Origin of the sequence: Curtobacterium oceanosedimentum, assembly GCF_020297365.1 — a bacterium.
GTDB lineage: Bacteria > Actinomycetota > Actinomycetes > Actinomycetales > Microbacteriaceae > Curtobacterium.
Genome location: NZ_JAIXIG010000027.1, coordinates 1 through 53,797 on the forward strand (window position 1 = coordinate 1; position 53,797 = coordinate 53,797).

At 72.7% G+C, this 53,797-nt stretch carries 59 protein-coding genes, 1 pseudogene and 1 riboswitch; of the genes and pseudogenes, 27 read left to right on the plus strand and 33 right to left on the minus strand.

What is annotated here, in order from left to right; translation table 11 throughout:
* Window positions 1-160: 160 nt before the first annotated feature.
* On the plus strand, window positions 161-1,501 hold the full coding sequence (gene aspS, locus LEL83_RS12330; RefSeq protein ID WP_225559032.1) for an aspartate--tRNA(Asn) ligase: 1,341 nt from the start codon (window positions 161-163) through the stop codon (window positions 1,499-1,501).
* 86 nt (window positions 1,502-1,587) lie between these two features.
* On the opposite strand, the gene LEL83_RS12335 is transcribed toward aspS, so the two are convergent.
* The 5 genes from LEL83_RS12335 to LEL83_RS12355 form a co-directional block, all read right to left on the minus strand.
* Window positions 1,588-1,881 carry a Dabb family protein gene (locus LEL83_RS12335; RefSeq protein ID WP_225559033.1) on the minus strand — a complete coding sequence of 98 codons (294 nt, stop codon included), beginning with the start codon at window positions 1,879-1,881 and terminating at the stop codon, window positions 1,588-1,590.
* Window positions 1,878-2,132, minus strand: a complete 255-nt coding sequence (locus tag LEL83_RS12340; protein ID WP_225559034.1) for a glutaredoxin family protein — start codon at window positions 2,130-2,132, stop codon at window positions 1,878-1,880. Before LEL83_RS12340 ends, LEL83_RS12335 begins: the two co-directional genes overlap by 4 nt.
* A gap of 105 nt (window positions 2,133-2,237) precedes the next feature.
* A complete protein-coding gene (locus LEL83_RS12345; protein WP_003792170.1) occupies window positions 2,238-2,336 on the minus strand; it encodes a 30S ribosomal protein bS22 in 99 nt (32 codons plus the stop codon).
* Window positions 2,337-2,445: 109 nt separating this feature from the next.
* Window positions 2,446-2,640 (minus strand): helix-turn-helix domain-containing protein, encoded by a 195-nt coding sequence (locus LEL83_RS12350; RefSeq protein WP_022902482.1) that lies wholly within the window; start codon window positions 2,638-2,640, stop codon window positions 2,446-2,448.
* Window positions 2,641-2,740: 100 nt separating this feature from the next.
* Window positions 2,741-3,292: an ArsR/SmtB family transcription factor gene (locus LEL83_RS12355; protein WP_198656403.1), complete on the minus strand. Its 552-nt coding sequence runs from the start codon at window positions 3,290-3,292 to the stop codon at window positions 2,741-2,743.
* A 75-nt stretch (window positions 3,293-3,367) separates the two neighbouring features.
* Between LEL83_RS12355 and LEL83_RS12360 the strand changes: the two genes are divergently transcribed.
* Window positions 3,368-4,801 carry a TrkH family potassium uptake protein gene (locus LEL83_RS12360; protein WP_198656404.1) on the plus strand — a complete coding sequence of 478 codons (1,434 nt, stop codon included), beginning with the start codon at window positions 3,368-3,370 and terminating at the stop codon, window positions 4,799-4,801.
* A complete protein-coding gene (locus tag LEL83_RS12365) occupies window positions 4,794-5,489 on the plus strand; it encodes a potassium channel family protein (protein WP_225559035.1) in 696 nt (231 codons plus the stop codon). The genes LEL83_RS12360 and LEL83_RS12365 overlap by 8 nt, the downstream gene beginning before the upstream one ends.
* Before the next feature lie 85 nt (window positions 5,490-5,574).
* On the opposite strand, the gene proC is transcribed toward LEL83_RS12365, so the two are convergent.
* Window positions 5,575-6,405 (minus strand): pyrroline-5-carboxylate reductase, encoded by an 831-nt coding sequence (gene proC / locus LEL83_RS12370; RefSeq protein ID WP_198656405.1) that lies wholly within the window; start codon window positions 6,403-6,405, stop codon window positions 5,575-5,577.
* Between the two features lie 63 nt (window positions 6,406-6,468).
* Between proC and LEL83_RS12375 the strand changes: the two genes are divergently transcribed.
* A complete protein-coding gene (locus tag LEL83_RS12375; protein WP_198656406.1) occupies window positions 6,469-7,425 on the plus strand; it encodes a cation diffusion facilitator family transporter in 957 nt (318 codons plus the stop codon).
* On the opposite strand, the gene LEL83_RS12380 is transcribed toward LEL83_RS12375, so the two are convergent.
* A complete protein-coding gene (locus LEL83_RS12380; RefSeq protein WP_198658732.1) occupies window positions 7,406-7,840 on the minus strand; it encodes a nucleoside deaminase in 435 nt (144 codons plus the stop codon). The genes LEL83_RS12375 and LEL83_RS12380 overlap by 20 nt on opposite strands.
* Window positions 7,841-7,916: 76 nt before the next feature.
* On the opposite strand from LEL83_RS12380, the gene upp reads away from it, so the two are divergent.
* The 5 genes from upp to LEL83_RS12405 all read left to right on the plus strand — a co-directional run bounded on the left by upp (window position 7,917) and on the right by LEL83_RS12405 (window position 13,372).
* Window positions 7,917-8,552, plus strand: a complete 636-nt coding sequence (upp, locus tag LEL83_RS12385) for a uracil phosphoribosyltransferase (protein ID WP_111041054.1) — start codon at window positions 7,917-7,919, stop codon at window positions 8,550-8,552.
* A 504-nt stretch (window positions 8,553-9,056) separates the two neighbouring features.
* Entirely contained in the window at window positions 9,057-9,824 is a 768-nt protein-coding gene (locus tag LEL83_RS12390) for a winged helix-turn-helix domain-containing protein (RefSeq protein ID WP_198656407.1), read from the plus strand.
* Window positions 9,825-10,080: 256 nt separating this feature from the next.
* Window positions 10,081-10,593: a MarR family winged helix-turn-helix transcriptional regulator gene (locus tag LEL83_RS12395; RefSeq protein ID WP_225559036.1), complete on the plus strand. Its 513-nt coding sequence runs from the start codon at window positions 10,081-10,083 to the stop codon at window positions 10,591-10,593.
* The gene (locus tag LEL83_RS12400; protein WP_225559037.1) at window positions 10,590-11,939 is read left to right on the plus strand and encodes a cryptochrome/photolyase family protein; all 1,350 of its coding nucleotides are present in this window, start codon (window positions 10,590-10,592) and stop codon (window positions 11,937-11,939) included. The genes LEL83_RS12395 and LEL83_RS12400 overlap by 4 nt, the downstream gene beginning before the upstream one ends.
* Window positions 11,936-13,372, plus strand: a complete 1,437-nt coding sequence (locus LEL83_RS12405) for a serine hydrolase domain-containing protein (RefSeq protein ID WP_225559038.1) — start codon at window positions 11,936-11,938, stop codon at window positions 13,370-13,372. The genes LEL83_RS12400 and LEL83_RS12405 overlap by 4 nt, the downstream gene beginning before the upstream one ends.
* Before the next feature lie 34 nt (window positions 13,373-13,406).
* Here LEL83_RS12405 and LEL83_RS12410 read toward each other — a convergent pair whose 3' ends face one another.
* Window positions 13,407-14,378: a carbohydrate kinase family protein gene (locus tag LEL83_RS12410; RefSeq protein ID WP_225559039.1), complete on the minus strand. Its 972-nt coding sequence runs from the start codon at window positions 14,376-14,378 to the stop codon at window positions 13,407-13,409.
* 142 nt (window positions 14,379-14,520) lie between these two features.
* Here LEL83_RS12410 and LEL83_RS12415 point away from each other — a divergent pair, with 142 nt between their 5' ends.
* A complete protein-coding gene (locus LEL83_RS12415; RefSeq protein WP_225559040.1) occupies window positions 14,521-15,096 on the plus strand; it encodes a TetR/AcrR family transcriptional regulator in 576 nt (191 codons plus the stop codon).
* A 131-nt stretch (window positions 15,097-15,227) separates the two neighbouring features.
* On the opposite strand, the gene LEL83_RS12420 is transcribed toward LEL83_RS12415, so the two are convergent.
* From LEL83_RS12420 to LEL83_RS12440, 5 genes are all read right to left on the minus strand, one after another.
* Window positions 15,228-15,842 carry a superoxide dismutase gene (locus LEL83_RS12420; RefSeq protein WP_198656412.1) on the minus strand — a complete coding sequence of 205 codons (615 nt, stop codon included), beginning with the start codon at window positions 15,840-15,842 and terminating at the stop codon, window positions 15,228-15,230.
* 44 nt (window positions 15,843-15,886) lie between these two features.
* A complete protein-coding gene (locus LEL83_RS12425) occupies window positions 15,887-16,396 on the minus strand; it encodes a flavin reductase family protein (protein WP_198656413.1) in 510 nt (169 codons plus the stop codon).
* A gap of 143 nt (window positions 16,397-16,539) precedes the next feature.
* Entirely contained in the window at window positions 16,540-18,063 is a 1,524-nt protein-coding gene (locus tag LEL83_RS12430) for an MFS transporter (RefSeq protein WP_225559041.1), read from the minus strand.
* Window positions 18,064-18,319: 256 nt separating this feature from the next.
* Window positions 18,320-19,327 carry a LacI family DNA-binding transcriptional regulator gene (locus tag LEL83_RS12435; RefSeq protein WP_198656415.1) on the minus strand — a complete coding sequence of 336 codons (1,008 nt, stop codon included), beginning with the start codon at window positions 19,325-19,327 and terminating at the stop codon, window positions 18,320-18,322.
* Window positions 19,306-21,342 (minus strand): aldo/keto reductase, encoded by a 2,037-nt coding sequence (locus tag LEL83_RS12440; protein WP_225559042.1) that lies wholly within the window; start codon window positions 21,340-21,342, stop codon window positions 19,306-19,308. The genes LEL83_RS12435 and LEL83_RS12440 overlap by 22 nt, the downstream gene beginning before the upstream one ends.
* Window positions 21,343-21,497: 155 nt before the next feature.
* On the opposite strand from LEL83_RS12440, the gene LEL83_RS12445 reads away from it, so the two are divergent.
* Both LEL83_RS12445 and LEL83_RS12450 read left to right on the plus strand, forming a co-directional pair.
* Window positions 21,498-22,046: a TetR/AcrR family transcriptional regulator gene (locus LEL83_RS12445; RefSeq protein WP_225559043.1), complete on the plus strand. Its 549-nt coding sequence runs from the start codon at window positions 21,498-21,500 to the stop codon at window positions 22,044-22,046.
* A gap of 66 nt (window positions 22,047-22,112) precedes the next feature.
* On the plus strand, window positions 22,113-22,283 hold the full coding sequence (locus tag LEL83_RS12450) for a hypothetical protein (protein ID WP_017888559.1): 171 nt from the start codon (window positions 22,113-22,115) through the stop codon (window positions 22,281-22,283).
* A gap of 206 nt (window positions 22,284-22,489) precedes the next feature.
* Here LEL83_RS12450 and ribH read toward each other — a convergent pair whose 3' ends face one another.
* From ribH to LEL83_RS12475, 5 genes and pseudogenes are all read right to left on the minus strand, one after another.
* Window positions 22,490-22,969 carry a 6,7-dimethyl-8-ribityllumazine synthase gene (gene ribH / locus LEL83_RS12455; protein ID WP_225559044.1) on the minus strand — a complete coding sequence of 160 codons (480 nt, stop codon included), beginning with the start codon at window positions 22,967-22,969 and terminating at the stop codon, window positions 22,490-22,492.
* A gap of 29 nt (window positions 22,970-22,998) precedes the next feature.
* Window positions 22,999-23,682, minus strand: a pseudogene (gene ribB / locus LEL83_RS12460) (3,4-dihydroxy-2-butanone-4-phosphate synthase); the annotation flags it as partial.
* A complete protein-coding gene (locus tag LEL83_RS12465) occupies window positions 23,682-24,320 on the minus strand; it encodes a riboflavin synthase (RefSeq protein ID WP_225559045.1) in 639 nt (212 codons plus the stop codon). The gene LEL83_RS12465 and the pseudogene ribB, both read right to left, overlap by 1 nt.
* Window positions 24,321-24,414: 94 nt before the next feature.
* Window positions 24,415-24,549, minus strand: a riboswitch (FMN riboswitch).
* A gap of 217 nt (window positions 24,550-24,766) precedes the next feature.
* The gene (locus tag LEL83_RS12470) at window positions 24,767-26,593 is read right to left on the minus strand and encodes a beta strand repeat-containing protein (RefSeq protein WP_225559046.1); all 1,827 of its coding nucleotides are present in this window, start codon (window positions 26,591-26,593) and stop codon (window positions 24,767-24,769) included.
* An 87-nt stretch (window positions 26,594-26,680) separates the two neighbouring features.
* Complete coding sequence (locus LEL83_RS12475; RefSeq protein ID WP_225559047.1) at window positions 26,681-27,940, minus strand: hypothetical protein; 1,260 nt, start codon at window positions 27,938-27,940, stop codon at window positions 26,681-26,683.
* Window positions 27,941-28,051: 111 nt separating this feature from the next.
* On the opposite strand from LEL83_RS12475, the gene LEL83_RS12480 reads away from it, so the two are divergent.
* Entirely contained in the window at window positions 28,052-28,483 is a 432-nt protein-coding gene (locus LEL83_RS12480; protein ID WP_225559048.1) for a GNAT family N-acetyltransferase, read from the plus strand.
* A 45-nt stretch (window positions 28,484-28,528) separates the two neighbouring features.
* Here LEL83_RS12480 and LEL83_RS16280 read toward each other — a convergent pair whose 3' ends face one another.
* Complete coding sequence (locus LEL83_RS16280) at window positions 28,529-29,065, minus strand: Lrp/AsnC family transcriptional regulator (protein WP_198656422.1); 537 nt, start codon at window positions 29,063-29,065, stop codon at window positions 28,529-28,531.
* A gap of 99 nt (window positions 29,066-29,164) precedes the next feature.
* On the opposite strand from LEL83_RS16280, the gene LEL83_RS12490 reads away from it, so the two are divergent.
* On the plus strand, window positions 29,165-29,614 hold the full coding sequence (locus LEL83_RS12490) for a phage holin family protein (protein WP_225559049.1): 450 nt from the start codon (window positions 29,165-29,167) through the stop codon (window positions 29,612-29,614).
* 55 nt (window positions 29,615-29,669) lie between these two features.
* Here the strand turns inward: LEL83_RS12490 and LEL83_RS12495 are convergent, their stop codons facing one another.
* Complete coding sequence (locus LEL83_RS12495) at window positions 29,670-30,176, minus strand: hypothetical protein (protein ID WP_225559050.1); 507 nt, start codon at window positions 30,174-30,176, stop codon at window positions 29,670-29,672.
* Window positions 30,177-30,209: 33 nt separating this feature from the next.
* The gene (locus LEL83_RS12500; RefSeq protein WP_225559051.1) at window positions 30,210-30,599 is read right to left on the minus strand and encodes a DUF5997 family protein; all 390 of its coding nucleotides are present in this window, start codon (window positions 30,597-30,599) and stop codon (window positions 30,210-30,212) included.
* Window positions 30,600-30,632: 33 nt separating this feature from the next.
* On the opposite strand from LEL83_RS12500, the gene LEL83_RS12505 reads away from it, so the two are divergent.
* Window positions 30,633-31,415, plus strand: coding sequence for a LysR family transcriptional regulator substrate-binding protein (locus LEL83_RS12505; RefSeq protein WP_225559052.1), 783 nt, complete (start codon window positions 30,633-30,635; stop codon window positions 31,413-31,415).
* Window positions 31,412-31,882, plus strand: coding sequence for a GNAT family N-acetyltransferase (locus LEL83_RS12510; RefSeq protein WP_225559053.1), 471 nt, complete (start codon window positions 31,412-31,414; stop codon window positions 31,880-31,882). Before LEL83_RS12505 ends, LEL83_RS12510 begins: the two co-directional genes overlap by 4 nt.
* Before the next feature lie 39 nt (window positions 31,883-31,921).
* Here the strand turns inward: LEL83_RS12510 and LEL83_RS12515 are convergent, their stop codons facing one another.
* Together LEL83_RS12515 and LEL83_RS12520 are read right to left on the minus strand one after the other, a co-directional pair.
* Window positions 31,922-32,536 carry a DNA-3-methyladenine glycosylase I gene (locus LEL83_RS12515; protein ID WP_225559054.1) on the minus strand — a complete coding sequence of 205 codons (615 nt, stop codon included), beginning with the start codon at window positions 32,534-32,536 and terminating at the stop codon, window positions 31,922-31,924.
* A gap of 37 nt (window positions 32,537-32,573) precedes the next feature.
* Complete coding sequence (locus tag LEL83_RS12520; RefSeq protein ID WP_225559055.1) at window positions 32,574-32,990, minus strand: VOC family protein; 417 nt, start codon at window positions 32,988-32,990, stop codon at window positions 32,574-32,576.
* 161 nt (window positions 32,991-33,151) lie between these two features.
* On the opposite strand from LEL83_RS12520, the gene aroQ reads away from it, so the two are divergent.
* Window positions 33,152-33,607, plus strand: coding sequence for a type II 3-dehydroquinate dehydratase (gene aroQ, locus LEL83_RS12525; RefSeq protein WP_198656430.1), 456 nt, complete (start codon window positions 33,152-33,154; stop codon window positions 33,605-33,607).
* A gap of 49 nt (window positions 33,608-33,656) precedes the next feature.
* On the opposite strand, the gene LEL83_RS12530 is transcribed toward aroQ, so the two are convergent.
* Complete coding sequence (locus LEL83_RS12530; RefSeq protein ID WP_225559056.1) at window positions 33,657-34,253, minus strand: NAD(P)H-dependent oxidoreductase; 597 nt, start codon at window positions 34,251-34,253, stop codon at window positions 33,657-33,659.
* Window positions 34,254-34,341: 88 nt separating this feature from the next.
* Here LEL83_RS12530 and LEL83_RS12535 point away from each other — a divergent pair, with 88 nt between their 5' ends.
* Window positions 34,342-34,809 (plus strand): MSMEG_6728 family protein, encoded by a 468-nt coding sequence (locus LEL83_RS12535; protein ID WP_225559057.1) that lies wholly within the window; start codon window positions 34,342-34,344, stop codon window positions 34,807-34,809.
* Between the two features lie 242 nt (window positions 34,810-35,051).
* Here LEL83_RS12535 and LEL83_RS12540 read toward each other — a convergent pair whose 3' ends face one another.
* The 6 genes from LEL83_RS12540 to LEL83_RS12565 form a co-directional block, all read right to left on the minus strand.
* Complete coding sequence (locus LEL83_RS12540) at window positions 35,052-35,318, minus strand: hypothetical protein (RefSeq protein ID WP_225559058.1); 267 nt, start codon at window positions 35,316-35,318, stop codon at window positions 35,052-35,054.
* Window positions 35,319-35,397: 79 nt separating this feature from the next.
* A complete protein-coding gene (locus tag LEL83_RS12545) occupies window positions 35,398-36,537 on the minus strand; it encodes a cysteine desulfurase family protein (RefSeq protein ID WP_225559059.1) in 1,140 nt (379 codons plus the stop codon).
* A 1-nt stretch (window position 36,538) separates the two neighbouring features.
* On the minus strand, window positions 36,539-37,423 hold the full coding sequence (nadC, locus tag LEL83_RS12550; protein WP_225559060.1) for a carboxylating nicotinate-nucleotide diphosphorylase: 885 nt from the start codon (window positions 37,421-37,423) through the stop codon (window positions 36,539-36,541).
* Complete coding sequence (locus LEL83_RS16285; protein WP_225559061.1) at window positions 37,420-39,087, minus strand: L-aspartate oxidase; 1,668 nt, start codon at window positions 39,085-39,087, stop codon at window positions 37,420-37,422. The genes nadC and LEL83_RS16285 overlap by 4 nt, the downstream gene beginning before the upstream one ends.
* Window positions 39,088-39,118: 31 nt before the next feature.
* Window positions 39,119-40,390, minus strand: a complete 1,272-nt coding sequence (nadA, locus tag LEL83_RS12560) for a quinolinate synthase NadA (RefSeq protein WP_225559062.1) — start codon at window positions 40,388-40,390, stop codon at window positions 39,119-39,121.
* 8 nt (window positions 40,391-40,398) lie between these two features.
* Window positions 40,399-41,106 (minus strand): NUDIX hydrolase, encoded by a 708-nt coding sequence (locus tag LEL83_RS12565; RefSeq protein WP_225559063.1) that lies wholly within the window; start codon window positions 41,104-41,106, stop codon window positions 40,399-40,401.
* 138 nt (window positions 41,107-41,244) lie between these two features.
* On the opposite strand from LEL83_RS12565, the gene LEL83_RS12570 reads away from it, so the two are divergent.
* The 3 genes from LEL83_RS12570 (at window position 41,245) to LEL83_RS12580 (ending at window position 44,556) form a co-directional block, all read left to right on the plus strand.
* The gene (locus LEL83_RS12570; protein ID WP_225559064.1) at window positions 41,245-41,526 is read left to right on the plus strand and encodes an acylphosphatase; all 282 of its coding nucleotides are present in this window, start codon (window positions 41,245-41,247) and stop codon (window positions 41,524-41,526) included.
* A 180-nt stretch (window positions 41,527-41,706) separates the two neighbouring features.
* Window positions 41,707-43,188 (plus strand): MDR family MFS transporter, encoded by a 1,482-nt coding sequence (locus tag LEL83_RS12575; protein WP_198656440.1) that lies wholly within the window; start codon window positions 41,707-41,709, stop codon window positions 43,186-43,188.
* 120 nt (window positions 43,189-43,308) lie between these two features.
* Window positions 43,309-44,556: a D-arabinono-1,4-lactone oxidase gene (locus LEL83_RS12580; RefSeq protein ID WP_225559065.1), complete on the plus strand. Its 1,248-nt coding sequence runs from the start codon at window positions 43,309-43,311 to the stop codon at window positions 44,554-44,556.
* An 87-nt stretch (window positions 44,557-44,643) separates the two neighbouring features.
* Here the strand turns inward: LEL83_RS12580 and LEL83_RS12585 are convergent, their stop codons facing one another.
* Window positions 44,644-45,135 carry a 2'-5' RNA ligase family protein gene (locus tag LEL83_RS12585; protein ID WP_225559066.1) on the minus strand — a complete coding sequence of 164 codons (492 nt, stop codon included), beginning with the start codon at window positions 45,133-45,135 and terminating at the stop codon, window positions 44,644-44,646.
* A 192-nt stretch (window positions 45,136-45,327) separates the two neighbouring features.
* On the opposite strand from LEL83_RS12585, the gene LEL83_RS12590 reads away from it, so the two are divergent.
* From LEL83_RS12590 to LEL83_RS12600, 3 genes are read left to right on the plus strand one after another with little or no spacing between them, the layout of a single operon-like run.
* Window positions 45,328-46,278: a MetQ/NlpA family ABC transporter substrate-binding protein gene (locus tag LEL83_RS12590; RefSeq protein ID WP_225559067.1), complete on the plus strand. Its 951-nt coding sequence runs from the start codon at window positions 45,328-45,330 to the stop codon at window positions 46,276-46,278.
* A complete protein-coding gene (locus tag LEL83_RS12595; protein ID WP_225559068.1) occupies window positions 46,278-47,318 on the plus strand; it encodes a methionine ABC transporter ATP-binding protein in 1,041 nt (346 codons plus the stop codon). Before LEL83_RS12590 ends, LEL83_RS12595 begins: the two co-directional genes overlap by 1 nt.
* Window positions 47,315-47,986, plus strand: a complete 672-nt coding sequence (locus tag LEL83_RS12600) for a methionine ABC transporter permease (protein WP_225559069.1) — start codon at window positions 47,315-47,317, stop codon at window positions 47,984-47,986. Before LEL83_RS12595 ends, LEL83_RS12600 begins: the two co-directional genes overlap by 4 nt.
* Window positions 47,987-48,265: 279 nt before the next feature.
* Here LEL83_RS12600 and LEL83_RS12605 read toward each other — a convergent pair whose 3' ends face one another.
* Both LEL83_RS12605 and LEL83_RS12610 read right to left on the minus strand, forming a co-directional pair.
* Window positions 48,266-49,042, minus strand: coding sequence for an endonuclease/exonuclease/phosphatase family protein (locus tag LEL83_RS12605; RefSeq protein ID WP_225559070.1), 777 nt, complete (start codon window positions 49,040-49,042; stop codon window positions 48,266-48,268).
* A 133-nt stretch (window positions 49,043-49,175) separates the two neighbouring features.
* Window positions 49,176-50,585, minus strand: a complete 1,410-nt coding sequence (locus tag LEL83_RS12610; RefSeq protein ID WP_225559071.1) for an MFS transporter — start codon at window positions 50,583-50,585, stop codon at window positions 49,176-49,178.
* A gap of 139 nt (window positions 50,586-50,724) precedes the next feature.
* Between LEL83_RS12610 and LEL83_RS12615 the strand changes: the two genes are divergently transcribed.
* Genes LEL83_RS12615 through LEL83_RS12625 form a run of 3 tightly spaced genes read left to right on the plus strand, consistent with a single transcriptional unit; the run spans window position 50,725 to window position 53,746 of the window.
* Entirely contained in the window at window positions 50,725-51,930 is a 1,206-nt protein-coding gene (locus LEL83_RS12615; protein ID WP_225559072.1) for an alanine racemase, read from the plus strand.
* Window positions 51,930-52,775 carry an IclR family transcriptional regulator gene (locus LEL83_RS12620; RefSeq protein ID WP_225559074.1) on the plus strand — a complete coding sequence of 282 codons (846 nt, stop codon included), beginning with the start codon at window positions 51,930-51,932 and terminating at the stop codon, window positions 52,773-52,775. Before LEL83_RS12615 ends, LEL83_RS12620 begins: the two co-directional genes overlap by 1 nt.
* Entirely contained in the window at window positions 52,772-53,746 is a 975-nt protein-coding gene (locus tag LEL83_RS12625; protein ID WP_225559073.1) for a sugar kinase, read from the plus strand. The genes LEL83_RS12620 and LEL83_RS12625 overlap by 4 nt, the downstream gene beginning before the upstream one ends.
* Window positions 53,747-53,797 lie beyond the last annotated feature (51 nt).

Sequence of the window (53,797 nt, forward strand, 5' to 3'; positions counted from 1 at the left end):
TCGTCCCGCGACCCGGCCACGTCGAGAACGCTACGGAGCCCGAGCACGCCGCCACGGGCCTCCCGGCCAGCCGGTGGACGACACGACAGGCGAGCCGCCCTGTGGAGGGATGAGGAGACGGACCGACGCCGCCGGACGCAGGCCGGTAGACTCGACCACCGTGATCGAACGCACCCGCATCGCCGACCTGGCAGCCCTCCCCGACGGCCCCGTCTCCGTGGCCGGATGGGTCGAGACCGTCCGAGACCAGAAGAAGGTGCAGTTCGTCGTGCTGCGCGACGAGTCCGGCGCCGTCCAGCTCGTGAACCCGGCGACGCGCGAGGCCGAGGACGGCGACGACGCCGCACAGGCCGCGCTCGCGACGACCAACGAGATCTCCGGCCTGGCGCACGGCACCTTCGTCCACGCCACCGGCACGCTCAAGCACGACGAGCGCGTCAAGCTCGGCGGGCTCGAGGTCAAGATCGGCTCGCTCCAGGTCGTCAGCGCGGCGATCCCGGAGACCCCGATCGCCGACGACTCCTCGCTCGACAAGCGCCTCGACTGGCGCTTCCTCGACCTGCGCAACCGCAAGCAGAACCTCATCTTCCGCATCCAGACGACGCTGGAGCACGCCTTCCGCACGTACTGGGTCGACCGCGACTACATCGAGATCCACACCCCGAAGCTCATGGCCTCGGCGTCGGAGTCCCGTGCCGAGCTCTTCCAGCTCGAGTACTTCGAGACGACCGCCTACCTGGCGCAGTCGCCGCAGAACTTCAAGCAGATGGCGCAGCCGGCCGGCTTCGGCGCCGTCTTCGAGATCGCCGACGCCTTCCGTGCCGACCCCTCCTTCACGAGCCGCCACGCCACGGAGTTCACCAGCGTCGACGCCGAGTTCTCGTGGATCGAGTCCCACGAGGACGTCATGGCGATGCACGAAGAGGTCCTGGTCGCCGGCATCACCGCCGTCAAGGAGAAGTACGGCAAGGACATCGAGGAGGTCTTCGGCTTCGAGCTGCAGGTCCCCGCGACGCCGTTCCCCCGCGTGACCCTGGCCGACGCCCGCAAGATCGTGGCGGACAGCGGCTACGACGTCGTCCGTGCCGACGGCGACCTGGACCCCGAGGGTGAGCGCCGCGTCGCCGCCTGGGCCAAGGAGACGCACGGCTCGGAGTTCGTCTTCGTCACCGAGTACGACGCCTCGATCCGGCCGTACTACCACATGCGCAAGCCGGGCGACCCGTCGGTCACCAACAGCTACGACCTCATCTTCAACGGCGCCGAGATCTCCACGGGTGCCCAGCGCGAGCACCGCGTCGACGTGCTCGAGGCGCAGGCCGTCGAGAAGGGCCTCGACCCGGAGGAGCTCGGCTGGTACCTCGACTTCTTCCGCTACGGCGTCCCGCCGCACGGTGGCTTCGGCATGGGCCTGGCTCGCGTGCTGATGCTCATGCTCGGTGAGCCGTCGATCCGCGAGGTCACGTACCTGTTCCGCGGCCCGACGCGCCTGACCCCGTAAGCACCGGCGAACGAGCAGAAGACGCCGCCTCCGAGTTCCGGAGGCGGCGTCTTCTGCTCACGGAGCGACTGGACGGGAGGCGCGGCTCAGCTCCGCCAGTCGATGGCGGCCCGCGCCGTGACCAGCTCGCGGATCTCCGCTGCCGCGGCCTGGTGGTCCGGGTGCACCTGGTACGCGTCGAGCCCCGCGAGGTCGTCGAACGTCGCGACGACGGCGACGTCGTGGTTCTTGTCGGGGTAGGCGACGTTCTCGACGACCTCGAGCGTGCGGATCGCGTCGATCGTGCCGACCAGGCCGGTCAGCAGCTCGCGGATGCGTGCGATCGACGTGGCACGGTCGAGGTCCTCGCGCAGGGACCAGGAGACGACGTGGGAGATCATGCGCGGGCCTCCGCCTGCTCGAGTGCGCGGGCGAGTCGGTCGGCGTCGACGTGCCAGGTGCTGTGGACGCGCCCGTCGACCAGCACGACGGGGATGTCCTCCGCGTACTCGAGGCGGAGGGCTTCGTCGTCCAGGATCGAGCGCTCCTCGAGCGTGACGCCGGGGTGGTCGGCCACGACGCGTTCCACGACGGGGCGGGCGTCGTCGCAGAGGTGGCATCCGGGCTTCGTCAGGAAGGTCACTGCTGGCATACCCCCAGCGTAGCCCGGTGCCGACCGACGCCCGGGAACGGAAAAAGCCCCGGCGGACCGGGGCTTCTCGTGCAGGTCCTCCGACCTGCGTAGACCGTGTTCGGTCTACTTCTTGTTACGGCGCTGGTGACGCGTCTTGCGAAGGAGCTTGCGGTGCTTCTTCTTCGCCATGCGCTTGCGACGCTTCTTGATGACAGAACCCATGTGGACCTCGCTCGGACTGATGCTGATGTACGGACACCGGGCCGAAGAGACCGCGGAAAATCAACCTGCCCGATCCTACCGGCTGCCCGCTGCGATGTCGAACGCGCGCTCAGCCGACGTCGGCGATCCCGCCGCGCAGCACGTCGGCGACGGCCGACTCCGGCACGCGGAACGACCGCCCGAACCGGATCGCGGGGAGCTCACCGGCGTGCACCATGCGGTAGACGGTCATCTTCGAGACGCGCATCATCTCGGCGACCTCCGCGACGGTGAGGAAGCGCACGTCGTCGAAACTGCCGGTCATGATCCGCCTTCGCCGAGCTCGCACGCGCCTGCGTACGGGAGTGGTGTGACCCGTGTGGTCTGTGGCAACTGTAGAGGGGCGCGCGAGCCGGTGTCCAGGATCAGTCCGTGCCCTGCGCCCGGTCCGCGTCGCGGGGTCCGTCCTCGTCGCCACGACGCGTGAACCGCTTGCGGCTGCGGTCGACCACGCGCTCCCACCCCTGCTGCGCGCCGGAGATCGCGGCGGTCGCCCGGAAGGACGCCTCGGCCATCACCCGGCCGAGCTCCGTGCCGACCTCGACCGTGGTCGTGCCTGCCGCGCCCGAGCGTCGGACCGACACCGGCTGCCCGTCCGGCGTCCAGGCGGTCGTGGCCGGTCGGCCGTCGGCGTCGACCGCGGTCGTGAACGGCAGCACCCACTCCTCCAGCTGGACGAGCGGTTCCGGGTCGAGCCGGTAGAAGCGGTGCTGGCCCTCCTCGCGACTCGTCACGAGCCCGATGTCGCGCAGGACCCGCAGGTGCTTCGACACCGTCGGTTGGCTCACCCCGAGGCGCGCGACCAGCTGGCCGACGCTGAGTTCGCCGCCCGTGACGTCCGATCCGTAGGCGGCGAGCAGGGTCCCGAGCAGCTCACGCCGGGTGGGGTCCGCCACGACGGAGAAGATGTCGGCCATGGTGGCAAGGCTAGCCGGGGCACCACGGATGTACCATGTCGAACCGTCCCGGCCCCTGTCCTCGGAGGCATCCGCATGCTCGACCGAACCGAGCCGCCCGCGCACCGCGTGAGCGCCAGCCGCCGACGGGTCGGACGCGTCGCCACCGTGCTCCGATCGTCGCCGTCACGACTGGCGATCCTGGTGTTCATCGCCCTGATCTTCCTGTTCACCGTGCTGTTCATGACCCCGTGGGCCTCGGCGGACGGCTCCGGCACCCACTTCTCGGACGCCCTGTTCACCGCCGCGTCGGTGGTCTGCGTCACCGGGCTGGCGACGGTGGACATGGCCACGCACTGGTCGGTGTTCGGCAAGACCCTCGTGGTGATCGGCACGCAGATCGGCGCGGTCGGCGTCCTGACCTTCGCGTCGATCCTCGGGCTCTTCGTCACGCGCCGCCTCGGGCTCCGGGCGAAGCTGATGGCGGCCGGCGACTCGAACCCGCTCCGCACGCACCACGGTGCCGTGCCGGAGGGGCAGGCGGTGCGCCTCGGCGAGGTCGGCACGCTGCTCGCGACGGTCGCGGTGAGCACGCTGACGATCGAGATCGTGCTCGGACTGCTCCTCCTGCCGTCGGTCCTGCTGGCCGGCATCCCGTTCTGGACCGCCGTCGGCGACTCGTTCTACTACGCGGCGATGGCGTTCACGAACACCGGCTTCTCGCCGAACGCCGACGGGCTCGACCCCTTCGCGCACGACTACTGGTTCCTCTCCCTGCTCATGGTGGGCGTCGTCGCGGGGTCGATCGGCTTCCCGGTGATCCGCGCCGTGACGAAGCAGTTCCGGACGCCCCGACGGTGGCCGATCCACGTCAAGCTCACCCTGGCCACCAGCGCCGTGCTGCTGCTCGGCGGGATGGCCGCCTACATCGCGCTCGAGGCGTCGAACCCGACGACGTTCGGCGAGGAAGGAGCGGGCCGCACGGCGTTCCAGGCCCTGTTCCTGTCGACGATGACGCGGTCCGGCGGGTTCTCGCTCGTCGACTTCGACCAGCTGAACGGTTCGAGCCTGCTCGTCACGGACATGCTCATGTTCATCGGTGGTGGCTCGGCGTCGACCGCCGGCGGCATCAAGGTGACGACGCTCGCGGTGCTGTTCCTCGCGGCGGTCGCCGAGGCCCGCGGACGCCAGAGCATGGAGGCCTTCGGCCGTCGCGTCCCGAGCGACGTCCTGCGCGTCGCCGTCGCGGTCGTGCTGTGGGGCGCCACGATCGTCGCCGTCGCGACCGTCGTGCTCCTGCAGATCACCGACGACTCGCTCGACCGCGTGCTGTTCGAGGTGATCTCGGCGTTCGCGACGTGCGGCCTGTCGTCCGGCGTCTCCGCGGACCTGCCGGAGTCCGGCAAGTACGTGCTCGCCGCGACCATGTTCCTCGGCCGGGTCGGTACAGTGACCATCGCCGCTGCACTGGCCGCCAGCCAGAGCCGGCAACTGTTCCGTCGTCCCGAGGAGAGGCCGATCGTTGGCTGACCGCACCCGTCCGCCGCACCCGCTCGGTGCGATCAGTCACGACGCCCCGGTGCTGGTGATCGGCCTCGGTCGGTTCGGCGCGGCGACCGCCGGGCAGCTCGAGCGGCAGGACCGCGAGGTCCTGGTCGTCGACACCGACCCCGGTCTCGTGCAGAAGTGGTCCGACCGCGTCACCCACGCGGTGCAGGCCGACGCGACCGACATCGACGCGCTCCGGCAGATCGGCGCGCAGGACTTCGCGATCGCAGTGGTCGGCACGGGCAGCGACCTGGAGTCCAGCGTGCTCATCACCGCCAACCTGGTCGACCTCGGCATCCCGCAGATCTGGGCGAAGGCGATCAGCCGGTCGCACGGCACGATCCTGTCCCGCATCGGGGCGAACCACGTCGTGTACCCGGAGCGCGAGGCCGGCGAGCGGACGGCCCACCTGGTGTCCGGTCGGATGCTCGACTTCATCGAGTTCGACGACGACTTCGCCGTGGTCAAGATGTTCCCGCCGCGGGCGGTACGCGGGAAGGACCTGGCGACGACGGTGATCCGCACGCGCTTCGGCCTCACGGTGCTCGGCATCAAGCCGCCCGGCAGCCCGTTCGTGCCGGCCACCCCGGAGAGCATCATCGGCGAGGACGACGTCATCATCGTCTCGGGGTCGGAGACCGACCTGGAGCGCTTCGCCGCCTACGAGTAGCGAGCGCGGCCCGGGTCGCGACCAGGGCCGGACGGGAGGCCCGTGGCAGCGTCGCCACGGGCCTCCCGTCCGCCTCGGGGTGCGTCTACGACGCGGCGATCTCCTCGGCGCGCGCGATCGCGGCGCGCGACGCGCGCAGCAACGTGTCCGCCAGGTCGGCGTCCTGCAGCACCGCGACGGCACGCTCCGTCGTGCCCTTCGGGCTCGTCACTGCACGGCGGAGGTCGGCGGGCGCACGGCCGGACCGCTCCAGCAGCTCGACCGCGCCGCGCACGGTGCCCTGCACCATCGTCGCCGCCTGGTCGGGCGTGAAGCCGAGTTCCTCGGCGGCGCGCTGCCACTGCTCGACGAGCAGGAAGACGTACGCGGGGCCGGAGCCCGAGACGGCCGAGAGCGCGTCGAGCTGCGACTCGGGCACCTCGATGACCTCACCCGAGGCGGTGAACACCGACGACGCGAGCGCGACGGCCTCGGCGTCGGCCGAGGCGCCGGCGCTGATGCCGGTGACACCGTGCCCGACGCCGATCGGGGTGTTCGGCAGTGCGCGGACGACACGGACGCCCTCCGGCAGCCGTGCCTCCATGCTCGCGGTGGTGGTGCCGACGGCGACGCTGACCAGGACGGCACCGGGCTCCAGGTCACCGGCGACCTCGTCGAGCAGGTCCGCGATCACGTACGGCTTCACGCCGAGCACCACGAGTGCCGCCCCACGGACCGCCGCCCGGTTGGCGTCGGGGTCGGTGTCGCTCGCGGTGGCGGTGAGCGCGCGGTCGCGGAGGGCCGCCGCGGACTGCTCCGACTTCGTGGTCAGGGTCACGGTGGCCGGGTCGAGTCCGGCGGCGAGCAGGCCGTCGAGGACCGCGCCGGACATGGAGCCGACCCCGAGCAGGGCGGTGCGGGGCAGGTCGATCGTCATGCTCCCGACCCTACCGACGCCGCCCGCCTAGGATCGTGTCGCAGACCACGAGGAGGGACACCTGTGAGCGCTTCGGGAGGCACGAAGGCGATCTTCGCCGCACTCGGTGCCAACATCGGCATCGCGATCGTGAAGTTCATCGCGGCGGCCATCAGCGGATCCGCGTCGATGCTGGCCGAGGGCGTGCACTCCCTGGCCGACTCCGCGAACCAGCTCCTGCTCCTGCTCGGTGGCCGGAAGGCCCGACGCGCGGCGGACCAGGAGCACCCGTTCGGCTACGGCCGGGAGCGCTACGTGTACGCCTTCGTGGTGTCGATCATCCTGTTCTCGGTCGGCGGCGTCTTCTCGCTGTACGAGGGCATCGAGAAGCTCACCCATCCGCACCCGCTCGAGAACTGGTGGCTGCCCCTCACCGTGCTCGTCATCGCGATCGGGCTCGAGGGCTTCTCGCTCCGGACCGCGTTGCGTGAGGCCCGACCGCAGAAGGGCTCGCAGAGCTGGGTGCAGTTCGTCCGCCGGGCGAAGGCCCCCGAGCTCCCCGTCGTCATGCTCGAGGACACCGCGGCCCTGCTCGGCCTCGTCTTCGCCCTGTTCGGCGTCGGGCTGACGGCCCTGACCGGCAACGGCGTGTTCGACGCCGTCGGCACGATGTTCATCGCGGCGCTGCTCATCGCCGTCGCCGTGGTGCTCGGCATCGAGACGAAGAGCCTGCTCGTCGGCGAGGGAGCGAGCGCGGCCGACGTCGAACGGATCAAGCGCGCCGTGCTCGACGGTCCCGAGGTCGACGAGATCATCCACCTGAAGACCCTGTACCTGGGCCCCGACGAGCTGATGGTCGGCGTGAAGGTCGCGGTCGACGGCGACCGCCGTCTCGGTGACGTCGCCGCCGGCATCGACACCGTCGAGGAGCGTGTCCGGAGCGCCGTGCCGATCGCCCGCGTGATCTACGTCGAGCCGGACGTCCTGCGCACCGGGCCACAGCCGCCGACCGAGGCGATCGTCATCCTCGCCGCTGACTGAAGAAGTCGTCGAGCAGTTCGGCGCACGCGGCCTCGAGCACGCCGCCGACGACCTCGGACCGGTGCGGCAGCCGGCGGTCCCTGGCGATGTCGTAGACGCTGCCGCTGGCACCGGCCTTCGGGTCCCACGCGCCGAACACGACCCGGGGCACCCGTGCGGCCATGACGGCGCCGGCGCACATCGGGCACGGTTCGAGCGTGACCACGAGCGTGTGCTCCTCGAGGTGCCAGTCCCCCGTCACGGCCGCCGCGGCCCGCAGCGCGAGCACCTCGGCGTGGGCCGTCGGGTCCTGGCGGGCCTCGCGCTCGTTCCGGCCGGTGGCGACCACGACGCCGTCACGGTCGAGCACCACCGCGCCGACCGGGACGTCGTCGGTGTCCAGGCACCGCCGGGCCTCGTCGAGTGCACGCTCCATCGCGGGGACGAACGGGCGGGCTGCGGGCTCCTCCACGGGACCTCCTGACGGTCGGCGGCACGCTAGGCTCGACCCTATGCGAGTCCACGTCGCCGACCACCCGCTCATCACCCACAAGCTCTCGGTGCTCCGCGACCGGACCACACCCTCCCCCACGTTCCGCGCCCTCACCGAGGAGCTCGTCACGCTGCTGGCCTACGAGGCCACCCGCAACGTCCGCGTGACCGCCACGCCGATCGACACGCCCGTCGCGCACACCATGGGCGTCGCGATCGCGAAGCCGCGTCCGCTCGTCGTGCCGATCCTGCGTGCCGGCCTCGGCATGCTCGAGGGCATGGTCAAGCTCGTCCCCACGGCCGAGGTCGGGTTCCTGGGCATGGCCCGCAACGAGGAGACCCTCGAGCCGCAGACGTACGCCGAGCGCCTGCCCGACGACCTGTCCGGCCGCCAGTGCTTCGTGCTCGACCCGATGCTGGCCACGGGTGGCACCCTCGCCGCCGCGATCGACTTCCTGTTCGCCCGTGGGGCCGAGGAGGTCACGTGCGTGTGCATCCTCGGCGCACCCGAGGGGCTCGCCATGGTCGAGGAGGCCGTGGGCGACCGCAACGTCTCGATCGTGCTCGGGGCCCTCGACGAGAAGCTCGACGAGAACGGGTACATCGTGCCGGGTCTCGGCGACGCCGGCGACCGTCTGTACGGCCTGGCCGAGTAGACGAACCGGGTCGCGTCCGCGACCACCTGACGAACGGGAGGCACGGTGCCAGCTGGCACCGTGCCTCCCGTCGGTTCCAGGGCACTGTCCGGAACCCGGCGCGCTGTGCCCGACCGTCCGTGCGGACGGTTGACACCGCGCTGGTATCCCACCCATACTCGTGCCATGACTGCAACCGTGTCCGCCCGCGTCCTCACCGAGGCACAGGGGACTGCCGGCATGATGATGCCGGTCGCCGTCATGCGTTGTCGAATGTGTGCCTGATCGGCACCCGTTCCAGCCGGATCCCCCGCGACACCATCCCCGTCGCGAGCGCGTGATCCCCGGGTGACGGACACCGTCGGCGACGCGCACCACGTCACGAGGTCTGTCTCCCGTTCCCCCGGGTCGGCCCCGGTCCGCAGCAGGACCGCAGGGCATCGGCGTACCGCCGTACCCGGGATGACGCATTCGACACCGACCGCCCGCGCCACCCCGCGCCCGGTCACCGCCCGGAGGACCACCATGTCGCTCACCATCGCCCAGCCCCGCACCGTGCTCCGCAGCGCAGCCCCCGTCTCCACCGACCTCGGGACGGTCACCCCGATCCGTCCGCGTCCGACCACGCCGGCGGCCGGTCCGTCCACCGTGCCGACGAGCCCCGTCGTGGCCCCGCAGCGCAACCGCGGGCTGCCCGAGGGCACCGAGGCGCGCGGCTTCGCGCTCTACGTCGGGCTCGACGAGGCCAAGGCCGCGGCAGCCGGCACGACCCTGGCAGCCGTCGTCGAGCAGCTGAAGGCGCTCACGGCGCAGCTCGTGCCGTCCGCCGAGACGTACGCCGCCGTCGCGGTCGCCGCCGAGCAGTCCGGCGGGCGCGACGTCGACGTCGTCCGGCTCGCCCTGCAGGACCGCTCCGCCGTCGCCGCCCGCAAGCAGGCGGACAAGCCCGAGCCCGAGGAGACCGGGGTCGTCATCGACATCTCCCGCAAGCGCGTGACGCTCGACGGCGAGGCCGCCCCGCTGACCTTCAAGGAATTCGAGCTCCTGCAGTTCCTGGTGCTCCGCGAGGGGCAGACCGTCGACCGGTCCGCGATCATCGAGGGGCTGTGGTCGGACGGCGAGGACGAGACCCCGAACGAGCGCACGATCGACGTGCACGTGCGGCGGCTCCGTTCGAAGCTCGGTGCCTTCGAGGAGATCGTGCGCACGGTCCGGGGCGTCGGCTACCGGTTCGACCGGCACGCCGACGTCGCGGTCCGCTACGCGTCCACCCCGTCGCCCGACCTGTTCTGACGATCAGCGCGGTCTCGGCGAACTCGCAGCGAACAGCAGCGGGAGAGGCTGGCGCGCCGTTACCCGCTCGTTATACAGTCGGCGGTGCAGACGGTGTTTGCTGTGGCACCGGCTGCGGAATGTGATTGCAGGAAACTCTTGGTGCAAGGGAGAGGGCCGGTCGCCGTCAGGTGACCGGCCCTCGTGCATGTCGGCAGCCCCTGTCGGACCCCCGTCGGTAGTGTGGACAGACCGTACGACCGGAGGGATCGCGACCGTGACCGAGACACGCCGCAGTGACAAGGCGACCGCCGTCGCCGCCTGGGAAGCGCTGTTCCGCGCCCAGGTCGCCGTGATGCGGAGTCTCAACGCCGACTTCCCCGGCGACGAGATCTCGTTCAACGAGTACGACGTCTGCTTCAACCTGTCGACCCAGCCCGGCCGTCGGTGCCGCATGCGCGACCTGACCGGCCACCTGCTCCTGACCCAGCCGAGCGTCAGCCGCCTGGTCGACCGACTCCAGGCCCGCGGGATCGTCGAGAAGCAGCCGGACCCGACGGACGCCCGCGGGGTGATCGTCGCGCTGACCCCGCACGGCTTCGACGTCTACCGCCAGGTCGCGGTGCAGCACGCCGCGAGCATCGCCCGACAGGTGGGTGCCGGCCTGTCCGACCCCGAACTCCGGACCCTGACCGAACTCTGCACGAAGCTCCGCCTGGCGGCCGGCGCCGACCAGGGGCGCCGTCCGGCCGCACGCGCGGTCGCCGAGCGGGACACGGCCGCGGTGTGACCGGCGCACTGGTCTGGCTCCGCGACGACCTGCGGCTCGCGGACAACCCGGCGCTCCAGGCGGCGATCGACCACGGCGGCGACGTCACGGTGGTCTACGTCCTCGACGACCAGTCTCCCGGCGTCCGACCGGCCGGTGCGGCCAGCCGGTGGTGGCTCCACCACTCGCTGACGTCGCTCGACGCCGGACTGCGCGAGCGCGGGTCCCGCCTGGTGCTCCGCCGTGGCCCGGCCGCACAGGCGATCGATGCCCTCGTCGCCGACACCGGTGCCGACGCGGTGTTCTGGAACCGTCGCTACGGACCGGCGGAGCGCACGGTCGACGCCGGCATCAAGAGCGCGCTGCACGACCGCGGGATCGAGGCCCACAGCTTCGCCGCCACCCTGCTCTGGGAACCGTGGACCGTGCTCACCGGGCAGGGCGAACCGTTCAAGGTCTTCACCCCGTTCTGGCGCGCGGCGCAGGCGATGCCCGAGCCACGGCACCCGCTGCCGGACCCCGACGCGCTCCCCGCCCCGGCGGGCGTCGCGAGTGACGACCTCGACGCCTGGGAGCTGCTGCCGACGCACCCCGACTGGGCCGGTGGCCTGCGCGAGGCCTGGCGACCGGGCGAGCAGGGCGCCCACGAGCGACTCGAACACTTCGTGACCCACGCGCTCGAGGACTACGACCAGCGGGACGAACCCGCGATGGCGGCCACGAGCGACCTGTCCCCGCACCTGCGCTGGGGCGAGGTCAGCCCGTACCAGGTGTGGCACCGACTGCACGGGCAGCTCGAACCGGAGCAGCGGCGGAACGCCGCCGCGTTCCTGCGCCAGCTCGCCTGGCGCGAGTTCAACTGGAACGAGTACTTCCACTGCGAGGACATCACCACGGTGAACGTGCGCCGCCAGTTCGACGCGTTCCCGTGGCGGGACGCACCGGACGCCGAGGTCGACCGCTGGCGCACCGGCACCACCGGGTTCGACCTGGTCGACGCCGGGATGCGCGAGCTGTGGCACTCCGGCGCGATGCACAACCGGGTCCGCCTGGCGACCGCGAGCTTCCTCGTCAAGAACATGCTCGTCGACTGGCGGGTGGGCGAGCAGTGGTTCTGGGACACCCTGGTGGACGCCGACTCCGCCAACAACGCCGCGAACTGGCAGTGGGTCGCCGGGTCTGGCTTCGACGCCGCCCCGTACTTCCGGGTGTTCAACCCCGACCGGCAGCTCGAGCGCTTCGATCCGCACCGTGAGTACGTGCGCCGGTGGGTGCCCGCCGACGAGGACCGCCCGGAGCCCATGCTCGACCTCAAGGCCACGCGGCAGCGAGCGCTCGACGCCTACGAGACGATGCGCCGGTCGTGACCGCCGGATCCGCCTTCCCCACCGCGGTCGTCGAGCAGATCGAGGCCGTCTTCCGCGAGCGCGTCGAACGCGGCGTCGCACCGAGCAGCGCGTGGGGTGTGTTCGACCGGAGCGGCCTGGTGGCGTCGGGCGGCCACGGCGATCGCGGTGACGGCCGCAGCCCGGACGCCGACTCGGTCTACCGGATCGCCTCGTGCACGAAGAGCGTGACCGCCGCGACCCTGATGACGCTCGTCGCCGACGGCTCACTCGACCTCGACGCCCCCGTCACCGACTTCGTGCCGGCCTTCCGCGCCGTGGCCCTGCCGACGCCGGACTCCCCCGTACCGACGGTGCGCATGCTGCTGACGATGTCGGCGGGCTTCCCGACGGACGACCCGTGGGCCGATCGGCAGGAGTCGATCACCGACGACGAGCTCGACGACGTGCTGCGCGGTGGACTGCTGTTCGACTCCGTCCCCGGCACGCGGTTCGCGTACTCGAACCTGGCGTACGCGCTGCTCGGGCGGGTGATCGCCGTGGTGACGGGACGCCCCTACACCCAGGTCGCCAGCGAGACCGTGCTCCGACCACTCGGACTGACGGACACCGTGTTCCGCGCCGACGAGGCCCGCGGACACGTCGTCACCGGGTTCCGCCCGTACGACGGCGCCTGGGAGCCGCTCCCGCTGAGCGGACCGGGCGCGTTCTCACCGATCGGCGGCCTGTTCTCGACGGTCCGCGACCTCGCGCGGTGGGCGGCGCACCTGGCGTCGGCGTTCACGGCGTCGCCGGAGCCCGGCCCGGTGTCCCCGGCCGACCGGCGTCTGCTGCAGCAGGCGATGCGGGTGGTGCCGACCACCGTGGTCCCCGGTTCGACGCGACCGACGGCGTACGGGTTCGGGGTGTTCGTGGAGCAGGACGACCGCTTCGGCGAGCTCGTGTCGCACTCCGGCGGCTACCCGGGTTTCTCGGCCCACATGCGGTGGTCGGTCCGTGACGGCATCGGGGTCGTCGCCTTCGAGAACGCCACGCAGGCGAAGGTGTCCGTCGCCGCCCAGCAGGCCCACGATCTCGTGCTCGACGCCGCGACCGGCTCGACGGGGGTCCTCGCCGACCCGGCGACGACGGTGTCCGCGACGCGTGCGGCGCAGGCGGCGGTGACCAGCCTGCTGCGGGACTGGCGTGACGACCTGGCCGACGCGATCTGCACGCCGAACGTCGCGATGGACGTGCCCTACGAGCGCCGTCGCCGGGCGGTGGCGCAGGCCGTCGCGGCCGTCGGCGCCGACCTCGGTGCCGACCCGGTCGCCGAGTCCTCCTCGGCGCCCTCGCACCTGCGCTGGTGGGTGCCGGGCTCGTGCGGCCGACTGCGGGTCGAGATCCGGCTGGCTCCGTCGGCGGCGGGGCTCGTGCAGACCCTGACCGTCGAGCCCGAGCCGACCGAGCGCTGAGCGCGGGCTCGTCCCCGGCACCCGCGGCAGCGGTTCAGACCGGCGGCCGACCGCCCACGACCCCGAGTGCGCGCGCGGCGACCCGGGTGCCCTCCTGCGCGGCGGCCCCGACCCGCACCGGATCGGTCGCCCAGGCCCGCACGAAGCCGGCGGCGAAAGCGTCACCCGCGCCGACGGTGTCCACGACGGCCGCCGGGGTGGCCGGCACGCGGTGCACGCTCCTGCCCCGTCGCCCGATGAGCGCACCGTCGGCACCGGCCGTCACCACCACGAGCGGCACGACCTGCGTCAGGCGGCGGACCGCGGTGTCCAGGTCGGTCTCGCCCGTCAGCGCGAGCGCTTCGGGACGGTTCGGGAGCAGCACGTCGACGCCGTCGAGGGCCTCGAGGAACCGCGCCGCGCCGACGGCGTCGACCGCCACGGCGGAGGACGGGTCGACCGACACCCGCGCCGGACCGGACCGAGCGCAGGCCACCAGCTCGGCGAGCCGATCGGCACCCGCGCCGAGCATCGCCGCCCCGGTCAGGTGGACGATGTCGGCACGGGCGACGAGCGACGGCGGGACGTCCTCGGCGCTGATCCGTCCGCTCGCGGCCGGATCCGTCATCGCGGTCAGGCCGTCGTCGTTCCGCACCGACACCACGACCCCGGTCGAGGTCATGGCGTCGTACCGCAGGTGGGCCCGGACGCCGGCGTCCTCGAGGGCACGCTCGTGACGGTAGACGTCGTCCACCCCGACCCGTGCGACGACGTCCACCTCGGCGCCGAGCCAGCCGAGCCACGCGGCCGTGTCGCCACCGCCGCCGGTCGGACGGTGCCGGATCACCGCGGTCGGGTCGTGCACGCCGATCCGGTGCGCGGCGGTGTGCACGAGCACCCCGTCCAGCACGTCGCCGACCACCAGGAAGCGTTTGCCGGCGCCACGACGACGCCCCGCGACCGCCCGTCCGGCACGGGCGTCCCTGGGATCTGGCGCGGGCACGGAGCGCCCCTGCGGCGTGGACATCCCGGACAGTCTAGTCGGATCCGAGTATTGCTCCGTTTTGAGCCACACGAACGGCACCGGTTCCGTGCACAGTCGGTGCTGAGCTGATATTCCTGCTGCTAACATACGGAGACTGATCGCCGACCGACGACGCGGAGATGCCATGCCCAGGAAGCCCGATCCGACGATCAAGCCCGCGATCCTCGAGAAGGTCACCGCGCACCTCGCGACCACCCGCATCGAGGACGTGTCGGTCCGGAGCCTCGGCCGGGTGCTCGGGACGAGCGCGTACCCGATCGTCTACCACTTCGGCTCGCGGGACGGCCTGAGCGAGGCCGTCGTCGAGCACCTCGCGGCGTGCTGGCCCGCGTCCGCGCTGGACCCGTCGGCGGACGACGCAGCGCTCGCCGACCACCTCGTCGCGACGTTCGGCGGGCTCGACGACCCACAGCGTGCACTGTCCGCCCGGCTCGCCTTCGAGCTGGGGTCGGTCGAGGCGCTGGGCGGCCGCGACCGGCAGCGCCGCTTCCACCGCGCACACGTCGCGGCGCTCACCGCCTGGTGCCGCGCGCACGGCTACGACGGCCAGGCAGCCGACCGCGCGGCACGGTTCGCCGTGATGACGGCCAGGGGCGCGCAGTGGAACGCCGTCGTCGACGGAGCGCACGCCGACACGGACGCCGCGCTGCGACGGATCGCGCACGACCTGGCGGCGCGCTCCGCGTTCGCCGCGGCCTGACCCGGGCGCACGCGTCCCGGCCGGGCACACGGCGCCGTCGACCGCCCCCACGACGAACGGGAGGCACGGTGCCAGCTGGCACCGTGCCTCCCGTTCGTCAGGTGGTCACCGTGGCGACCCGCCCGCGTCGATCAGAGCGTGACGAACTGCTGCGACTTCGCGTTGGCGAAGCGCGCGGCCACGTTCTCCCAGTCGACGATGTTCCACACGGCCTTGACGTAGTCCGCCTTGACGTTGAGGTAGTCGAGGTAGAAGGCGTGCTCCCACATGTCGAGCATGAAGATCGGCACCAGGCCGAACGGGATGTTGCCCTGCTGGTCGAAGAGCTGGAACGTGGTCAGCTTCTGGCCGACGACGTCCCAGGCCAGCACGGACCAGCCGGAGCCCTGGATGCCGTTGGCGACGGCGGCGAACTGCGCCTGGAACTTCTCGAACGAGCCGAAGAACTCGTCGATCGCGGCGGCGAGCTCGCCCTCCGGGACCTTCGTGTCCGGGCCGAGGTTGGTCCAGAAGATCGAGTGGTTGACGTGGCCACCGAGGTGGAACGCGAGGTCCTTCTCGAGCTTGTTGATCGCGCCGAAGTTGCCCGACTCGCGCGCTTCGCCGAGCTGCTGCAGCGCGGTGTTCGCACCGGTGACGTAGGCCTGGTGGTGCTTGTCGTGGTGCAGCTGCATGATCTTGCCGCTGATGTGCGGCTCGAGTGCGGCGTAGTCGTACGGCAGCTCCGGCAGGGTGTACTCAGCCATGTGAGGTCCTTTCGATCAGTGGGTTGGGCGGCGGGCTCCGCGGCTCACGAGAGCCGGGAACGATCGGTGAGGGAGTGGAATTCCCGGTTGTGGTAGACCAGCGGCTCGCCCCGGTCGGCGCCGACGACGATGTCGAGCACCTCGGCGACGACGACGGTCGAGCTGCCGATGGGGGTCGTCGACAGCGGACGGCAGCGCAGGGCGCTGGCAGCGCTGGGCAGGTAGCGGTCCCCCGACGGCAGCGTCCCCCAGATCGGGTCGTCGGCGGCGGGGCTGCCGGTGCTCGCGAAGCGCTTCGCGAGACCCACACCGAGCGAGTCGACCAGGTGCACGACGAACAGCGGCGCACCGAGCACGACGCCGGCCGACCCCGAGTTGGTCGACAGCGAGAAGACCAGCACCGGCGGGTCGACCGCGACGCTCGCCACGCTCGACGCGGTGAGGCCGGTCGGGCCGTCCGGGCCCTCGGCGGTGATGACGGCGACACCGGCAGGGTGCGCGCGGAACGCGGACTTGTACGCGTCGGCGATGGTCGCCGGTGCTTCGTCGGGCATGGTGATGGTGGTCGTTCCTTCGGGAGGGATCGCCGTCACTCGGCGGCTGCCACCCAACGTATGACCTGAACCCTGGTTGAGGTCAACGATTCACAGGTTCGGACGCGGCCGGGCGTGCCGTGGGACGGCTCCGCGCGCGGCGCTCAGCGGCGCTTGAGCATGACGACGGCACCAGCGGCCGCCACGACCATGAGCACCGCGGCGACCCCCGCGGTGATGGTGACGCCCGAGTCGAACGCGGCCCGCGCCGACTCCAGGAGCGCCTGACCGGCGCCGCCGCCGAGCTGACCCGCGGCCGTCACGGCACCGCCGAGGGTCTCCTGCGCCGCGACGTGCGCCGCCGAGGACAACCCGTCGGGCACCACCACGTGCGACCGGTAGGCCGTCGCCAGGATCGTGCCGAGGACCGCCGTGCCGAGGACGGCGCCGATCTCGTACGCCGTCTCCGACATCGCCGAGGCTGCGCCGGCCTTGTCCGCCGGCGCCGTGGAGATGATGAGGTCGTTCGTCACCGTCTCCGACGCACCGATGCCGATGCCGAGCAGGACGAACGCGAAGGCGAGCGCGGCGATCGACGCGTGGTGACCGAGCACCGCGACGAGTGCGTAGGCCGCCGCCGAGAACAGCAGCGCCACCGACACGACCCAGCGCGGGGCCACCCGGGCGACGACCGGCACGACCGCCAGACCGGCGACGATCGTCAGCACCGAGCCGGGGATGAGCACGACACCCGAGGCGAACGGGTCCAGACCGGCGACGAGCTGCAGGTGCTGTGCGATGAAGAACAGGAACCCGGTGAGCGAGAACATCGCGGCCAGGTTCATGAGCACGCTGCCGGTGAAGGCCGTGCTGCGGAACAGCCGCAGGTCGAGCATCGGCGTCCGGGACCGCAACTGTCGACGCACGAACGCGATGCCGCAGACCACGCCGACGGCGAGCAGCGCGATCGCGAGGCCGCGCTCCTCCGGGTGCACGACGGACTTGATCGCCCACACGGTCGGGGCGAGGGCGCCGAGGGACAGCACCATGCTCGGGACGTCGACCGGCCCGGGCATCGGGTCACGCGACTCGGGCACGCAGAACGGCACGGCGACGAGCATGAGCACGAGGATCGGCACCGCCACCATGAAGACGCTGCCCCAGTGGAAGTGCGCGAGCAGGGTGCCGCCGACGAGCGGGCCGAGCGCGTTGCCTGCGGCGAACATCGTCGACCAGACGGCGAGCGCCATCCGCCGCTCCCCCGCGTCGACGAACACGTTCCGGATGATCGACAGGGTCGCCGGCATGAGCATCGCGCCGAACACGCCCATCGCGACCCGGGCGGCGACGAGCATCCACGCGTCGGTCGCGAACGCGGCGGCGACCGAGAACAGGGCGAAGCCGGTCGCGCCGATCACCAGGATCCGGCGCCGACCGATGCGGTCACCGATGCTGCCCATCACGACGAGCAGGCCGGCGAGCACGAGCGGGTAGGCGTCGACGATCCAGAGCTGGGTCGTGGCGTCCGGCCGGAGCGCCCGGGCGATCGAGGGCAGCGCGAAGCTCAGCACGGTGTTGTCCACCGAGATGAGCAGGACCGGCAGCATGAGCACGGCGAGCGCGAGGAAGCGTCGGGCTCGGCTGCCGGTGACGTGGGTGGCGACGGGGCTGGTGAGCAGTGCGGACACAGCGGACTCCTGGGACTTCGAGCCGGACCGGGTCGACGGCGGTGGTACGTGGGGCAGACGAGACGGGACGCGGAGTGGACACGCGTCCCGTCAGGACTCCGTAAGTGTACCGTCTGGACGGTTTTGGTTGCAACTGCAACCACGCCGGTCCCGCCTGGTCACCCGTTCCCGTCGCTGACGGTCCGGACGCACCACGTGACGGACGGGAGGCGCGGTGCGGGCCGGCACCGCGCCTCCCGTCCGCCGGTGGGTGCGGCTAGGCCGACTCCCGCACCAGCAGGCGGTGGCGTACCACGCGCTCGACCGCGCCGCCGGAGCGCGGCAGCTCCCCCGCGAGCATCCCGAGAGCCAGGTCGAGCGCCTGTCGAGCGACTTCGTCCAGGTCGACCGCGAGGGTCGTCAGGGTTGGGGCGACGAGCTCCCCGAGCGCCAACCCGTCCACGCCGACGACCCGGACGTCGCCGGGCACGTCCACGCCGGCACGGCGGCAGGCCGAGAGCACGCCGAGCGCGAGCACGTCGTTGAACGCCAGGACGGCGTCGACCCGCCGGTGCTCCGCCAGGATCCGGGTGGTGTGCTCCGCACCGGCCTCGGCGGTGGGTGCTGCCGCGACGACCAGCTCCGGCAGGTACCCGCGGCGTCGGAGCGACTCGACCATGCGGGCACCACGGTGACTCGGCGTGCCGTCCGCGGCCGCGTCGAGGACCACGGGGTGCTTCACCCCGACGGCGACCAGGTGGTCGGCGAGCTCCTCGATCGCCGCGGTCGGGTCGATCCGGACGGCGGCACGGGTGACGGGGCCGGACGGGTCGAGTTCCACCACCGGCACCGAGCCGAGGCGCTCGATCCACTCCGGTGCGCGGGCGCCGAGGTAGCCGATGACGACGTCCGTCTGCGCGCCGAGCGACTCGACCATCCGGTCCGAGTCGCTCGCCAGGCCGACGTCGGCGAGCATGACGTTCCACCCGCGCCCCGCCGCCAGCCCGAGCACCGCCGACGCGAGTGCCGGCGAGTACGGGTTCCGCAGGTCGTTGACGACGAGCCCGAGCTGGTGGTCACCACCGGTCACGAGCCCGCGCCCGAAGCGGGACGGTCGGTAGTCGAGCGCGGCGGCGGCGGCCAGTACCCGCTCCTTGGTCGCCGCGCTGATGCCGGGCATGCCGTTCATGGCCCGGGTGACGGTCTGCCGGGACACCCCGGCGGCCGCGGCGACGTCGATGATCGTCGCGCGGCCGCCCGGGGTCAGGCTCGGAGGTCCAGCCATGCCACCTGCTCGGGCGTGAGGTCGACGGAGAGCCCCGTCATCGAGGACCGGGCCTCGCCGATCGTGCGCGGTCCGAACAGCGGGAAGGTCGGGAAGGGCTGGTCGAGCACGTACGCCAGGGCGATCGCGGTGGCCGGCACGCCGAACTGCTCGCCGAGCTCCCGCGCGCGACGGAGCCGCTCGAAGTTCTCGTCGCTGTAGTAGCAGCGGACGAGTTCGGCGTCGCTCGTGTCGTCCGGCCGGGCCCGACCGGTGAAGAAGCCGCGGGCCTGCGACGACCACGGCAGCAGCGGGACCTGGCGCTCCTCGAGCCAGGCCTTCGACGCGGCGTCGGTGGCGTGCTCGCAGCCGTCCCACGGCACGTCGTACGCCTCGGCCAGGCCGAAGTGGTTGCTGAGGACCTCGAACCCGTGCTTGCCGTTGGCGCGGGCGTAGGCGTTCGCCTCGTCGAAACGGGCGGGGGTCCAGTTCGATCCGCCGTACACCCGGATGCGGCCGGCGCGACGATGCTCGTCGAGGACGTCGACGAACTCCCCCACCGGGATGTCGGGGTTGTCGCGGTGCATCATGTAGATGTCCGCGTAGTCGGTGCCCTGGCGCTCCAGGCTCTCGAGGAGCTGGCGCGACAGCGACTCCGGGTCGCAGTACGGGGTGTGGGCGCCCTTGGTGATGACGACGACGTCCTCACGGATGCCGCGGTTCTGGATCCACCTGCCGAGTCGGCCTTCGAGCACGCCCCCGCCGTAGACGTACCCGGTGTCGAAGACGTTGCCGCCCTGCTCGACGAACAGGTCGAAGATCGCGCTGGCGTGCGCCAGGTCGGGCTGGTTGTCGACGCCCATCACCAGTCGGGACATCCGCTTGCCGACACCGGGCACCTCGCCGTACCGCATCGGGTTGCCGTCCTGCACGGTGAGTGGCCGGCCGGACACCGTGGGGACGTCGGCGGTCTCGGCCTCGAACGGGTAGCGCAGGCCGATCGCGGCGCGCCAGCGGTCGAGGGTGCGGGCGGTGGCGAGCGTCTCCTCCAGGGTCATCTGCGACGCCTCGACCGCACCGGCCCGCAGGGCGTCCGTGGTGGCGTCGGCCTCACGCGCGTAGGGGTGCTCACCGGCGAAGGACAGCGTGCGCGGGTCCTCGTCCACGGTGCGGACCTCGATGGTCGGGTCGTCACCGAGCGTCCACGGGTCGGTCAGCACGAGGCGCCCGCGCGTGCCGTGCACGGTGACGGCGTTGTCGTCCTGCACCCTGACCCCGGTGCGGACGGACGCCGTGATGCCGCCCCGGTAGGTGAGCTGCGCGACGGTCCACTCGTCGACGCCGGTCGGGCCGAGGGTGCCCGTGGCGGTGAGGTCGACGGGTTCTGCGACCGCGACGCCGGTGGCCGCCTGCACGATCGCGGCCGTCATGGTCACCGGGTACCCGCCGACGTCGAGGATGCCACCGCCTGCAGTGTCGACGTCGAACAGCCGCCCGGCGCGCTCGCCCGCCCGGAAGGCGAAGGACGCGTCGACGTGGGTGACGTCGCCGACGGCACCGTCGCGCACCAGGTCGAGCAGGGCCGCGGTCTGGGGGTGGAAGCGGTACATGAACGCCTCGACGAGCGGCAGCCCGGCCTGGCGTGCTGCGTCGGCGAGTGCCATCGCTGTCCCGTGGTTCACGGCGAGCGGCTTCTCGCACAGCACGGCCTTGCCGGCCTCGAGCGCGGCGAGCACGAGCCGGGCGTGCCCGGTGTGCACGGTCGACACGTAGACGGCGTCCACCCGCGGGTCGGCGAGGGCCTCGTCGTAGGTGCCAGCCGTGACCCCGGTGGTGCCGGACGCAGCGGCCTCGTCGGCGAACGCCCGGGCGCGCTCGGGCGCCGAGCTGCCCGCCGCGACGAGCACCCCGTTGCTCGCCGGGAGCTGGGACAGGAACCGTCGGGCGATGCTGCCGGGGCCGAGGACCGCCCATCCGGGACGGTCCGTGGTGGAGGAGGTCGTGGTGGTGGCGGTGTTCGCCGTCTGCGCTGACATGCGGATCCTTGTCGTCTCGTGAACCTTCACGGTCGCGTCGACGCTAGCGTGCACCAGCGGGGAGGGCAATGCTCGCGCAGCGGTCCGTGAGCGTTCACGGTGCGGCGCATCGTCACGGGGGCCGGGGAGTCCGGAAGTGCTCCTAGACTCTCCGCATGGCCAGTGCCCGCGACCGTGTCCTCGACAGCTTCGTCGCCATCGTGTGCGAGGAGGGCGAGCGTCCCGCCACCCTCGACGCCGTCGCCGCGCGCGCCGGTGTCTCGAAGGGTGGCCTGCTGTACCACTTCGGGTCGAAGGCGGCCCTGGTCGAGGGACTCTGCGAGCGACTCTCCGACCTGTCCGCGATCGACGTCGAGCGCATGCGCGAGGCCGAGGACGGCGCAGCGCGCTACTTCGTCCGCAACTGCCTGTTCGTCGGCAGCGAGCTCGACCTCGCCCTGCTGGCGGCGAGCCGACTGCAGCAGGCCGGGCACGAGGAGGCCGGTCGGACGCTCGACGACACCGAGAACGCGTGGCTCGCGACCCTCGTCGACGCCCTCGGTGACGAGCCGACCGCACAGGCCGTCAAGCTGCTCGGTGACGGGCTCTACCACCAGGCCTCGCTCGGCGCCGCCAGCGAGGTCCGACCCAAGCGCGGGACCGTCGACATGGAGGCGCTGCTCGCCGTCGTCGACCGGCTGATCGCGACCCGACCGGTCGCGTGAACCGCTGCCCCCGCTCCTGGGGATAGACTGGGCGACGATCCACTCGTCGACACCCGGAGGTATCCCGTGGGCCGCGTCATCGCCGCTGTTTTCTCGATCCTGCTGCTGCTGGTGTCGATGTACCTGTTCGGGTTCGCCTTCCAGGTCGAGTCGGGCCAGGCCTTCGTCTTCATGGCCGGCGTGCTCCTGATGAGCCTCTCGTTCTTCCTGCCGATCCACGTGTTCGGCAAGCGCTGACCGACACGCACCACGAACGGCCCCGTACCTCGTCGAGGTGCGGGGCCGTTCTGTGTCGTCAGTCGGGTGTCGTGCGCCGGGTGTCGTGCGTCGTGCGTGGGTCCGCGCTCCCCGAGGACGCCGGAGACCGCGCGTGGACGACCGCGCAGGGGCGCGATCCGGGCAGCCCGGGTGACCCGAGCGGTTCGGACAGCCCGGGTGACCGGCTAGAGCAGGACGCGCAGCTTCCGCAGCGTCACCGCGGTGCTGATCGCGGCGTGTGCGGCCTCGGCGCCCTTGTCCTCCTTGGAGTCCGGCAGGCCGGCACGGTCGAGGCCCTGCTGCTCGTCGTCCAGCGTGAGCACGCCGAACCCGACGGGCTTGCCGGCCTCGATCGCCACGCGGGTCAGGCCGCTGGTGGCCGCGTCGGAGACGTACTCGAAGTGGGGCGTCCCGCCGCGGATGATCACGCCGAGCGCCACCACCGCGTCGAACCCGGCCTCGAGCGCGGTCTTCGCGACCACCGGCAGTTCGAAGCTGCCCGGCACCGGGAAGACGTCGGCCGTGGCCCCGAGCCGTTCGACCTCGCGCTGGGCGCCGGCGAGCAGCCCGCCGGCGATCGTGTCGTGCCACTGCCCCGCGATGATGGCCACCCGGATCCCGGTGCCGTCCACGTGGTCGCGGTCCGCCGCGCCTGCTCCGCTCATCGTGTCGTTCCTTCCGTGGGCCCGGCATCCGCTGCCGCCGCCCGGTCTGCCGCGTCCAGCCAGTCGGCGAGCGCGGCGATGGTGATGACGGGCACGCCCTCGCGCGCCCCGAGTGCGACGAGCGCCGGCAGCCGCATCATGCTGCCGTCCTCGTCGACGATCTCGCAGATCGCCGCGGCGGGCCGGAGTCCGGCCGCGGTGACGAGCTCGATCGCAGCTTCGGTGTGTCCTGCGCGTTCGCGGACGCCGCCCGGACGTGCCCGCAACGGCACCACGTGCCCGGGGCGGTGCAGGTCGTCGCGCACCGATGTCGGGTCGGCGAGGACCCGGAGCGTGCGTGCCCGGTCGTGGGCGCTGATGCCCGTGGTCACGCCGACGGCCGCGTCGACCGTCACCGTGTAGGCGGTCCCCCGGACGTCCTCGTTGTGCGCCACCATCGGCGGCAGGTCGAGCGCGTCCGCGATCTCGACGCTCACCGGGGCGCAGATGAACCCGGACGAGTGCGCAACGGTCCACGCGATCCACTCCGGGCTCGCGAGCTCGGCGGACAGGATGACGTCGCCCTCGTTCTCGCGGTCCTCGTCGTCGACCACGATCACCGGCCGCCCGGCCGCGATGGCGGCGACCGCGGCGTCGACGGTGGCCAGGCCCGCGTCGGCGGGTCCGGCGGCAGTCGCGACCACGTCGGAGCGGTGACCGGTCCCGGCGACCATCACCGGGCCTCCAGGACGGACGCCGCGGCGTCCAGCCGCAGCATCCGCCGCACGTGGCGGGCGAGCACGTCGGTCTCGACGTTGACCCGGTCCCCCGGCACGCGGGAGCCGAGGGTCGTCGCCTCGAGCGTCTCGGGGATCAGGCTGACCTCGAACCAGGCCGCGTCGGGTGCGGTGTCCTCGGCCGAGACGGCGCTGACCGTCAGGGAGACGCCGTCGAGGGCGATCGACCCCTTGTCGACCACGAGCGGGCTGAGCGCCGGGCTGAGCGAGAAGCGGACACGGCGCCAGCCGTCGCCGTCGGCGGTCTCGAGCACGGTCGCCGTTCCGTCGATGTGGCCCTGGACGATGTGGCCGCCCAGGCGGTCGCCGACCGAGGCGGCGCGCTCGAGGTTCAGGCGGTCCCCCACCCGGAGCGAACCGTGGGCGCTCATGTCGAGGGTCTGCTTCATGACGAAGGCGGTGAAGGTCTCGGGGGTCTGCTCGACGACGGTCAGGCAGACGCCACTCGTCGCGATCGAGTCGCCGTGACGGGCGTCCTGCACGACGACGGGGCCGTGCACGGTGAGCGCGACGGAGTCGCCCTGCTGCTCGACGGCGGTGACGGTGCCGAGTTCCTCGATGATGCCGGTGAACACTGGTGTCCTCTCAACGGGACTCCGGGGGCGTTCGACGATCGTCGGCATCGGCGGACGGGGCGCACCCCACGGGTCGTGGGGTCGTCCTGTCCGCCAAGCGCGCCTCCCATCCGGACTCTCACCGTCGGTCCCGGAATCCCACCGGGTCAACATCAGTCGGGTTCGCACCCGTCGTCAGTTCGTGGACTGTCACCACCGGCTCGGATTTCCACCGACCCCGGAGCGCTTGCGTAGTCGGAACGATACCCCAGGCCGCTGACGGCCGCGCCGCGGGGGCCGTCACGGGGCGTCACGGGGCGCGGTCGTGGAGCACGCGCGCTCCACGACGATCCACGCGGCGATCGACGCGTGCCCTGTCGCAAGGTGCACACGCATCCGGTGCGGACGCACCACCGGGCACGGGGACGAGGGGCGCCACCACGGTGACGCCCCTCGTCCCCCCGCTGTCAGTGCCGACGTCGGAGCACGAGTGTGCCCGCTCCGGCGAGGAGCAGCAGGAGCGCGAACCCGGCCGGCAGGATCGGCGAGGGCGCCCCGGTGTAGGCGAGCTCCGACCGTCCGTCGGCCGCCGCGGTGGTCGCCGCGACGGTGCTCGTGGTCGCCGTGGTCCCGCTGGTGACCGCTGCCGCGGTGGTCACGACACCCGCCGTGGAGGCCCGGGTCGGCTCGACCGTGTCGGCCTGCTCGACCGGGGTGGTCACGATCGCGGGCGTGGTGCCGGTGCCGGTGTCGGTCCCGGCTCCGGGCGTGGTGCCGGGGTCGGTACCGTCGCCGGGAGTGGTGCCCGGGGTGGTACCGGGGTCCGTGCCGTCACCGGGGGTGGTGCCGGGCTCGGTGCTGGGATCCGTGCCGTCACCGGGGGTGGTGCCAGGCTCGGTGCCGGTCCCCGGGGTCGCGGAGGTGCCGTCGCCGACGATGCCGATCCCGTTGCCGCCGATGGTCACGGGCAGCGAGATCACCGGGGTGATCTGGGTTCCGGAGAGCAGACCGTCGTCACCGGAGGTCGTGCCACCCGTCACCGGGGTCGAGGCTCCCGGGGTGGTCGAACCCGTGCCGGCGCTGGTGCCCTCACCGAGGACACCGATCCCGTTGCCACCGATCGTCACCGGCACGTTGACCACCGGGGACACCTGCGTCCCCGACGCCGTGCCGTCCTCGCCGGAGGTCGTCCCAGCCGTCACCGGGGTCGAAGTCCCCGGGGTGGTCGAACCGGTGCCGGCGCTGGTGCCGTCACCGAGGACACCGATCCCGTTGCCACCGACCGTCACCGGCACCGAGAGCACCGGGGACACCTGCGTCCCCGACGCCGTGCCGTCCTCACCGGAGGTCGTCCCACCGGTCAACGGAGCCGAACCGGTCGGGGTGGTCGAACCCGTGCCGGCGCTGGTGCCCTCACCGAGGACACCGATCCCGTTGCCACCGACCGTCACCGGGACGTCGATCACCGGAGTGACCTGCGTGCCCGAGGCCGTGCCGTCCTCGCCGGAGGTCGTGCCACCCGTCACCGGGGTCGAGGTCCCCGGGGTGGTCGAACCGGTGCCGGTGCTGGTGCCCTCACCGAGGACACCGATCCCGTTGCCACCGACCGTCACCGGGACGTCGATCACCGGAGTGACCTGCGTGCCCGAGGCCGTGCCGTCCTCGCCGGAGGTCGTCCCACCGGCCGCCGGAGTGGCGCTGCCGGACGTGCCCGCGGCTGGAGCCGTCGAGCCGGAGCTGGTGCCCTCACCGAGGACGCCGATCCCGTTGCCGGACACCGTCACCGGCGCCGTCACGGTCGGGGCGACCTGCGTGCCGGACGCCGTGCCGTCCTCGCCCGAGGTGCTGGGTGCGGCAGCCGGAGCAGCCGGAGCCGGAGCCGGAGCCGGCGCCGGAGCGGGTGCCGAGGTCGACACCGCGTCCCCACCCACCGCGACGGCGTTGTCGCCGACGGTGACCGGTGCGGAGACGTCCGGCACCACCTGCGTGCCGGAGGCCGTGCCGTCCGCACCCGACGTCGTCGGTGCGGACGCCGGTGCCGGTGCAGGTGCAGGAGCAGGTGCAGGAGCGGCTGCCGGCGTCGCTGCCGTCGCCGTCGAGGTCGCGCCACCGAGTACCGCGATCGCGTTGTCGGTGAGGGTCACCGGAGCGTCCGCAGCCGCGGCCACCTGGGTGCCGGACAGGACGCCGTCGGCGCCCGAGGTCGTGGCCGCGTTCGCCGCAGCCGTGCCGCCGAGCGTGAGCCCGCCGACGAAGAGGGTGAACCAGAGCCCTCTCGAGACGTACTTGTTCATGGTCGTACTCCCTGATCGAGATCGTCACCGACCGCGGTCGCGGTCGGGATGTGTGCGTTCCTGCCGTGTCGGGCAGGTGCACCGATCTCAGTCGGGGGCGACGTCGTGCTCGCCGACGACGGATGCGGGGACCGCGTCGTCGGAGAGTGTGCCGCGTGACCCCGCGGCGAGGGAGGTGGTGCCGTCGGTCGAGCCGACGATGCCGACGGCTGCGACGCCGCCGGTGGTCGAGGAGCCGCCGCCCAGGGCGCCGGTGTCCTGTGCGGGGAACGGGGTGCGGTGACCGTCACGGTCGGCGGGCACGAGCGACGCCCGCTCCACGAGGGTCGCGTCCTGCACGCCGTCGACGGCGGCGACCGGGCCGGTGGTCGAGGCCACGCTGGTCCGGGCCGCCGGAGCGCCCGTGACCGAGCGGTCACCCGTGCCGGACGGGCCGGCGGACGCGGCCTCCTGGCCGCTGTGCGCCGGACCGGCGGCGGGCCGTGCGGGCGCGACCGGAGTGGACGGGACGGGCCCGGTGGACGGGTCCGTGCCGCCGCCCACCGGGAGTGCGGGGACGTCGACGACGGGAGCCGTGCCTCCAGGCAGGGTGCCGCCCACCGACGGGACGACGCCGGTGACGACGTCCGGGACGCTCCCGACGGTCGTGCCGACCGGGCCGAGCGTGTCGTCGACCAGGTCCGTCACCGGTCCGGTGACGGTGCTCAGGGTGTCGTCGCCCAGGACGGTACCGACGACCGGGACGGCGCCGACCACGTGGTCGACGGTCTCCACGACGGTCGTGGTCGGGCGAGCGTCGGTGACGCGCTGGACGGTCTCGGTCACGGGACGCACCACCGTCGCGACGGTGTCCGTCACCGGCCGGGAGGCGGTGCTCACCGTGTCGACGACGCCCTGCGTCGGACGAGTGGCCGGTCCCGGAGCGGGGCTGGTGGCGACCGGAGCGGAGCTCGACGGCGCAGGTGCTGCTGCGGGGGCCGGGGCCGGGGCTGCGGGAGCAGGCGCGGGAGCCGCCGGTGCAGGCGCCGGGGCTGCCGGCGCAGGTGCCTGCGGCGCGGGTGCCGGTGCCGGCGCGGGTGCCGGTGCGACCGCCTTGCGGACGGGATCGACGACGCCGCCGACGGCCTTCCCGACCTCGCCGGTCGCGCCCTGCACGGTCCCTCCGACCCCGTCGACCACGTTGCCGACCAGGCCGCGCGGTTCGCTCGCGAGCGGTGCCGCCGGCGCAGCCGAGGCCGGCCGCGCACCGAGCAGCAGGGACAGCAGCACGAGGGCAGCGAGGGTCCCGACGCCCAGCAGGACGATCCGGAGTGCGGCGCGCCAGGGTGCGCGCAACGCCTTGTCCATGCGCTCACCTCCTGATCTCGGCCGCGCACGTAGAGTGGTTGACCGGCAATGTACGCCGGTCCGGTCCGGGACACACCCTGTTTCGGAAGATATTCTCAGGAAAGGCCGCCCGTGGTCTCGATCTTCAACGCTCCGACCCGCAACCTGGACATCGTCACGCTGCACGAGATCCTCCGACTCCGGCAGGACGTGTTCGTCGTCGAGCAGGAGTGCGCGTACGGCGACATCGACGGACGCGACCTCGAGCCGGGCACCGTGCAGTTCTGGGCCGGCAACGGTTCGGTGGACGCCACCCTGCGCCTGCTCCGCGAGCCCGACGGCACCGAGCGCATCGGTCGGGTCGCGACGGCGAAGCACGCCCGTGGGCAGGGTCTCGCCGGTCAGCTCATGGAGGCGGCGATCGGCGAAGCCCGCTCGCACAGCATCGCCCTCGGCGCCCAGGCCCACCTGGAGCAGTGGTACGCGCGCTTCGGGTTCGTGCGCTCCGGTGACGAGTACGTCGAGGACCGGATCCCCCACGTCCCGATGACCCGCACGCGCTGAGCGGTCGGCCGCACGCCCGGGTCCGGGGCACCGCTCGGACCGGGCTCAGGCCCGCCAGCGGCGCAGTTCGTCGAACGACCGGCCCTGCGCCGCACGGTCGGCGACCAGGCGTTCGAACACGATGTTCGTCTGCGTGGTCGCCACGGACGGGTCGCCGCTGAGCTCGTCGGCGACGAAGTCGCGCAGCTGCTCGGTCGACTCGCACGCGATGTGCACGAGGAAGTCCTTGTCGCCCGCCAGGAACGACACGTCCTGCACGACGGGCACCCGGAGCAGTCGCTTCGCGAAGTCACGCAGTTCGTGCCGGGCGGCGGCGTGGACGCGCACGGACACCATCGCCTCGATCGAGAACCCGAGCCGGGCGACGTCCACCTCGGCGCGGTAGCCCCGGATCACGCCCGCGTCCTCCAGGGCACGCACCCGCGCCAGACAGGTGGACGGCGCGATGCCGACCGCTGCCGCCAGCCGGTTGTTCGGGATCCGGGCATCGGCGGCGAGCGTCCACAGGATGCGTTCGTCGACCTCGTCGAGGCGCGGAGCGGGGTCGGGGCGACGGACGGGGCGGTCGGCACGGTCGGACACGGCCCCGACGCTACCGTGACCGCTCCCGGGCGGACGCGACGATCATCGAGGAGACCGTGTCCGGCAGGGACACGACCGCCGTCCCCGACGAGGAGCCCCATGAGCAGCACCGACCACGACGACGCCACCCCGCACGCCCGGCCGTCCTTCCGCGACGGCATGGCCGCCGGGCTCGTGCAGAAGGTGGTCGAACCGCTGCTCCGTGCCGTGCGCGAGGAGATCGCGTCGGCACGGCGGGAGATCGGCGCCCGCGCCCGCAGTGCCAGGACCGGCCTGCTGCTCACGGGTGCGGCCGTGGCGTTCGCACTGACCACCCTCGTCGCGCTCGCGGGCTTCGTCGTGGTGCTGCTGGCTCTGGTGCTCCCGCTCTGGGCGGCGGCCGGGATCACCGTCGCCGTGTTCGCGATCGTGACCGCGGTGCTGTTCGTCGTCGGGCTGCGCGGGATCCGGCGCGGTGTGCCGCCGGTGCCGAAGGACACCATCCAGGCCGCGAAGCAGCGGGTGACGCACGCGTCGGACGCACCGTCGGACGGCGCCGCGCGCGACTGACGGAGCCGACGGGACGACACCGGGGTCGCGACGGCCGGCGGCAGACCGGGGTCCGCTACATCGCCAGGGTCATGCCGACCACGGCCACCGTCATGGCGAAGACCTCGCCGCTCCGGACCGCGCGTCGATCCTCGCGCGCCCACTCGTACCGGAGCAGCCAGCCGCTGAAGGCGCAGTAGCCGATGACGCCGGCACCGAGCACCGCCGACAGGGCGATCCCGTGCCCGGCGTGCGGGTCGGCGACCCCCGTCGTGTGCCCCATCAGCAGCATCCCCGCCATCACGACGGCGGAGAGCGCACGGTGCACGTCCATCGGCTCACCCCGGCGGCCGTCGGCTCGACGGCGGCGCATCACGGGCAGGGGCGCCAGGAGCAGCAGCAGGGTCGCGGCGAACAGGGTCCACACCGCTCCGGCGTCGACGACGGGCATGAGCATCGCGACGAGCATCACGCCCGCCGGCACGATCACACCGGGCCGCGGGCGGTAGCGGTCGCCGACGATGCAGCACACCGACGCGAACTGCGGCACGACGAGCATGGCGTCGGCGACGGTCTCGTGCACGGCGGGTCCTCGCGCGGGGCGGTGCGGCTCGGGTCAGTCCTCGGCGCGGGCAGCGGCCTTGGCGGCGCGCTCCTGCTTCACGCGGGCGTTCTCCGCGTGCACGGCGGCCTGCGTCGCGCGCTCGCGGACGAGCCACTCCGGCTTCTGCTCGAGCAGCGTCTTGATCTCCGCGGTGGTGAGGGCGTCGTCGATCCCCGCACGGGACAGGCCCGAGATGGAGACGCCGAGCTTCTGCGCCACGACGGGTCGCGGGTGCGGGCCGTCGCGACGGAGGTCCTCGAGCCAGGTCGGCGGGTCGGTCCGGAGCTCGTCGAAGGCGGTCCGCGTGAGGGGAGCGCTCTGGAAGGACTCCGGTGCGGCCGCCAGCAAGATGCCGAGCTTCTTCGCAGCCGTCTCGGGCTTCATGGTCTGTTCCTGCGCCATGGTGACAAGGGTACGGCCCCTATGCTCGTCTGCATGACCGCGGCACTGACCATCGCCTTCGTCCCCGGGGTCTCCCCCGCGAAGTGGGCCCGTGTCTGGCGGGAACGGTTCCCCGGGATCGAGCTCCGCCTGCGCCCCATCGGGCCCGACGACGTCGACGCCGCCCTGGCGGACGAGGCCGACATGGCCTTCGCCCGGATGCCCGTCTCCACGCAGCACAACGCCATCCCGCTCTGGACCGAGACCGCGGTCGTCGCGATGCCGAAGGACTCCCCCCTCGCCGAGCTGGCCGAGGTGGACCTCGCCGACGCCGAGGTGCACGTCGTCGACGCCGGTCCGGTGCCGGCGGACATCGACGGCTCGCTCGACCTGGTCGAGGCGAACGTCGGCGTGGTCGTCCTGCCCCAGTCCCTGTTCCGGGCCGCGAGCCGCAAGGACCTCGTCGCCCGCCCCCTGGTCGGCGCCGCCGGAACCCGGGTCGCGCTGGTCTGGCGCGACGCCGACGCCAGCGACACGACCGAGGAGTTCATCGGCGTGGTGCGCGGACGCACCGCCAACAGCTCGCGCAGTCAGCCGGACCGGCCGGGAGGCACGGATCGCGACGGGACCGACGGCGCGCGTCCGCCTCGTGGCGGCGCCAAGGCCGGGGGCGGCTCCGGCGGGGCCGCCGGCTCCGGCGGCGGCAAGGCGAAGGCGAAGTCGCCCGGCAGCGGCAAGTCCGGCGGCGGCAAGAAGTCGAACACCGGCAAGGGCCCCACGCCGGGGCGGGGGAAGATGCGCGGCAAGCCGAGCCGCGGCTCGAAGGGCAACCGGTGACGGACACGCGGCTGGTCGCGATGCCGGCCACGCGCCTCCCGGCCTGGCTCGACCGCACGATGACCGAGTACGTGGCGTCGCGGATGCAGGCGGGCGAGAACCGCGAGCAGGCCGAGGCGAACGCGCAGGCAACGCGCGACCGGTGGTTCCCCGGCGGCACCCCGGCCGCGGGGCACCTGGTGTGGGACGTCGTCGACCAGGACGACACCGTCGTCGGGTACCTGTGGGTCGGGCCGTTCGAGCCGGACAGCACCGCCTGGTGGGTGTTCGACGTCGAGATCGACGACGCACACCGTCGCCGGGGGCACGCACGGCGTGCACTCGAGGCGGGCGAGCGGGCTGCGGCGGACCACGGCGCGACCAGCATCGGCCTGAACGTGTTCGGCTACAACACGGGTGCCCAGGAGCTCTACGCGTCGCTCGGGTACGGGGTCACCGCGACGCAGATGCGCAAGGCCCTGGCCTGATCGGGGCCCGTCGTCGCCGGACCACGCGACGATCGGCGGTCACTGCCAGACGCCGGAGGTACCGCGGCGGTGACTGCCGACCAGGTGGGTGTCGACGATGCCGAGTGCCTCCATCAGGGCGTGCATCGTGGTCGGGCCGACGAACGCGAACCCGCGCTTCCGCAGCGCCTTCGACAGGGCGGTCGACTCGTCGGAGGTCGTCGGGACCTCGGCGGCCGAGCGCGGCTCCGGTGTGGACGCAGGACGGAACGACCACACGAGGTCGGCGAGCCCGCCGTCCGCGCGCAGGGCGACGGTGGCCCGGGCGTTCGTGATGGTCGCGAGGATCTTCGCCCGGTTGCGGACGATCCCGGCGTCGGTCATCAGCCGGGCGACGTCGTCCTCGCCGAAGGTCGCCACGGTGTCCGGGTCGAAGTCGGCGAACGCCGCACGGAACGCCGGCCGCTTGGCCAGGATCGTGCGCCACGACAGGCCGGACTGGAACGCCTCGAGCGAGAGCCGCTCGAACACACCACGCTCGTCCCGCACGGGCATGCCCCACTCGGTGTCGTAGTAGTCCCGCAGCATCGGGTCGGCGGACGCCCACACCGGCCGGGCCAGGCCGTCGTCGCCGATGACGAGGTCGGTGCTGGCGGGCGCGGCGTCGGTCGTCATCGGTCCATCTTGACGGCCGGCGCCGACACCCGCCAGGTCACTCGGTGGGCGGACCGTCCTGCATCGCCTGCTCGTCCATCCACACGTACTCCCAGCGGTGTCCGTCCGGGTCGGTGAAGCTGCGCTGGTACATGGAACCGAGGTCCATCTCCGGACGGTCCTCGGTGCCACCGGCGGCGACGGCTGCGTCGACGATGCGGTGGACCTCGTCCTTCGACGGCGCCGAGAGGGAGTTGATCACCTCGATGGTCTCCGCGTCGGCGATCGTCTTGTCGGTGAACTCGGCGAACTTCGGCAGGGTGAGGACCATGACGAAGATCGTGTCGCTGACGACGACGCACGCGGCGGTGTCGTCGCTGAACATCGGGTTGATCGTGTACCCGAGGGCTTCGTAGAACGCCTTCGAGCGCTCGAGGTCGGCGACGGGCAGGTTGATGAAGACCATCGTTTCCATGAGGGGTTCCTTTCGTCGTGCTCAACCTGGCCCGAGGGCGGGCCGAGCGCAACTGTTCCTCGGTGGAAGCAACTGGGACCCAACGCGCAGGACCGGTGCAGGACCCCGCTGGTGCGACCCTGGCGAGGCCCCGCCACCCACCGGTTCACTAGGATCAGGCCATGACCGAGCCGTCGCGCATCCTCGTCCTCAACGGACCGAACCTCGACATCCTCGGGCGTCGCGACCCGGAGCAGTACGGCACCGTGACGCTCGCCGAGATCGAGGCGATCGTGCACACCGAGGCGGCGGTGCACGGTCTCGAGGCGGACTTCCGGCAGACCAACCGCGAGGGCGAACTGGTCGAGTGGCTGCACGAGGCGCTCGACGCCTTCGTCGCGGTCGTCATCAACCCGGCCGCGTACGCGCACACCTCCGTCGCACTGCACGACGCCGTCGAGGCCCTGTCCGTCCCCGTCGTCGAGGTCCACCTGTCGAACACGTGGAAGCGCGAGCCGTTCCGGCACGTGGACCACGTCGCCACCGCCGCGACCGCGGTCATCGCCGGCGCGGGTGCCGACGGGTACCGTCTGGCGGTCGCGCACGTGGCGTCGTTGGTGACGGACGTCACCGACTGACGAGAGGCCCGTGGCGGGGCCGCGCCGCGCCTCCCGACCCGGCAGGCTGCTAGAACTCGTCGGGGCGGCGCACTTCGGCGAGGCCTGCGGAGACGAAGCCGCCGCGCACGATCGGGACGGCTCGTCGGACGGCCTGGTCGATCCGGAGCTCGAGGTCGACGCTGCCGATGTCGTAGCCGCCCTCACGCTTGACGAAGTCCCGCTCGTTGCCGAAGACCCCGAGCGGCAGCGTCGTCGACTGGAAGAACCCGAACAGCGGTCGCATCTGGTGCTCGACGAGCAGGGCGTGCCGGTCGCTGCCGCCGGTCGCGGTCAGGAGCACCGGGGTGTCGACGAGGTCGTACTGCCCGATCCAGTCGAAGAACAACTTGAACGCGCCCGAGTACGCGGCGCGGAACGCCGGGCTGCCGACCACGAGCACGTCGGCGGCCTCGACCGTCTCGAGCGCGCGTCGCGTGCGCTCGGACATCCCCGCACGACTCGTCGCGGCCCCGAGGTCGGCCAGGAGTGGCCCGATCTCGATGGTCTCGGTACGGGCGCCGTCGATCTCGTCGGCCATGCGCGCGACGGTGGCGGCCACCAAGGTCGACGTGCGCGATGGGTCCGATGGGCTGCCGCTGACGCCGACGACCAGTGCTCCGCTCATGCGGTCGATGCTCACACGGCCTTGGGCGGCGCCGCGCGTTCGTGACGACATGTGTCGGGTGCCAGCGCCGGCGGGTACGGTCCGGCGCATGCAGACGTTCCTGCCGTACGCCGACTTCCGCGCCTCAGCCGAGGTGCTCGACGACCGGCGACTCGGCAAGCAACGTGTCGAGACCCTGCAGGTGATGCGGGCACTGACGCTCCCCGACTACGGCTGGCAGCACCACCCGGTCACGGCGATGTGGCGCGGCTACCGCCCGGCGCTGATGGCGTACCAGGAGGCCACGTGCCGGGTCTGGACCGAGCGGGGTCACGCGGACACCTGCCTCGAGAAGACGCTGCTCGACCTCGCACGGGTGCCCGAGGACCTGGCGGCGTACGAGCGCGGTGACGTGCCGATCCCGCCGTGGAACGACGACGAGGCGCTGCACGAGTCGCACCGCTCGAAGCTCGTGCAGAAGGCGCCCGAGCACTACCGCGAGCTGTTCCCGGACGCGCCGGACGACCTCGCCTACCTGTGGCCGGGCACGCCGGAACCGGCTCCGCACCGGGTCTGACACGCACCGGGTCTGACGTGCACCGCGTCGGAGCACCAGGGAGGACCGGAGCCCGCCGTGGGCTGCAGGGGAACCGACGCCGCTGACAGGGGGGGCGGGCGTCGACCCACGGCGGGATCGCGGTGTACGGCGGGACACGACGACAGGGGACGTCGCGCCCCGCGCCGGGTGCCGATCAGGGGTCGACGCCCGGTCTGGGGCACCACGCGGTCCGGTTCAGGAGAACCGCGGGGTGGTGGACCTCAAGGGTGTTCGGTGTCCTCTCGGTACCGGTCCGTCTCGGTCGGTGCGGGCATCGACCGGTGGGTTGCGGCAGGGCGGACCATGGGGAGCAGGGCACTCCCGGCGGTCGCGAGCGCACCGACCACGGCGATGAACCCGAGCGGGGCCGTGCCGAGGTCGTGCTGCGCTGCCAGGGCGAGCGCGACGAGGGTCGCCGGCGCGGGCAGGAGCTGGATCGCTCGGAAGCGGTCGTCCTGTCGCGTCGGGGACACCATCACGTTGGCCATGCCCCCACTCTGACGCAGAACGGTTGTCCGCAGAAGGGGGGACACGTACCCAGAGATGGAGTAGAACGTCTAGTACACCTCAGCCGAGGGCGCGGACGGTCGCCACGGATTCGGTCACGGCCCGCACGACGACCGGGACGTCGTCGGCCGTGAGCGTCGCGTCGAACGTCAGTCGGAGCGCGGTCCTGGCCACGTCGTCGGGGATCCCGAGCGCCGTGAGCACGTGCGAGGCCTCGGTGCTGCCCGCGGCGCAGGCGCTGCCCGAGGACGACACCACGTCACGCTGCTCGAGCTCGAGCAGCACGGTCTCGCCGTTGACACCCGGGAAGCAGAACGACGCGTGCCCGGGGAGCCGGTGTTCCCGCGACCCGGTGACGAACGCACCGGGGACCGCGGCGAGCACGCCGTCGAGCACCGCGTCGCGCACGGTGGTCGCCGCGCCCTCCCCCGACCGCACCGTCTCCACAGCCAGTCCGAGCGCGGTCGCCACCGCGACGGCCCCGGCGACGTCCTCGGTACCGGACCGACGACCGCGCTCCTGTCCCCCGCCGTGCAGCAGCGGTTCGAGCGGGACCCCGGACCGGATCGCGAGCACCCCGGTGCCCTTCGGGGCGCCGAGCTTGTGCCCGGACAACGACAGCGCGTCGACCCCGAGCACGTCGAGGCCGATCGGCAGCCAGGGCGCGGACTGCACGGCGTCGGTGTGGAACCGGGCTCCGACCTCGTGCGCCACCGCCGCGAGCGCCGGCAGGTCCTGCACGGTGCCGATCTCGTTGTCGGTGTGCGCGATCGACACGAGCGTGGTGTCGGGCCGGAGCGCTGCCCGCAGCACGGCCGGGTCGACGCGCCCGTCCGGGTCGACGGGCAGCACGGTGACGTCGAAACCGTGGAAGCGGGCGAGGTACGCACAGCTCTCCAGCACGGCCTCGTGCTCGACGGCGCTCGTGACGACGTGCCGACCGCGGGGCGTGGCGAGGGCGATCCCCTTGACGGCGGTGTTCGCCCCCTCGGTGCCGCCGGTGGTGAAGACGACCTCGGCGGGTCGGCAGCCGAGCACCCGTGCGACGGTGGCCCGGGCGGCGGCGAGCCCCCGAGCGGCCTCATCCCCGACCCCGTGCGTCGACGACGGGTTGCCGAACACGCCGGTCAGGTACGGCCACATCGCCTCGAGCACCTCGCGGCGGACCGGGGTGGTCGCAGCGCGGTCCAGGTAGAACACGTCAGTCCCGCACCGGCGCGGCGACGTCGATGTCGAGCCCGAGGTCGAGCGCCCGCGCCGAGTGGGTCAGCGCCCCGACCGAGATGACGTCGACGCCGGTCGCCGCGATGGCCGCGACGGTGTCGAGCGACACCCCGCCCGAGGCCTCGACGAGCGCGCGCCCGGCGACGATGCCGACCCCGGTCACGAGTTCGTCCGGCGTGAAGTTGTCGAGCATGATCGTGTCCACCCCGGCGGCGACGACGGGTTCGATCTGGTCGATGCGGTCCACCTCGACCTCCACGTGCACGGTGTGCCCGAGCCGCTGGCGGGCTTGAGCGATCGCGTCGCCGATGCCGGTGCCGCCGGCCAGCAGCACCGCCAGGTGGTTGTCCTTGGCGAGCACGGCGTCGGACAGCGAGGTGCGGTGGTTGTGCCCGCCGCCGCACCGCACCGCGTAGCGCTCGAGCGCGCGGAGGCCCGGCGTCGTCTTGCGGGTGTCGACGATCCGCGCGGACGTGCCGGCGGCCGCCGCGACGTGGGCTGCGGTGGTCGTCGCGATGCCCGACATCCTCTGCACCAGGTTCAGGGCGACCCGTTCGGCCCGCAGCACGGCCCGCGCCGACCCGGTGACGGTCGCGAGGACGTCGCCCGCCACGAAGTGCGTGCCGTCGGCGACGTGCACGACGGCCTCGATCGACGGGTCGACGGCGTGCATCACCGCGACGAACACCGGACCGCCGCTCAGCACGCCGGGCTCACGCGCGCCGAGGGTCGCGGTCGCGGTCGCCTCGGCGGGGATCAGCGTCTCGCTGGTGACGTCGCCCCAGGGCGCGTCCTCCTCGAGCGCGGTCTCGATCACGCGACGCAGCGCGTGCGGCGGGATGGTGCCGGGGTCGGTGGTCATGCGGGTACCTCCTGCGGGACGACGGCGGGGTCGTCGGTGTGTTCGCCCGTGCGCTCGGCGGGGCGTGCGTCGGTGTGGTCGGCGACCCAGGCGTACGAGGCCGGGGCGGCTGGGTCGGTGTCGGGGTGGTCCGTGCGGGCGTGCGCGCCGCGGGACTCGGTGCGGGTCTCGGCGGCGAGCGCGACGAGTCGGGCCAGGTCGAGCAGCGCGCGGTCCTCGTGCTCGCGCACGCCGCCGCCGGCCGGCGCGGTCAGCGCGTCGAGGTCGCGGCGCGCGCTCGCCAGTCCCGCGGCGTCGCGGAGCAGCCCGACGCGGTCCGTCATGACGGACTGGACCGCCTGCCGGACCGTCCCCGCGTCGTCAGGGTGGGTCGCGCCTCCCGGCAGGGTCGGGTGGGAGGCGCGGATCGCGTCGGCCGCTCGGGGCACGCTGGCGACGTGGAGACCGGCGTCGCCGCGCAGGCGGAGCAGGCCGGGTCGCGGTGCGGCGACCGCGTCCGCTGCGCGGACCGCGAAGACGAGGCCCTCGAGCAGCGAGTTCGATGCGAGCCGGTTGGCGCCGTGGACGCCGGTGCAGGCGGCCTCACCGACGGCGAGCAGGCCGGGCAGGCTCGTCCGTCCTTCGGCGTCGGTCGCGATGCCGCCCATCGAGTAGTGCGCCGCCGGTGCGACCGGGACGCCCTGGCGGGTCCAGTCGAAGCCGGCGTCGCGTGTGGCCCGGGTGAGTCCGGGGAACCGCCCGACCAGGAAGTCGGCGTCGAGACCGGTGGCGTCGAGCAGGACGGGTGCACCGCCCTGGTCGCGCACGGCGGCGGCGATGCCACGGGCGACGACGTCGCGCGGGGCGAGCTCGGCGTCCGGGTGCACAGCGGTCATGAAGCGGTGTCCGGCGGCGTCGCGGAGGACGGCGCCCTCGCCGCGGACCGCCTCGGAGACGAGCCCGCCGCCGGGGACCGCGAGTCGGGTCGGGTGGAACTGCACGAACTCCAGGTCGGCGAGGACGGCGCCGGCCCGCCAGGCGGCGGCCACCCCGTCGCCGGTCGCGACCAGGGGGTTGGTGGTCTCGCGGTACAGGTGTCCCGCTCCCCCGGACGCGATGAGGACGGCGTCCGCGTCGATCCGCCGGGGTTCGCCGAGCAGGTCGAGGACGTCGACGCCGACGACCGTGCCGTCGCGGACCACGAGGTCGGTCAGGCTGGTGCGCTCGAGGATCGTCACGTGCCGTCGGTGCAGCGCCGCGATGAGCGTGCGTTCGATGGCGGCACCGGTCGCGTCGCCGTCGGCGTGCAGGACCCGCCACCGCCCGTGCGCGGCCTCGCGACCACGGGCCAGGTCGTCGCCGTACCGGTCGAGGGCCGTCAGGTCGGACGACCGGTCGAAGGGCACGCCGAGGGCGAGCAGGTCGCGCACGCGTGCCGGGCCGTCGGTGCACAGGACCTCGACGGCACGGGCGTCGGCGCTGCCGGCCGCGGCGACGTGGGTGTCGGCCTGGTGCAGCGCCGCGGAGTCGTCGGCACCGAGCGCCACCGCGATGCCGCCCTGGGCGTACGCGGTGGCGCTGTCGGCGAGCGCCCCCTTCGTCACGAGCGTGACGTCGTGCAGGGTGCTCGCGCGGATCGCTGCGGTCAGGCCGGCGATGCCGGACCCGACGATGACGACGTGCACGGTGGTCTCCTCGAACGCTCGGGGGCGGCGGTCAGCCGCGCGGCTTGGCGGCGAGCATGCGCTCGAGCGCGACCTTGGCGTCGGCCTGCACGTCGGCGGGGACGACGATCTCGTTGAGGACCTCGCCGCGCACGAGCGCCTCGAGCACCCACGCCAGGTAGCCCGGGTGGATCCGGTACATCGTCGAGCACGGGCAGACCACGGGGTCCAGGCAGAAGATCGTGTGCTGTGGGTACTCGGCGGCGAGCCGGTTCACCATGTTGATCTCGGTGCCGATCGCGAAGGTGGTCGGCTCGGTGGCCGCCGCGACGGTCTTCCGGATCAGGTCGGTGCTGCCGGCGTGGTCGGCGGCGTCGACGACGGCCATGGGGCACTCCGGGTGCACGATGACCTGCACGCCGGGGTGCTCGCGGCGGGCCTGGTCGATCTGGTCGACGGTGAAGCGTCGGTGCACGGAGCAGAAGCCGTGCCAGAGGATGACCTTCGCCGCCTCGAGGCCCTCCGCCGTGTTGCCGCCCCCGGGCAGCCGCGGGTTCCACATCGGCATGAGGTCGGTGCTGATGCCCATCGCCTTCGCGGTGTTGCGGCCGAGGTGCTGGTCGGGGAAGAACAGGACCCGCTGCCCGCGCTCGAACGCCCACTCGAGCACCGTCGCGGCGTTCGACGAGGTGCAGACGATGCCGCCGTTGCGACCGCAGAAGGCCTTGAGGTCGGCGGCGGAGTTCATGTAGGTCACCGGGATCACCGGGACACGGCCGTCGGCGTCGGGCTCCGTGCCGTACACGGCGGCCAGTTCGGCCCAGGCGGCCTCGACGCTGTCGATGTCGGCCATGTCCGCCATCGAGCAGCCGGCAGCCAGGTTCGGCAGGATCACACGCTGGTCGTCGCGGGCCAGGATGTCCGCGGTCTCGGCCATGAAGTGGACACCGCAGAACACGATCGCCTCGGCGTCGGGCTTCGTCAGGGCGGCGTTCGCCAGCTGGAACGAGTCGCCGAGGAAGTCCGCGTGCCGCACGACCTCGTCGCGCTGGTAGAAGTGGCCGAGCACGACGACGCGGTCGCCCAGGGTGGCCTTGGCCCGCTCGATGCGCTCGTGCAGTTCCTCGGTCGGGGCCGTCTTGTACTCGTCGGGCAGCACGCCCTGGCGCGGGGCGCTCGTCGGGATGACGTCGGACATCGACGATCCGGGACCGTACCCGGGGCGGGCGTCGAAGTCCCACGTCGGCAGGGCGAGGTCCGGCGTGCAGGTGCTGCCGCCGGCCTGGCCGTTGGAGATGAGCTCGATGGTCGTGGCGATGGACACGGGGTTTCCTATCGGTTCCGCTGCTGGTGCTGATCGGCCCCGGTCTGCAGCGGGCCGTTGTCCGCGTAGGCCAGGTCGGGGTTCGAGCGGTACAGCCGAGCCGGACGGTGCCGGCCCCCGCTCGTGGTCTCGTCGGTCGGCAGGACCGCGTCGGTCTTCTCGACCTGCCGACGGAAGTTCGCGGGGTCGAGCGCCCGGCCGAGCACCGCCTCGTAGACCCCGCGGAGCTCGGCGAGGGTGAACCGGTCGCCGAGGAACGCCTGCGCGATCCGTGAGTACGACATCTTGTTGCGCAGCCGCCACAGGGCGTACTCGACGATGCGGTCGTGGTCGAACGCCAGCGGCGGGTGCTCGTCGGCCAGGAACCACCGGACGTTCCAGTCGTCGGGCACGACGTTCGCCTCGTCCGGGTGCACGAGCGCCCAGTACACGATCGACACGACCCGGTTCGGCGACCGGCCGACGTCACCGAACGCGTAGAGCTGCTCGAGGTACCGCGGCTGGACGTTCGTCGTCTCACGCAGGCGGGCGGCCGCCGAGTCCTCGAGCCCCTCGTCCACACCGACCCACCCGCCGGGCAGCGCCCAGGACCCCTCGAACGGCTCCGCGACGCGACGGACGAGCGGCATCCACAGCGCCGGCGCCCCGGTGTCCGGGTGCGGACGGAGCGCGACGATCACCGTGGAGACGGCGACGCGGATGTCGGGCTCGCTCACGTTAGTGTCATCCTGACTCGAAGTGTTCGGGTTGCGATGACACTATCACCCCTGCCGCGGTCCGCTCGTCACGAGCCGGAAACAGACCGTCACGGGGACGAAAACTGCCGGGCGGGCGACGCCGTTACCGTGGACGACATGACGACGGTGACGAGGGTGCACGCCGTGGTGTCGGGAACCGTCCAGGGCGTCGGCTTCCGGTACTGGACCGCCAGGAAGGCCGACGGGCTCGACCTGGTCGGCTACGCCAGGAACCTCTGGTACGGCACGGTCGAGGTCGAGGCCGAGGGGCCGTCGGACGCCGTCGACTCGCTGGTCGCGTGCCTGCGGACCGGCCCGCCGTCGGCGACCGTGACCGACGTGACGCTCCGCAGCGTCGCGCCGCGGGGCGACGCCGACGAGTTCGCCGTCCTGCGCTGACCGACAGGCCCAGCACGCCGGGCCCGGCACCCTCGGCCCCGCTCGCTCCGACCGGCACCGATCGTTCACCTGCGGATGTCGGCACGAAGCGGAATAATCGCATCCACTCAGGCGGTTGCCCTGTCTGCGCGACCTGCGCCACCCCAGTTCCACCAGTCGTGAACCACCAGGAGCCCCCGCATGACCCAGGCCGTCGATTCCGCCCCCCGCACGGGAAGCGTCTCGCAGCCGTCCGCTGCCGAGACCCGACTCGTGATCGGGCTGCTGCTCGTGTCCGCGTTCGTCGTCATCCTCAACGAGACGATCATGGGTGTGGCGCTGCCCCGCCTGATGCAGGACCTCGGGATCAGCGCCGCCACCGGGCAGTGGCTGACCACGGGCTTCCTGCTCACCATGGCCGTCGTGATCCCGATCACCGGCTTCCTGCTGCAGCGCTTCAACACCCGGCCCGTCTTCCTCTGGGCGATGGGGCTGTTCTCTGCGGGCACGCTCATCGCCCTGCTCGCCCCCGGCTTCACGCTGCTGCTGGTCGGCCGCATCGTGCAGGCCAGCGGGACCGCGATCATGATGCCGCTGCTCATGACGACCGTCCTGACGCTCATCGACCCGGCGCACCGCGGCCGCATCATGGGCAACATCTCGATCGTCATCTCGGTCGCCCCCGCGATCGGTCCGACCATCTCCGGCCTCATCCTCAACGCGTTCTCGTGGCGCTGGCTGTTCGGCTTCGTGCTCCCGATCGCGATCGCCGCACTGATCCTCGGCCTGGTCAAGGTGCAGAACGTCTCGACCCCGCGCCGGGCCCCGATCGACGTGCTCTCGGTCGTGCTGTCCGCCTTCGCGTTCGGCGGCATCGTCTACGGGCTCTCGAGCCTGGGCGAGGCCGGCACCACCGGCCCGCTCGTCCCGATCACCGCCCTGGTCGTCGGCGCCGTCGCACTCGCGGTCTTCATCGTCCGCCAGACGCGGCTGCAGCGTGCCGACCGCGCCCTGCTCGACCTCCGCACCTTCCGCACCCGCGGCTTCACGGTGCCGATCGTCGCGATGGGCCTGAGCTTCATGGCGATGTTCGGCACGCTGATCCTGCTGCCGATCTACCTCGAGCGGGTCCTCGGGCTCGAGGTGCTCCAGGTCGGCCTGCTCCTGCTGCCCGGTGGTCTGCTCATGGGGCTGCTCTCCCCCATCGTCGGGCGCATCTACGACCGCCACGGCCCGCGCGTGCTCCTGATCCCCGGATCGATCATCGTGAGCGGCGTGCTCTGGGCCCTCTCCACGGTCGGTGTCGACACCAGCGTCGGGTTCGTGCTCGCCGCGCACGTCGTGCTGAGCGTCGGCCTGGCACTGACCTTCACCCCGCTGTTCACCGCGGCGCTCGGCGGCCTGCCCCCGAAGCTGTACTCGCACGGCAGTGCGGTGCTCGGCACGGCGCAGCAGCTGGCGGGTGCGGCCGGCACCGCCCTGTTCGTCACGCTCCTGACCATCGGCGCCGCGACCGCGGTCGAGGGTTCGGGTGCCGAGGGCGCCGCCGTGGCCACCGCGTCCGGCGTGCAGACGGCGTTCCTGGTCGGTGCGGTGATCTCGCTGTTCGGCATCCTGGCGTCGGTGTTCGTCCGCCGCCCGGCCGTCGCCGAAGGTGCGCCCACGCCGCCGCCCGTGCACTAGCGGACGCGCACCAGCGGACGCGCACACCGAGTGTGCACGAGACGTCGGGTCGGCAGCCGCCACCCGGCGTCTCCTGCGTCCTCCCGTCCCGTCCCGTCGTCGGCGTGGCAGGCTGACGGCATGCGGTCGACGGCGCGCGAGCTGAACTGGTCCGGCACGGTCACCTACACGGCCGAGCACGTGGCACGTCCGGGGTCCGTCGTCGAGGCCGCCGAGCTCGTCGCACGCTCCCGACGGGTGCACGGCCTCGGCACCCGGCACTCGTTCAACGACGTCGCCGACGCCCCGGGGGTCCTGCTCGACCTCACCGCGATCCCCACGGACCTGGTCGTCGACTCCGACCGGCAGACCGCGACCCTCGGCGCCGGTACCCGGTACGGTGTCGTCGCGCCGGACCTCGACCGCGCCGGCGCCGCCCTGCACAACATGGGATCGCTGCCGCACATCTCCGTGGGCGGGGCGGTCGCGACGGGCACGCACGGCTCCGGCACCGCCCTCGGTTCCCTGAGCACGGCGGTACGGGCGTTCGAGGTGATCGGCCCCGACGGGTCGGTGCGGACCGTCGACCGCGACGACCCCACCTTCGACGGCGCGGTGCTGCACCTGGGGCTGCTCGGGATCGTCACCCGGGTCACGCTCGACGTCGAACCGGCCTACCGCATGCGACAGGACGCCTACGGTTCGATCCCGTGGGACACCTTCACCGCCCACGTCGCCGAGGTGCACGCCGCAGCGGACTCGGTGTGCTCGTACACGGTGTTCGGCGACCAGGTCAGCGAGGTCCTGCTCAAGACGCGCGTCCCCGTCGACGCCGACGACGTGCCGGTGCCCGAGGAGTTGTTCGGCGCGCCCCGGCTGCCGGGAGCGCCCGGTGACGACCACCGCACGGCCCGCGACGGCAGCGTCGGTCCGTGGTGGGACCGCCTGCCGCACTTCCCGATCGGCTCGGTGCCGAGCCACGGTTCCGAGGTGCAGAGCGAGCACTTCGTCCCGCTCCGGCACGCGGCCGCCGCGCTCGACGCCCTGCGCGGCCTGGCCGACCGGATCCAGCCGCACCTGCACGTGTCCGAGCTGCGGACGATGGCCGCCGACGACCTGTGGCTGAGCCCGAGCCAGGGCGAGGACGTGCTCTGCATCGCCTTCACCTGGAAGAAGCACCCGGCGGAGGTCGCCGCACTCCTGCCCGACCTCGAGGCCCGGTTGGCACCGTTCGGCGGCCGACCGCACTGGGGCAAGATGAGCTCCCTCGACGGGGCCGCCATCGCCGCGCTCTACCCGCGCCTGGCGGACTTCCGCGACCTCGTGGCCCGCGCGGACCCGGAGCGGACGTTCGCATCCGCGTTCGGCGAGCGGGTGCTCGGGACCTGACCCGGGCCTCCAGGCAGACCCGCGTGGACCGGCGCAGCTGCGCGCCGCGCGCCGGCCGGGAGGCCCGCCACCCGCCCGCCCCGACGGTCACGCCACGGGCGTGACCGTCTTCGACACCCCGTCCCAGTGGCGCACGCCGCCCACGGTCAGCACCTCGGGCAGCGGCGCGCCGCGGAGCGCGGCCACCGCGGCGCCCAGGTCCTGGTCGCGCACCCGGCGGGCGAACGAGACGTGCGGCGACCACGCGCCGGGCAGCGAGGTGTCGACCCCACCCGGCGCGGTGCGGTGCACGGCACGGTGGAAGTCCGCGAGCGCCGGATCGACGACCACGGCCCGCACCAGCACCGATCGGTCCGCTCCGGCCGGGAACAGCAGGACCCCGCCGAGCCGCAGGGACATGGGGACCGGGACGTCGAAGCCGCTCGGGACCGGCAGGTCGTCGCCGGCGGCCAGCGTGACGTGCGGGCTGTTCGTGTCGGACCGCCCCAGGCTCGGCAGGTCGGCGTCGACCAGCGCCTGCCACGCCGTCCGCACGGCGGCGTCCGACTCCTGGTCGAGGACGAGTTCGATGCTGCGCACGGACCGAGTCAACCAAGCTGCGCCGTGACGCGGACGCATCCCGTCGCGGCTGCGTCCGTGACGGGATGCGTCCCGCCGCGGATGTAACACAGCGGAACGGAACTCGCACCGTCGCCGGGCGCACGTCACACTCGACTCCACGCCGCGGACCACCGCGGCTCCCCCACCGCACGGCCCACGAGGAGCACCAGCATGTCCGCAGCCCCCACACTGCCCGAGAAGCCGAAGGGCAAGCGCCCGATCGGCTGGATCGTCGCCGCCGCGATCGTCGTGGTGGCGATCGTCGTCGCCGTCGTCGTCGGAGCGCTCCGCTCCGGAGGCAGCAGCGGTGCGGCCGCCGGGGACGGTGCAGGCAAGACCGTCACGATCGGCGTCGCGGACGAGTCGCTCGGCTACTGGGACACCTACACCGAGCTCGCGAAGGAGCGACTGGGCGTCACGGTGAAGCTGACGAACTTCTCCGACTACTCGCTGCCGAACCCGGCGCTGAAGGACGGCCAGCTGGACATCAACCAGTTCCAGCACATCCAGTACCTCGCGGACTACAACGTCACCTCGAACGACGACCTGCAGCCGATCGGCTCCACCGCCGTGTACCCGCTGCCCCTCTACTCGACGAAGTACGACGAGCCGTCGGAACTGCCCGAGAACGCGAAGGTCGCGATCCCGAACGACTCGATCAACCAGGCCCGCGCGCTGCTCATCCTGCAGGCGGCCGACCTCATCACGCTCGAGGACGGCGGCTCGGCGTTCTCGACCACCGACGACATCGAGACGAAGCAGGTCGACGTGCAGACCCTCGACGCCTCGCAGACCGCGAACGCCCTGCAGCAGGGGTCGGTCGACGCGGCCGTCGTGAACAACAACTTCGCCACCGCCGCCGGCCTGCCGATCTCGGACGCGATCTACCAGGACGACCCCTCGAGCGCGAGCGCTGCCCCGTACGTCAACGTGTTCGCCGTCCGTGACGAGGACAAGGACGACGAGACCTACCTGGACCTGGCGGAGCTGTTCCAGGACGACGCCGTGCAGCAGGCCTTCGCGAAGGACCTGCCCGAGGCCGTCGCCCGCGACGAGAGCGCGGAGACCCTGCAGGACGAGCTCGCCGAGGTCCAGCAGGACGCGAAGGCGGCCAAGCAGTAGTGCCGGTCCTCGTCGAACTCCGCGGCGTCTCGAAGCACTACCGCCGCGCCGACACCGGCGAGAGCGTGGTGGCCGTCGAGGACGTCTCCCTGGACGTGCACCAGGGCGAGGTCCTCGGCGTCATCGGGTACTCCGGCGCCGGCAAGTCCACCCTGGTCCGCCTGGTCAACGCGCTCGAGCTGCCGAGCTCCGGCACGGTGACCGTCGCGGGCCGCGAGCTGACGGCGATCCCCGAGCGGGACCGCCGTCTGGCGCGTCGCAACATCGGGATGATCTTCCAGCAGTTCAACCTGTTCCGGTCCCGCACGATCGCCGGCAACGTGGCGTACCCGCTCAAGGTCGCCGGCGTGCCGAAGGAGGAGCGGAACCGTCGCGTGGCCGAGCTGCTCGACTTCGTCGGCCTGCTCGAACGTGCCCACGCGTACCCGGAGCAGCTGTCCGGTGGGCAGAAGCAGCGTGTCGGCATCGCCCGTGCGCTCGCGGCGTCGCCCGACCTGCTCCTGGCCGACGAGGCGACGAGCGCCCTGGACCCCGAGACGACGTCCGAGGTGCTCGGGCTGCTCCGTCGGGTGAACCGGGAGCTCGGCGTCACCATCATCGTCATCACGCACGAGATGGACGCCGTCCGGCAGATCGCCGACCGCGTCGCCGTGATGGAGCAGGGCCGGGTCGTCGAGGTCGGCGACGTGTACGACGTGTTCGCGAACCCGCAGACCGGTGCCGCACAGCGCTTCGTCCGCACGGCGCTGCACGACCGCCCGTCCGCCGAGACGCTCCGACGCCTGCGCGACCGCCACCCGGGTCGCCTCGTCACCGTGCAGATCACCGACGAGGCCGGCCTGCAGAACCGCGTCGACGCGGCCTTCCGCGACGCCGGCGTCACCGCCGAGCTCGTGTACGGCGGGGTGGGCGAGATCCGGGAGCGCCGGATCGGCTCGCTCACCTACGAACTGACCGCCCCCGACCCCGCAGCCGCCGATCGTGCGGTCGGGGCCCTGCGGTCCGGCGGCATCACCGTCGACGAGGAGGTGGCAGCGTGAACGACGGCTTCCAGAGCGTGATCGACACGTCCGACGTGTTCTTCGCCGCGATCCGCGACACCCTCGTGATGACGCTGGTCTCCCTCGTCGTCGCCGGGGTCGTGGGGCTCGCTCTCGGCCTGGTCCTGTACGCCACCCGGCCGGGCAACCTGCTGGGCAACCGGGCGGTCTACGCGATCGTCAACGTGCTCGTGAACATCGTCCGGCCGATCCCGTTCGTGATCTTCCTCGCCGCGATCGCGCCCCTGTCCCGCGTGGCCGTGCAGACCACCATCGGCGTGCCGGCGGTGACCTTCGCGATCTCGTTGGCGGCGTCGTTCGCGGTGTCCCGCATCGTCGAGCAGAACCTGCTCGCGGTCGACCCGGGCGTGGTCGAGGCGGCGCGGGCGTCGGGCGCACACCCGCTCTCCATCCTGCTGACGGTGCTCATCCCGGAGGGCGTCGGACCGCTCATCCTCGGGTACACGTTCATCTTCGTGGGGATCGTGGACATGACGGCCCAGGGGGCACTCATCGGCGGCGGTGGCCTCGGCGAGTACGCGATCGTGTACGGCTCGCAGCGGTACGACTGGTGGATCGTCTACGTCTCGGTGGCGGCGATCGTGGTCATCGTGCAGCTCGGCCAGTTCATCGGCAACCGTCTGGCCCGGGCGACCCTGCGTCGCTGACGTCGGGGCGGGCGCGCGGCTGAGATCGCACTTCGGCCCGGCTCGCTGACCGGGAAACGGGACGAACCGCGACCTCGAGTCGAGGGGGCCGTACGCCCCGGCGCGGTGGGCGCACCCGCCTGGAGGCCCGGTGCCGGTCCACGAGACCGGCACCGGGCCTCCCGTGCGTGCGTCGGGCGCGGGGCGCCGGGTAGTCGAGATCGCAGTTCGTCCCGGCTCACCGGCCGGGGGACCGGACGAAGTGCGATCTCGCGGGCGCCACGGCGCCCGCGCTGCGCGTCAGGCGGCGGGGGCCTCGACGGTGGTGACCGCGCCGGTGTCGCCCGGGTGCTCGTAGTGGGCGCGCACCAGGATCGGGCGGTGGTCGGAGATGCCGGCCGGCAGGGTCTCGACGCCGGCGATGTGCAAACCGACACTCGTCGCGAAGTCGAAGTGCCCCGTGAACTTGCGGTAGCGCAGGTACGTCGGCTGGTCCGACAGCGAGAGCGCGAAGCCGTGCTGCTCGATCTTGCGCCGCAGGTTCGTCTGGAACCACGGGTAGTTGAAGTCGCCGACCATGATCGCCGGCACGTCCTTCGCCAGGTCGCGCAGGAACTGGTGCGCCGCCTCGATCTGCTTGCGGCGGAGCGAGTTGGTGGCGGTCAGCGGCGAGGCGTGGAACGAGGCCACGACCACCTCGGCGTCGGCCTCGGTGTCGCGCAGGTGCATCGCGATGAGCCGCTCGTGCGCGGGGGCGAGCACCCGGTCGTGCAGGGACTTCTGCAGCGAGTGGATGCTGAAGTCCTGCACCTCGAAGCGGTCGTCGCGCTTGTAGATCGCGAGCCCGAGGCGGTTGGTGCGGGTGGAGGCGGCGAGCGAGAGGCCACCGATCGACGGCGCCAGGTCGTTGCTGTCGCACTCCTGCACGCACAGGACGTCGGCGTCCGACGCCTCGGCCAGGGCGGCGAGCTCGCCGTTGGCGGTGTGCTCGCGGAGGTTGTAGCTGACGACACGGAGCTGGATGGGCTGCACGGACTGGTCCGTTGCGATCGTGCTCTGCTGCTCTGGCGCGGCCATGCTGCCTTCCTGTCCGGGCGGTCCGGTCACCCTGCCGCGGTCACCGTACTCGGCGTTCGCAAGCGGATGCTGAGACTGTAACGCCTGGCGGGTTTCCTCCGTGTGACCGTGACGAGAACGGACAGCGGCCCGGTCAGGCGCGGACACGGCGTGCGGGGCGGATCGTCTCGCCCGCTGTACGGCTCATCAGGACGCCCTCGAGGCAGGCGACCGCGAGCAGGGCGGCGATGACCCAGAACGCGACCGCGTACGGTCCGTCGCCGCCCAACCCGGAGGCCGCGCGGATGACGACGGCGGCGACGGCGACGCCGAACCCGGCGGCGGTCTGCTGCAGCGTCGAGGACAGCGTGTTGGCCGGCGTCATGTCCGCCTGCTCGACGTCGGCGAAGGCGATGGTGTTGTAGGCCGTGAACCCCACCGACCGGGCGGCACCACTGACGACGAGCAGCACCGCGAGCACCCAGAACGGCGTCTCACGGGTCATGAACGCCATCGCGACGACACTGAGCGCTGCGACCGCCGACGACACGATGATCACCGGGCGGTAGCCGAACCACCGCAGGAACGGCGTGGTCATCGGCTTGATGCCGAGGTTGCCGACGAAGACCCAGAGCACGGCGGACCCGGCGAGCACCGCGCTCCAGCCCCAGGCGTCCTGGAACAGCAGCGGCAGCACGAACGGCACGGCCGACACGGCCAGACGGAACAGGCTGCCGCCGGCGTGCGACACCCGGAAGGTCTCGAGGCGGAACGCGTCCAGTCCCATGATCGGGTGCGGTGCGCGGCGGAAGTGCCGGACGGCGAACCAGCAGCACACCGCGCCGAGGACACCGGAGACGACCACGGCGACGACCGGCACGACGTCGAGCGCGAGCAGCGACGCCATCACCACGAGCGACCCGAGCCCCACGCAGGCGAGCAGCGACCCGAACCAGTCGAAGGGCACGCGCTGGGCGGCGCGTTCCTGCGGCACGAGCACCAGGGCCGCGACGAAGGCGACGACCCCGAGCGGGATGTTGATGAGGAAGATCCAGTGCCACGTCAGGGTCTCGACGAGCACACCGCCGAGGAACGGGGCGATGATCGGGGCGGCGAGGGCCGGCCAGGTCAGGATCGCGATGGCGGTGACGAGCTGTTCGCGTCCGGCGCTCCGGAGCACGACGAGCCGGCCGACGGGCACCATGAGCGCTCCACCGAGCCCCTGCAGGATTCGCCACAGCGTCAGCTCGACCAGGCCGGTCGACATCGCGCACAGGGCGGACGCGACGGTGAACAGGGCGATCGCGCCGGCGAAGACCGTGCGGGAGCCGATCCGGTCGGTCAGCCAGCCGGACACCGGGATGAAGACCGCGAGGGTGACGAGGTACGCGGTGATCGCGACCCCGACCGCGGCGGAGTCGACGCCGAGGTCGCGTCCCATCGCCGGGGCCGCGGTCGCCAGGATCGTGCCGTCCAGCAGCTCCATGAAGAAGGTCCCGGCGACGAGTACGGCGACCGCCGTGCTGCCCGTCCGCCGTCTGGGTGTCGTCGCCGTCGTCGTCATCGCTGCACGAGCCTATGCCCGTGGGGCATCGCACCCTGGCAGCCGGTCCTTCTGCATTGCAGAATGACCGCGACGGAGCCGTTGCCCCGCCACCCGTCGGAGCGGGAGCGTTGGGGCACCACGACGACCAGGAGGACCGATGCCGATCGCACCCGCCACGGTGACCGCCAAGGGCGCGTGGTCCCCGGCGGCTCCGACGCCGCACCACGTGCTCGACGACGCCCACCTGCCCGTGATGACCCTGCGTGCCTCAGCGCTCGCGCACAACACCGCGGTCATGCAGGCCTACGTCGACCGACACGGCCTGCTCTTCGCGCCGCACATGAAGACGCACATGGCGCCGGAGCTCGCCGCGGACCAGATCGCCGCGGGCGCCTGGGGCGTCACGGTCGCCTCCGTGCAGCAGGCGATGGTCGCGTGGGAGCACGGCGTGCACCGGATCCTGGTCGCGAACGAGGTCCTCGACCCCGCGGGGCTCGCCTGGCTGGCGTCGCGCCGGTCGGTCGACCACGGGGCCGACGTCTTCTGCTGCGTCGACTCGACGGCCGGCGTCGCCGCCGGTGTCGCTGCGCAGGAGGCCGTCGACGGCGAACTGCACGTCCTGGTCGAGGTCGGGTTCCCCGGCGGCCGCACCGGGGTCCGCTCCCCCGCCGAGGCACGCGACCTGGCCGAGCGCACGCACGCCGCCGGGCTCGTGCTCCGCGGCGTGTCCGGCTACGAGGGCGGGCTCCCCGGCGTCGACGCCGCCCGCACGTACGTCGCCGGTGTGCTCGCCGTCGCCCTCGCCGTCCGCCCCTTGGTCCCCGGCCCCCGCGCCCTGCTGAGCATGGGCGGCAGCGCCTGGTTCGACGCCGTCGTCGACGCGGTCACCGCCCGTCCGGACGACCTCGACGTGCTGCTGCGCTCCGGTGCGTCACTGGTCCACGACGACGGCTTCTACGCCGAACGCACACCCTTCGGGCGGCAACCGGCCGAGGGCTCGCTGCGTGCCGCCATCGAGGTCTGGGGGCGCGTCACCAGCTGCCCGGAACCCGGGCTCGCCTTCGTCGCCGTCGGCAAGCGCGACATCTCGTTCGACGAGGGACTGCCGGTGGTCCGACAGGTCCGCCCGGGAGGCACGGCTGCAGCCGCGCCGGTCCTCCCACCACCCGGGGCGGTCACCGTCACCCGCCTCGACGACCAGCACTGCTACCTCGCGTCCGGCGACGGGGCACCGACCCTCACGCCCGGCGACGTCGTCGTGTTCGGGATCTCGCACCCCTGCACGGTGTTCGACAAGTGGCGGCAGGTGCACGTGCTCGACGACGACGACACCGTGGTCCGGACGATCGCGACGTGGTTCTGATGGGTGCCGTACCCGGGTCCGCCGAGCCCCTCGACGGCGGGACGCCGGTGCGGAACGCCGCGCTGTCGCTGCGGCGGGCGCTCCGCTTGCTCGATTGCATCGCCGAGCGCACCCGCACGGGGGCACCGTCGGTGAGTCTGACCGAACTGGCCGCGGAGCTCGGCACGGCGAAGTCGACCGTGCTCCGGCTGACGGCCCCGATGCTCGAGAACGACCTGCTGCGCCGCACGCCGGACGCCGGGTTCACGCTGGGGCTCGGAGCCCTGCTGCTCGGCCAGAGCTACCTGGAGGGCATCGACCTGCGCTCGGCCGCCGCGCCGTTCCTGCGGCGGACCGCCGAGCAGACCGGCCTCACCTGCCACCTGGTCGTGCCCGACGGCACCGACATCGTGTACGTCGACAAGGTCGAGACCCGCGGCACCGTGCGGATGGGATCGAGGATCGGCAACCGCCTGCCGATGCGCAACACCGCCTCGGGCAAGGCGATCGTGGCGTTCGGGGAGCCGGAGCTGCTCGGCCGCGTGCTCGCGGAGCCGGCACGGGCCGTGACCGAGCACACCATCACCGACGACGACCGCTGGCGGACCGAGGTCGACCGCACCCACGGTCGGGGCTACGGCATCGACGACCGCGAGAACGAACCGGACATCCGCTGCGTCGCGGCGCCGGTGTTCGACCACGCGAACCAGGTCGTCGGCGCGATGAGCATCTCGGGGCTCGCCTCGCGCTTCCCCGCAGCGGCGGTCCGCGAACTCGGCGACGGGGTCGTCCGGACGGCCCGCGAGATCTCGGTGGCGCTCGGGTCCTCGTCGGCGCAGCTCGCCCTGGCCCGGGGTGCCCGATGACCGGTTCGGTGTTCACCTTCGGCGAGACCATGCTGCTCCTGACCGGTCAGGACGTCGGTGCCGTGCCCGACCTGCGACAGATGCGGGTCGACACGGGTGGGGCGGAGAGCAACGTCGCGATCGGACTCGTCCGGGCCGGCGTGCCCACCACCTGGTTGGGACGTGTCGGCACCGACCCGGCCGGCGACCGGGTGACGGGCGACATCGGCGGCGAGGGCGTGGACGTCGTCGCGGTGCCCGACCCGGAGCGGTCGACCGGGATCATGATGAAGGAGCGGCTGCAGGACGGCCGCACCCGCGTGACCTACCACCGCCGGGGGTCGGCAGGCGCGGCACTGACACCGGACGACCTGCCCGCCAGCATCGTCGAGTCGGCGGCGCTCCTGCACCTGACCGGCATCACGCTCGCGCTCTCCGACTCCGCGCGGGAGACCGTGGCCGCGGCGGTCGACCGCGCGACGGCAGCGGGAGTCCCGGTGTCGTTCGACGTCAACCACCGCCCGAAGCTCATCGACGCGGACGCGGCCCGCACCCACTACCGACGGGTGGCGAGCCGTGCCGCCGTGGTGTTCGCCGGCGACGACGAAGCCCGGCTCGTGCTCGGGCGCGACGAACACGACGGTGATGACGAGGCACTCGCGCACGGGCTCGCGGCACTCGCCGGCGGCCGAGCGATCGTGAAGCTCGGGTCGCGCGGCGCGGTGGCCTCGATCGACGGCGTGCTCCTGCACCGCCCGGCGACCCCGGTGCACGTGGTCGACCCGGTCGGCGCCGGCGACGCGTTCGTCGCGGGGTGGCTCGCCGCGACCCTCGCCGGGGCCAGCCCGGCCGAGGCGCTCGACCGCGCCGCCGACACCGGAGCGCTCGCCTGCACGGTCGCGGGTGACTGGGAGCGGCCGGACGCCGGTGCCCTGCACCGCGGGGCGCCTCCGGGCAGCGACCACGCCGTGCACGACCGAGTCGACCGCTGAACCGCCGCACCGCACCGCACACCCCCTCACCGCCGCCACCACCACCACTAC

Bases quoted from the DNA above. Each gene is read 5' to 3' on its own strand.
- LEL83_RS12335 (WP_225559033.1), bottom strand. From the start codon at position 1,881: ATGATCTCCCACGTCGTCTCCTGGTCCCTGCGCGAGGACCTCGACCGT.
- LEL83_RS12340 (WP_225559034.1), bottom strand. From the start codon at position 2,132: ATGCCAGCAGTGACCTTCCTGACGAAGCCCGGATGCCACCTCTGCGAC.
- LEL83_RS12345 (WP_003792170.1), bottom strand. From the start codon at position 2,336: ATGGGTTCTGTCATCAAGAAGCGTCGCAAGCGCATGGCGAAGAAGAAG.
- LEL83_RS12350 (WP_022902482.1), bottom strand. From the start codon at position 2,640: ATGACCGGCAGTTTCGACGACGTGCGCTTCCTCACCGTCGCGGAGGTC.
- LEL83_RS12355 (WP_198656403.1), bottom strand. From the start codon at position 3,292: ATGGCCGACATCTTCTCCGTCGTGGCGGACCCCACCCGGCGTGAGCTG.
- LEL83_RS12360 (WP_198656404.1), top strand. From the start codon at position 3,368: ATGCTCGACCGAACCGAGCCGCCCGCGCACCGCGTGAGCGCCAGCCGC.
- proC (WP_198656405.1), bottom strand. From the start codon at position 6,405: ATGACGATCGACCTGCCCCGCACCGCCCTGCTCGGGGTCGGCTCCATG.
- LEL83_RS12380 (WP_198658732.1), bottom strand. From the start codon at position 7,840: ATGGAGCGTGCACTCGACGAGGCCCGGCGGTGCCTGGACACCGACGAC.
- upp (WP_111041054.1), top strand. From the start codon at position 7,917: ATGCGAGTCCACGTCGCCGACCACCCGCTCATCACCCACAAGCTCTCG.
- LEL83_RS12390 (WP_198656407.1), top strand. From the start codon at position 9,057: ATGTCGCTCACCATCGCCCAGCCCCGCACCGTGCTCCGCAGCGCAGCC.
- LEL83_RS12410 (WP_225559039.1), bottom strand. From the start codon at position 14,378: ATGTCCACGCCGCAGGGGCGCTCCGTGCCCGCGCCAGATCCCAGGGAC.
- LEL83_RS12415 (WP_225559040.1), top strand. From the start codon at position 14,521: ATGCCCAGGAAGCCCGATCCGACGATCAAGCCCGCGATCCTCGAGAAG.
- LEL83_RS12420 (WP_198656412.1), bottom strand. From the start codon at position 15,842: ATGGCTGAGTACACCCTGCCGGAGCTGCCGTACGACTACGCCGCACTC.
- LEL83_RS12425 (WP_198656413.1), bottom strand. From the start codon at position 16,396: ATGCCCGACGAAGCACCGGCGACCATCGCCGACGCGTACAAGTCCGCG.
- LEL83_RS12435 (WP_198656415.1), bottom strand. From the start codon at position 19,327: ATGGCTGGACCTCCGAGCCTGACCCCGGGCGGCCGCGCGACGATCATC.
- LEL83_RS12440 (WP_225559042.1), bottom strand. From the start codon at position 21,342: ATGTCAGCGCAGACGGCGAACACCGCCACCACCACGACCTCCTCCACC.
- LEL83_RS12445 (WP_225559043.1), top strand. From the start codon at position 21,498: ATGGCCAGTGCCCGCGACCGTGTCCTCGACAGCTTCGTCGCCATCGTG.
- ribH (WP_225559044.1), bottom strand. From the start codon at position 22,969: ATGAGCGGAGCAGGCGCGGCGGACCGCGACCACGTGGACGGCACCGGG.
- LEL83_RS12470 (WP_225559046.1), bottom strand. From the start codon at position 26,593: ATGAACAAGTACGTCTCGAGAGGGCTCTGGTTCACCCTCTTCGTCGGC.
- LEL83_RS12475 (WP_225559047.1), bottom strand. From the start codon at position 27,940: ATGGACAAGGCGTTGCGCGCACCCTGGCGCGCCGCACTCCGGATCGTC.
- LEL83_RS12490 (WP_225559049.1), top strand. From the start codon at position 29,165: ATGAGCAGCACCGACCACGACGACGCCACCCCGCACGCCCGGCCGTCC.
- LEL83_RS12500 (WP_225559051.1), bottom strand. From the start codon at position 30,599: ATGGCGCAGGAACAGACCATGAAGCCCGAGACGGCTGCGAAGAAGCTC.
- LEL83_RS12505 (WP_225559052.1), top strand. From the start codon at position 30,633: ATGACCGCGGCACTGACCATCGCCTTCGTCCCCGGGGTCTCCCCCGCG.
- LEL83_RS12515 (WP_225559054.1), bottom strand. From the start codon at position 32,536: ATGACGACCGACGCCGCGCCCGCCAGCACCGACCTCGTCATCGGCGAC.
- LEL83_RS12520 (WP_225559055.1), bottom strand. From the start codon at position 32,990: ATGGAAACGATGGTCTTCATCAACCTGCCCGTCGCCGACCTCGAGCGC.
- aroQ (WP_198656430.1), top strand. From the start codon at position 33,152: ATGACCGAGCCGTCGCGCATCCTCGTCCTCAACGGACCGAACCTCGAC.
- LEL83_RS12530 (WP_225559056.1), bottom strand. From the start codon at position 34,253: ATGAGCGGAGCACTGGTCGTCGGCGTCAGCGGCAGCCCATCGGACCCA.
- LEL83_RS12535 (WP_225559057.1), top strand. From the start codon at position 34,342: ATGCAGACGTTCCTGCCGTACGCCGACTTCCGCGCCTCAGCCGAGGTG.
- LEL83_RS12540 (WP_225559058.1), bottom strand. From the start codon at position 35,318: ATGGCCAACGTGATGGTGTCCCCGACGCGACAGGACGACCGCTTCCGA.
- nadC (WP_225559060.1), bottom strand. From the start codon at position 37,423: ATGACCACCGACCCCGGCACCATCCCGCCGCACGCGCTGCGTCGCGTG.
- LEL83_RS12570 (WP_225559064.1), top strand. From the start codon at position 41,245: ATGACGACGGTGACGAGGGTGCACGCCGTGGTGTCGGGAACCGTCCAG.
- LEL83_RS12575 (WP_198656440.1), top strand. From the start codon at position 41,707: ATGACCCAGGCCGTCGATTCCGCCCCCCGCACGGGAAGCGTCTCGCAG.
- LEL83_RS12580 (WP_225559065.1), top strand. From the start codon at position 43,309: ATGCGGTCGACGGCGCGCGAGCTGAACTGGTCCGGCACGGTCACCTAC.
- LEL83_RS12590 (WP_225559067.1), top strand. From the start codon at position 45,328: ATGTCCGCAGCCCCCACACTGCCCGAGAAGCCGAAGGGCAAGCGCCCG.
- LEL83_RS12605 (WP_225559070.1), bottom strand. From the start codon at position 49,042: ATGGCCGCGCCAGAGCAGCAGAGCACGATCGCAACGGACCAGTCCGTG.
- LEL83_RS12610 (WP_225559071.1), bottom strand. From the start codon at position 50,585: ATGACGACGACGGCGACGACACCCAGACGGCGGACGGGCAGCACGGCG.
- LEL83_RS12615 (WP_225559072.1), top strand. From the start codon at position 50,725: ATGCCGATCGCACCCGCCACGGTGACCGCCAAGGGCGCGTGGTCCCCG.
- LEL83_RS12620 (WP_225559074.1), top strand. From the start codon at position 51,930: ATGGGTGCCGTACCCGGGTCCGCCGAGCCCCTCGACGGCGGGACGCCG.
- LEL83_RS12625 (WP_225559073.1), top strand. From the start codon at position 52,772: ATGACCGGTTCGGTGTTCACCTTCGGCGAGACCATGCTGCTCCTGACC.